Source organism: Asticcacaulis sp. AC402 (assembly GCF_000495835.1).
Lineage (GTDB): Bacteria > Pseudomonadota > Alphaproteobacteria > Caulobacterales > Caulobacteraceae > Asticcacaulis.
Genome location: NZ_AWGC01000024.1, coordinates 1 through 57,671, shown reverse-complemented (window position 1 = coordinate 57,671; position 57,671 = coordinate 1). Strand labels below are relative to the sequence as shown.

The 57,671-nt window shown below is 59.7% G+C and carries 48 protein-coding genes and 1 tRNA gene (1 of these 49 running past the window's edge); 24 read left to right on the top strand and 25 right to left on the bottom strand.

The features are described from left to right. Nucleotides 1-183 carry the beginning of an acyl-CoA dehydrogenase C-terminal domain-containing protein gene (locus ABAC402_RS34270; RefSeq protein ID WP_023450372.1) on the bottom strand. 1,608 nt of this gene lie to the left of the window's left edge, so only the first 183 of its 1,791 coding nucleotides appear in the window; its start codon is at nucleotides 181-183; its stop codon lies beyond the left edge, outside the window. A gap of 47 nt (nucleotides 184-230) precedes the next feature. After that, a complete protein-coding gene (locus ABAC402_RS34265) occupies nucleotides 231-641 on the bottom strand; it encodes a MerR family DNA-binding transcriptional regulator (RefSeq protein WP_023450371.1) in 411 nt (136 codons plus the stop codon). A gap of 180 nt (nucleotides 642-821) precedes the next feature. Here ABAC402_RS34265 and ABAC402_RS34260 point away from each other — a divergent pair, with 180 nt between their 5' ends. Continuing rightward, nucleotides 822-2,513, top strand: coding sequence for a lysine--tRNA ligase (locus tag ABAC402_RS34260; RefSeq protein WP_155847426.1), 1,692 nt, complete (start codon nucleotides 822-824; stop codon nucleotides 2,511-2,513). A gap of 141 nt (nucleotides 2,514-2,654) precedes the next feature. Then, nucleotides 2,655-3,785, top strand: a complete 1,131-nt coding sequence (locus ABAC402_RS34255) for a serine hydrolase (RefSeq protein WP_023450369.1) — start codon at nucleotides 2,655-2,657, stop codon at nucleotides 3,783-3,785. Between the two features lie 118 nt (nucleotides 3,786-3,903). On the opposite strand, the gene ABAC402_RS34250 is transcribed toward ABAC402_RS34255, so the two are convergent. Next, a complete protein-coding gene (locus ABAC402_RS34250) occupies nucleotides 3,904-4,335 on the bottom strand; it encodes a PaaI family thioesterase (RefSeq protein WP_023450368.1) in 432 nt (143 codons plus the stop codon). Then, on the bottom strand, nucleotides 4,332-4,775 hold the full coding sequence (locus tag ABAC402_RS34245; protein WP_023450367.1) for a PaaI family thioesterase: 444 nt from the start codon (nucleotides 4,773-4,775) through the stop codon (nucleotides 4,332-4,334). The genes ABAC402_RS34250 and ABAC402_RS34245 overlap by 4 nt, the downstream gene beginning before the upstream one ends. A gap of 176 nt (nucleotides 4,776-4,951) precedes the next feature. Here ABAC402_RS34245 and queC point away from each other — a divergent pair, with 176 nt between their 5' ends. Together queC and queE are read left to right on the top strand one after the other, a co-directional pair. After that, a complete protein-coding gene (gene queC, locus ABAC402_RS34240; RefSeq protein ID WP_023450366.1) occupies nucleotides 4,952-5,692 on the top strand; it encodes a 7-cyano-7-deazaguanine synthase QueC in 741 nt (246 codons plus the stop codon). 267 nt (nucleotides 5,693-5,959) lie between these two features. Then, nucleotides 5,960-6,595 (top strand): 7-carboxy-7-deazaguanine synthase, encoded by a 636-nt coding sequence (queE, locus tag ABAC402_RS34235; RefSeq protein WP_031235789.1) that lies wholly within the window; start codon nucleotides 5,960-5,962, stop codon nucleotides 6,593-6,595. Nucleotides 6,596-6,598: 3 nt separating this feature from the next. Here queE and ABAC402_RS34230 read toward each other — a convergent pair whose 3' ends face one another. The 6 genes from ABAC402_RS34230 to aroC all read right to left on the bottom strand — a co-directional run bounded on the left by ABAC402_RS34230 (nucleotide 6,599) and on the right by aroC (nucleotide 15,939). After that, nucleotides 6,599-7,057, bottom strand: a complete 459-nt coding sequence (locus ABAC402_RS34230) for a COG3650 family protein (protein ID WP_023450364.1) — start codon at nucleotides 7,055-7,057, stop codon at nucleotides 6,599-6,601. 114 nt (nucleotides 7,058-7,171) lie between these two features. Further along, complete coding sequence (locus ABAC402_RS34225) at nucleotides 7,172-7,879, bottom strand: pirin family protein (protein ID WP_023450363.1); 708 nt, start codon at nucleotides 7,877-7,879, stop codon at nucleotides 7,172-7,174. A gap of 78 nt (nucleotides 7,880-7,957) precedes the next feature. Continuing rightward, the gene (locus ABAC402_RS34220; protein WP_023450362.1) at nucleotides 7,958-8,638 is read right to left on the bottom strand and encodes a hypothetical protein; all 681 of its coding nucleotides are present in this window, start codon (nucleotides 8,636-8,638) and stop codon (nucleotides 7,958-7,960) included. Nucleotides 8,639-8,698: 60 nt separating this feature from the next. Next, entirely contained in the window at nucleotides 8,699-10,342 is a 1,644-nt protein-coding gene (locus ABAC402_RS34215; RefSeq protein WP_023450361.1) for a calcium-binding protein, read from the bottom strand. Between the two features lie 20 nt (nucleotides 10,343-10,362). After that, nucleotides 10,363-14,769: a calcium-binding protein gene (locus tag ABAC402_RS39345; RefSeq protein WP_023450360.1), complete on the bottom strand. Its 4,407-nt coding sequence runs from the start codon at nucleotides 14,767-14,769 to the stop codon at nucleotides 10,363-10,365. A 66-nt stretch (nucleotides 14,770-14,835) separates the two neighbouring features. Continuing rightward, entirely contained in the window at nucleotides 14,836-15,939 is a 1,104-nt protein-coding gene (gene aroC, locus ABAC402_RS34205; RefSeq protein WP_023450359.1) for a chorismate synthase, read from the bottom strand. Between the two features lie 206 nt (nucleotides 15,940-16,145). Between aroC and ABAC402_RS34200 the strand changes: the two genes are divergently transcribed. Continuing rightward, nucleotides 16,146-17,399, top strand: coding sequence for a dicarboxylate/amino acid:cation symporter (locus ABAC402_RS34200; RefSeq protein WP_023450358.1), 1,254 nt, complete (start codon nucleotides 16,146-16,148; stop codon nucleotides 17,397-17,399). A 117-nt stretch (nucleotides 17,400-17,516) separates the two neighbouring features. On the opposite strand, the gene ABAC402_RS34195 is transcribed toward ABAC402_RS34200, so the two are convergent. Then, nucleotides 17,517-18,236 (bottom strand): GNAT family N-acetyltransferase, encoded by a 720-nt coding sequence (locus ABAC402_RS34195; protein ID WP_023450357.1) that lies wholly within the window; start codon nucleotides 18,234-18,236, stop codon nucleotides 17,517-17,519. Next, nucleotides 18,224-19,024 carry a DnaJ C-terminal domain-containing protein gene (locus ABAC402_RS34190; RefSeq protein ID WP_023450356.1) on the bottom strand — a complete coding sequence of 267 codons (801 nt, stop codon included), beginning with the start codon at nucleotides 19,022-19,024 and terminating at the stop codon, nucleotides 18,224-18,226. The genes ABAC402_RS34195 and ABAC402_RS34190 overlap by 13 nt, the downstream gene beginning before the upstream one ends. A gap of 119 nt (nucleotides 19,025-19,143) precedes the next feature. Here ABAC402_RS34190 and pdxH point away from each other — a divergent pair, with 119 nt between their 5' ends. From pdxH to ABAC402_RS34150, 11 genes are all read left to right on the top strand, one after another. Further along, nucleotides 19,144-19,800: a pyridoxamine 5'-phosphate oxidase gene (pdxH, locus tag ABAC402_RS34185; RefSeq protein WP_023450355.1), complete on the top strand. Its 657-nt coding sequence runs from the start codon at nucleotides 19,144-19,146 to the stop codon at nucleotides 19,798-19,800. Nucleotides 19,801-20,053: 253 nt separating this feature from the next. Further along, entirely contained in the window at nucleotides 20,054-21,472 is a 1,419-nt protein-coding gene (locus ABAC402_RS34180; protein WP_023450354.1) for a bifunctional aminoglycoside phosphotransferase/ATP-binding protein, read from the top strand. Between the two features lie 217 nt (nucleotides 21,473-21,689). Continuing rightward, the gene (locus ABAC402_RS34175) at nucleotides 21,690-22,484 is read left to right on the top strand and encodes a DUF1499 domain-containing protein (protein ID WP_023450353.1); all 795 of its coding nucleotides are present in this window, start codon (nucleotides 21,690-21,692) and stop codon (nucleotides 22,482-22,484) included. Nucleotides 22,485-22,623: 139 nt separating this feature from the next. After that, entirely contained in the window at nucleotides 22,624-22,773 is a 150-nt protein-coding gene (locus ABAC402_RS40575; RefSeq protein ID WP_023450352.1) for a hypothetical protein, read from the top strand. A gap of 535 nt (nucleotides 22,774-23,308) precedes the next feature. After that, on the top strand, nucleotides 23,309-26,272 hold the full coding sequence (locus tag ABAC402_RS34170; protein ID WP_155847421.1) for a TonB-dependent receptor: 2,964 nt from the start codon (nucleotides 23,309-23,311) through the stop codon (nucleotides 26,270-26,272). Between the two features lie 491 nt (nucleotides 26,273-26,763). Further along, entirely contained in the window at nucleotides 26,764-27,447 is a 684-nt protein-coding gene (locus ABAC402_RS34165) for a hypothetical protein (protein ID WP_155847420.1), read from the top strand. A 77-nt stretch (nucleotides 27,448-27,524) separates the two neighbouring features. Beyond that, nucleotides 27,525-27,731 carry an RHS repeat domain-containing protein gene (locus tag ABAC402_RS39795; RefSeq protein WP_031235787.1) on the top strand — a complete coding sequence of 69 codons (207 nt, stop codon included), beginning with the start codon at nucleotides 27,525-27,527 and terminating at the stop codon, nucleotides 27,729-27,731. Between the two features lie 146 nt (nucleotides 27,732-27,877). Then, entirely contained in the window at nucleotides 27,878-29,983 is a 2,106-nt protein-coding gene (locus ABAC402_RS34160) for a hypothetical protein (RefSeq protein ID WP_155847419.1), read from the top strand. A gap of 11 nt (nucleotides 29,984-29,994) precedes the next feature. Further along, nucleotides 29,995-32,370 carry an RHS repeat-associated core domain-containing protein gene (locus ABAC402_RS34155; protein ID WP_023450347.1) on the top strand — a complete coding sequence of 792 codons (2,376 nt, stop codon included), beginning with the start codon at nucleotides 29,995-29,997 and terminating at the stop codon, nucleotides 32,368-32,370. Next, nucleotides 32,364-32,819 (top strand): hypothetical protein, encoded by a 456-nt coding sequence (locus ABAC402_RS40295; protein ID WP_155847418.1) that lies wholly within the window; start codon nucleotides 32,364-32,366, stop codon nucleotides 32,817-32,819. The genes ABAC402_RS34155 and ABAC402_RS40295 overlap by 7 nt, the downstream gene beginning before the upstream one ends. 220 nt (nucleotides 32,820-33,039) lie before the next feature. After that, nucleotides 33,040-33,360 (top strand): transposase, encoded by a 321-nt coding sequence (locus tag ABAC402_RS34150; protein WP_023450346.1) that lies wholly within the window; start codon nucleotides 33,040-33,042, stop codon nucleotides 33,358-33,360. On the opposite strand, the gene ABAC402_RS39790 is transcribed toward ABAC402_RS34150, so the two are convergent. From ABAC402_RS39790 to ABAC402_RS34130, 5 genes are all read right to left on the bottom strand, one after another. After that, nucleotides 33,348-33,623, bottom strand: coding sequence for a glycine zipper domain-containing protein (locus ABAC402_RS39790; protein ID WP_023450345.1), 276 nt, complete (start codon nucleotides 33,621-33,623; stop codon nucleotides 33,348-33,350). The two genes, ABAC402_RS34150 and ABAC402_RS39790, sit on opposite strands and share 13 nt — an antisense overlap. An 838-nt stretch (nucleotides 33,624-34,461) precedes the next feature. Further along, nucleotides 34,462-36,237 carry a signal peptide peptidase SppA gene (sppA, locus tag ABAC402_RS34145; RefSeq protein WP_023450344.1) on the bottom strand — a complete coding sequence of 592 codons (1,776 nt, stop codon included), beginning with the start codon at nucleotides 36,235-36,237 and terminating at the stop codon, nucleotides 34,462-34,464. Nucleotides 36,238-36,382: 145 nt separating this feature from the next. Continuing rightward, nucleotides 36,383-37,279, bottom strand: coding sequence for a rhodanese-related sulfurtransferase (locus ABAC402_RS34140; protein WP_023450343.1), 897 nt, complete (start codon nucleotides 37,277-37,279; stop codon nucleotides 36,383-36,385). A gap of 30 nt (nucleotides 37,280-37,309) precedes the next feature. Continuing rightward, complete coding sequence (locus ABAC402_RS34135; RefSeq protein ID WP_023450342.1) at nucleotides 37,310-37,765, bottom strand: MEKHLA domain-containing protein; 456 nt, start codon at nucleotides 37,763-37,765, stop codon at nucleotides 37,310-37,312. 1 nt (nucleotide 37,766) lies between these two features. Continuing rightward, entirely contained in the window at nucleotides 37,767-38,456 is a 690-nt protein-coding gene (locus tag ABAC402_RS34130) for an alpha/beta fold hydrolase (RefSeq protein WP_023450341.1), read from the bottom strand. Between the two features lie 119 nt (nucleotides 38,457-38,575). On the opposite strand from ABAC402_RS34130, the gene ABAC402_RS34125 reads away from it, so the two are divergent. Further along, nucleotides 38,576-38,649, top strand: a tRNA-Gln gene (locus ABAC402_RS34125). Between the two features lie 301 nt (nucleotides 38,650-38,950). After that, the gene (locus ABAC402_RS34120; RefSeq protein ID WP_023450340.1) at nucleotides 38,951-40,309 is read left to right on the top strand and encodes a globin-coupled sensor protein; all 1,359 of its coding nucleotides are present in this window, start codon (nucleotides 38,951-38,953) and stop codon (nucleotides 40,307-40,309) included. Between the two features lie 268 nt (nucleotides 40,310-40,577). On the opposite strand, the gene ABAC402_RS34115 is transcribed toward ABAC402_RS34120, so the two are convergent. From ABAC402_RS34115 to ABAC402_RS34105, 3 genes are all read right to left on the bottom strand, one after another. After that, entirely contained in the window at nucleotides 40,578-42,269 is a 1,692-nt protein-coding gene (locus tag ABAC402_RS34115; protein WP_023450339.1) for a methyl-accepting chemotaxis protein, read from the bottom strand. A gap of 326 nt (nucleotides 42,270-42,595) precedes the next feature. Continuing rightward, the gene (locus ABAC402_RS34110) at nucleotides 42,596-43,126 is read right to left on the bottom strand and encodes a GNAT family N-acetyltransferase (protein WP_023450338.1); all 531 of its coding nucleotides are present in this window, start codon (nucleotides 43,124-43,126) and stop codon (nucleotides 42,596-42,598) included. Between the two features lie 561 nt (nucleotides 43,127-43,687). Then, nucleotides 43,688-45,982: a S9 family peptidase gene (locus ABAC402_RS34105; protein WP_031235782.1), complete on the bottom strand. Its 2,295-nt coding sequence runs from the start codon at nucleotides 45,980-45,982 to the stop codon at nucleotides 43,688-43,690. A 125-nt stretch (nucleotides 45,983-46,107) separates the two neighbouring features. Between ABAC402_RS34105 and ABAC402_RS34100 the strand changes: the two genes are divergently transcribed. Together ABAC402_RS34100 and ABAC402_RS34095 are read left to right on the top strand one after the other, a co-directional pair. Next, on the top strand, nucleotides 46,108-46,992 hold the full coding sequence (locus ABAC402_RS34100) for a serine protease (protein ID WP_023450336.1): 885 nt from the start codon (nucleotides 46,108-46,110) through the stop codon (nucleotides 46,990-46,992). Nucleotides 46,993-46,996: 4 nt separating this feature from the next. Beyond that, complete coding sequence (locus tag ABAC402_RS34095; protein ID WP_031235781.1) at nucleotides 46,997-47,326, top strand: hypothetical protein; 330 nt, start codon at nucleotides 46,997-46,999, stop codon at nucleotides 47,324-47,326. A gap of 586 nt (nucleotides 47,327-47,912) precedes the next feature. Here ABAC402_RS34095 and ABAC402_RS34085 read toward each other — a convergent pair. Together ABAC402_RS34085 and ABAC402_RS34080 are read right to left on the bottom strand one after the other, a co-directional pair. Then, nucleotides 47,913-48,326, bottom strand: a complete 414-nt coding sequence (locus ABAC402_RS34085; RefSeq protein ID WP_023450333.1) for a hypothetical protein — start codon at nucleotides 48,324-48,326, stop codon at nucleotides 47,913-47,915. Between the two features lie 9 nt (nucleotides 48,327-48,335). After that, the gene (locus tag ABAC402_RS34080; protein WP_023450332.1) at nucleotides 48,336-50,090 is read right to left on the bottom strand and encodes an acyl-CoA dehydrogenase; all 1,755 of its coding nucleotides are present in this window, start codon (nucleotides 50,088-50,090) and stop codon (nucleotides 48,336-48,338) included. Nucleotides 50,091-50,400: 310 nt separating this feature from the next. On the opposite strand from ABAC402_RS34080, the gene ABAC402_RS34075 reads away from it, so the two are divergent. Together ABAC402_RS34075 and ABAC402_RS34070 are read left to right on the top strand one after the other, a co-directional pair. Further along, the gene (locus tag ABAC402_RS34075; RefSeq protein ID WP_023450331.1) at nucleotides 50,401-51,654 is read left to right on the top strand and encodes a YceI family protein; all 1,254 of its coding nucleotides are present in this window, start codon (nucleotides 50,401-50,403) and stop codon (nucleotides 51,652-51,654) included. Beyond that, nucleotides 51,651-52,565: an L-threonylcarbamoyladenylate synthase gene (locus ABAC402_RS34070; RefSeq protein ID WP_023450330.1), complete on the top strand. Its 915-nt coding sequence runs from the start codon at nucleotides 51,651-51,653 to the stop codon at nucleotides 52,563-52,565. Before ABAC402_RS34075 ends, ABAC402_RS34070 begins: the two co-directional genes overlap by 4 nt. Before the next feature lie 168 nt (nucleotides 52,566-52,733). Here ABAC402_RS34070 and yaaA read toward each other — a convergent pair whose 3' ends face one another. Beyond that, nucleotides 52,734-53,531 carry a peroxide stress protein YaaA gene (gene yaaA, locus ABAC402_RS34065; protein ID WP_023450329.1) on the bottom strand — a complete coding sequence of 266 codons (798 nt, stop codon included), beginning with the start codon at nucleotides 53,529-53,531 and terminating at the stop codon, nucleotides 52,734-52,736. Nucleotides 53,532-53,740: 209 nt separating this feature from the next. Between yaaA and ABAC402_RS34060 the strand changes: the two genes are divergently transcribed. Together ABAC402_RS34060 and ABAC402_RS34055 are read left to right on the top strand one after the other, a co-directional pair. Then, complete coding sequence (locus tag ABAC402_RS34060) at nucleotides 53,741-54,526, top strand: response regulator (RefSeq protein ID WP_031235778.1); 786 nt, start codon at nucleotides 53,741-53,743, stop codon at nucleotides 54,524-54,526. Between the two features lie 183 nt (nucleotides 54,527-54,709). Continuing rightward, entirely contained in the window at nucleotides 54,710-55,543 is an 834-nt protein-coding gene (locus tag ABAC402_RS34055) for a response regulator (RefSeq protein WP_023450327.1), read from the top strand. Between the two features lie 106 nt (nucleotides 55,544-55,649). Here ABAC402_RS34055 and ABAC402_RS0120500 read toward each other — a convergent pair whose 3' ends face one another. Beyond that, on the bottom strand, nucleotides 55,650-56,150 hold the full coding sequence (locus ABAC402_RS0120500) for an MGMT family protein (RefSeq protein ID WP_082179989.1): 501 nt from the start codon (nucleotides 56,148-56,150) through the stop codon (nucleotides 55,650-55,652). A gap of 216 nt (nucleotides 56,151-56,366) precedes the next feature. Then, the coding region (locus ABAC402_RS39340; RefSeq protein WP_023450325.1) for an AraC family transcriptional regulator at nucleotides 56,367-57,671 on the bottom strand (1,305 nt) is incomplete at its 5' end.

Sequence of the window (57,671 nt, the reverse complement as noted above, 5' to 3'; positions counted from 1 at the left end):
CTTGTCACCGGTGATGTTGATGGGATGAACGACTTCTTCGGTGAACTTGGCGGCCTCTTCCAGAATGGCGAAGACGGTGGCCGAATCGGCGTCTTCGAAGCCCTTCAGATTGTGAAACTGATCGGTTTTGAAAACGTCCGCGATGAGGAACTGATAATCGCGGACCGGAGCTTTGTAAGCCATGTTCGATATCCTTTAGGTTTGCTTCCTGCAGATTGGGTGGTTTTTTCTTACGCGTTGCCTGGCTTGAGGTTTTCGGCCTCCATCTTGGTTATCTCGCCTTCCAGCCAGATGCAGCCGTCCTGCATATCGTGGATGGCAGCGTCGATATCCTCGCGCTGGCGCTTCAACGTCTCAATTTGACGACGATACTTGCCGAGTGTCGCGCGCATCTGGGCAACACCATGGTCGTTCGGCGTGTAAAGGTCGAGGATTTCCTGGATTTCTATCAAGGAGAATCCCAGCCGTTTGCCACGCAAAATCAGTTGCAACCGCGCGCGGTCTCGCGACGAGTAGAGCCGGGTCTGGCCCTTGCGCTCGGGGTGGATTAAGCCCTTGTCCTCGTAGAATCGCAGGGCGCGGGCGGTGACATCGAATTCTTTCGAGAGTTGGCGGATGGAATAGGTGCGGTGGCTGTCCATGGTTGTCTTATGGCAAAAGTTTACATTTACGTCAACGTAAAGATATGGCCGTTTGGACCCTAGGTCAACCTAATTGTTTCCCTAGGGATAAGGCCCACCGCGCGGCGCTTCTGCATTGACGCTTCGGGCCTTGCGGCTTAAAGGCTGGCACGCATTCAACCGTTGAAAGGTAACGTCCCGATTATGTCGTCTCTCGCTTCCCTTGCTTACGCCGGCCGTGCATGGCCGTTTGAACAGGCCCGTGCTCTGATCGCGCGCCTGATCAAGGCGCGCGTTGAAGGGCATGAGGCGCAGAAACGGGCATTGAACCTGATCGAGGCCGGCAAGTTGGACGAGGCCTTGGGCAATTTCGAGGGCCTGGGGCGGCCGGTGATCTTTGAGACCGGCTACGGCCCGTCGGGTTTGCCCCACATTGGCACCTTCGGTGAGGTGGCACGTACGACCATGGTCCGTCAGGCTTTTGATGCCATGACCGGTGGGGTATGGCCGTCGCGGCTGATCTGCTTCTCGGACGATATGGACGGTTTGCGTAAGGTGCCGGAGGGCATTCCCAATTCTGAGATTTTGCGTGAAGATCTGTACAAGCCTTTGACCGTTGTGCGCGATCCCTTCGGCGAGCATCCGTCATTCGGCCAGCACAACAACCATCGACTTATGAAGTTTCTGGATGGCTTTGGATTCGCTTATGAATTCCTGTCTTCGACGGACTGCTACAAGGGCGGGGTGTTTGACACGACCCTGCTGATGGCTTTGGAGCGTTTCGACGATATCCAGAAGATCATGCTGCCGACCTTGGGGCCGGACCGCCGTTCGACCTATTCGCCCTTCCTGCCGATCTCGCCGAAGACCGGCCATGTCCTGCAGGTGCCGACCCTGGAACGCAATGTGTCGAAGGGCACGATCGTGTTTGAAGAACCAGATTCCGTAACTGGCAAAGCCGAGCGTTTTGAGGTTCCGGTGACCGGCGGACACGTCAAGATGCAGTGGAAGCCTGACTGGGCCATGCGCTGGGCTGCACTAGGCGTCGATTATGAGATGTCCGGCAAGGACTTGATCGATTCCGTTAAGGTGTCGTCTCAGGTTTGTCGGGTGCTGGGCGGTGTGCCGCCGGAAGGGTTCAATTACGAACTGTTCCTCGATGAGCAGGGCCAGAAGATTTCGAAGTCGAAGGGCAATGGCCTGACCATGGAGGACTGGCTGCGCTATGGCGCGCCGGAGAGCCTGGCCTATTATATGTTCCAGTCGCCCAAGTCGGCCAAGAAGCTGTACTTCGACGTCATACCGCGGGCGACGGACGAATATCTCCAGCAGTTGGAAGCCTATCCGAAGCAGGACCTCGCCAAGCAGATCGAGAACCCGGTTTGGTTCGTTCTGCGCGGCCAGGAGGCCGGCGAGGGGATGCCGGTGACGTTTGGATTGATGCTGAACCTGGTGTCGGCGGCGAACGCTTCGGACAAGGATACGCTGTGGGGCTTCCTGCGTGCCTACATCCCGGGGGCGACGCCGGAGTCCGAGCCTTTGCTGGATCGTCTTGCGGGATATGCGTTGAACTATTTCGAGGACTTCGTGAAGCCGTCGAAGGCGTTCCGGCTACCGGACGCGCGGGAGGCTGCGGCGATGCGGGACCTGGCTGAGCGATTCCGTGCCTTGCCGGCGGATACGCGGGATGCTGAGACCTTGCAGGGTTTGGTCTTCGAGGTCGGCAAGACGCATGAATTCGACCCTTTGCGCGCCTGGTTTCAAGCTTTGTATGAGGTCCTGCTCGGGCAATCGCAGGGGCCGCGGTTTGGATCGTTCGTGGCGATTTTCGGGTTGGAGCGGACGATTGACTTGCTTGAGCAGGGGATAGAGGGCAAGCTGGTAGGCGAATAGGCAGCCAGTAACGGGGTTTGGGGTCCGCGACCCCACATCTTTTCTCTTCCTTACCTTGACCTCGCCCCGAAGCGGGCGACGTCAAGGTAAGGAAGAGAAGACTTGGGGCCTCAGGCCCCAAACCCCATTACTGGAGTTCCCATGTCGCTGGCCAGCCTTGCCCTCTCAGCCCTTCTCAGCAGCGCCATCCCCACGCCGGCCGACATCGATTCGGCCATACACAAAGCCATGGCCGACACCGGCGCCAAGGGCCTCGCCATCGCGGTTATCGACAACGGCCAGGTCGCCTACACCCAGGCCTACGGCGTCCGGAACACCAACAACGACCCGCTGACCCCCGACACCATCATGTACGGCGCCTCCCTGACCAAGACGGTCATGGCCTATGCGGCGCTGCAACTGGTCGATCAGGGCAGGCTCAAGCTCGACACGCCCATCGCCGATATCCTGCCCAAGCCGCTGCCGGACTATCCGGAAGAAGACAAGTACGCCGACTGGGCGCCGCTCAAAGCCGACGAACGCTGGCGCAAGATCACGCCGCGCATCAGTTTGACCCATTCGACAGGCTTCGCCAATTTCGGCTTCCTGGAACCGGACGGTCGCCTGAAAATTCACTTCGAGCCCGGTGCTCGCTATGCCTATTCCGGAGACGGTATCATCCTCCTCCAGTTCGCCATAGAAAAGGGTCTCAACCTCGATGTCGGCCAACTGACCCAGGCCAATTTCGACCGCCTGGGCATGACCCGGACCTCGCTGATCTGGCGTCCGGACTTCGCCGGGAACCTGGCCGACGGCTGGGGCGAAGAGGGGCAGACCGAACCGCACGACGAACGCTCCAAGGTCCGCGCCGCCGGTTCGATGGACACCACCATCACCGACATCGCCCGGTTCACCGCCGCACTGGTGCGCGGCGATGGCCTGTCGCCGGCCTCTCGCGCCGAACTGACCAAACCGCAACTGCACATCACAACCCGCTCGCAGTTCAGTAGTTTCCAGCCGGAACTTCCCCCCGCACAACAACGCAAGGACCTCTATGCCGGCCTGGGCGTCATAGTCTTCGACGGTCCGCAGGGACGAGGCTTTTACAAGGGCGGCCACAACGACACCACAGGCAATACCCTGGTCTGTATCGAAGCCGGAAAACGCTGCGTTGTCATCCTGGCCAACGACGTCCGCGCCGAAAAAGCCTTCCCGGGACTGGTCAAAACTATCCTCGGTGACACCGGCGTGCCCTATGAATGGGAGTATGGTTTCGTGCCAGGCGTTGACTAGAGCGGAATGAGTTTTGACGGAATCAAAACCCCGCTCTAAGTTTTTGTTTTAGCGGAATTTTCCGAAAACGGGAGCGCCCGTGCGGGTGCGTCACGCTTTGTCGGATTGCGACTAGCGCCTAACCAATCAAAAAGTGAGCTTGCAGCGTCGCGATCGGATGATGCTTCTGCTCCTGCCAGGCGGAGACCTCGACATTGGCCACGGTCCGGCCCACCCGGTTCAACACCGCCCGGGCATAGGTGTGCACCGGCTTGCCTGAGCGCAGATACTGGATAGTGACATCGATCGGCTTGGGGATGTGATCGAACTTTTCCGAAAACGCCAACTGCGCCATGGCGGTTATCTCCATGAACGCGCCGATCACCCCGCCATGCAGGGCCGGGATCATCGGATTGCCGATCAGCTTGTCGTGGAAAGGCAGATGCGCCGTCAACTCATCGCCGGCGAGTTCGACATACACCCCCAAAAACCGGGCAAACGGAATGGCCGCCAGTACGTCTGCCGGATGACAGTCTTCGCGTCGCACCAGTTTGCTGAGATCTTCGCTCATGCCTTGGCCCTCAAAGCCGGATTGCTGATGATGAATGCTGCCTGGGCCGCGGCCACCGGATCGTCAGGACTGACCTCATAGGCAAAGGCGCGGACGAACCCGACCGATCGCGTCAGCTTGTAGCACCTGGCCGTCGCCTTGAGTTCGTTATCCGGCATGGCCGGCCGCATATAGTCGATGCGCAGATCGAGCGTGGCGAGCGGCTTGAATTCATTGACGCGGTCCCACACGGCCATGCCGCAGGTGTTGTCGAGCAAGGCCGTAACGACGCCCGAAGACAACACCCGCGTCTCAGGATCGCCGACCAGATCATCGCGATAGGGCAGGGCCAGGGTGACGCCGTCCGGTCCGGTGCCGACATAGTGGACCCCGATCGCTTTCATAAAGGGCGTATGGCCGACGATCTCGGCGAACATATTTGAAAACGGCGGCTGGCTCATGAACGATTCCCGTCGTGGCTGGTCTGCATTTTCGTCCAAGTTTCCGTGCACGTCAAAGTCTAAACCGCACATCCGAGCGTAATTCGGTCACGCAGGTTAGCAAAATCCTTGCAAATCCATCAAAACGGGCTTTTTAAATAGGCCTCCCCTTTGTTTCCTTCAGAAAGCTTGAGGTCATGTCCGCGTATCTGGACCAGGTTCCCGCCGCCAATTCCGCCCTTGTCCTGTTCTCGGGCGGCCAGGATTCGAGTGTCTGCCTGGCCTGGGCGCTCAACACCTATGACCGGGTGGAAACCATCGGCTTTGACTACGGCCAGCGCCACGCCATCGAAATGACCGTCCGCCAGAACCTGCTGATCCGGTTCCGCGACGTCTATCCTTTGGCCAGGGCCCGCCTGGGTGAAGACCATGTCTGCGACCTCAAAGGCTTCGGCGCCGTGGCCGAGTCGTCCCTGACGCGCGAGTCGGCCATCGTCATGACCGAACGCGGCCTGCCGTCGTCGTTTGTGCCGGGGCGCAACCTGGTCTTTTTCGTCTATGCCGCTGCCGTGGCGGACCGCCGCGGCATCGACCACCTGGTCGGCGGCATGTGCGAGACGGATTTCTCCGGCTATCCCGACTGCCGTGCCGACACTTTGAAGGCCATGGAGACGGTGCTGAACCTGGGCGTGGAACGGCCCTTCACGATTGACACGCCGCTGATGTACCTCAACAAGGCCCAGACCTGGGCCCTGTCCCAGGATCTGGGCGGCGAAGCCCTGGTCGACCTGATCGTCGAGGAGTCGCACACCTGCTATATGGGCGAGCGCGGCGAGCGCCATCCGTGGGGCTACGGCTGTGGCGACTGCCCGGCCTGCCAACTGCGCAAAACCGGGTTTGAACACTTTCTGGAAATGAAACAGCACGCTGAACGGTAAAGAGTTTTTGCCACGAACCACACGAACGGCACGAACTTCAGGACGTCCTTGGCATATCTGTTTGGACGTCAATCACGTAAAGTTCGTGCCACAAAATCACGAAAAAATCCCCAGCTACCACCCGCCGCGAAGCGGCCTTGACCGAATGAAGCCGTTTGGCGGTGATGTCCGGACAATCCTAAAGTTCGTGCCGTTCATGTGGTTCGTGGTAAAAAATCCTTTCTCACCCAACCCATAGATTTCAATCGGGATTGGCGCTAAATCCCCATCATGTACAGTTTCAAGGAAATCTTCCTGACCCTTCAGGGCGAAGGCGGCCAGGCCGGGCGGGTCAATGTCTTCGCCCGTTTCGCCGGCTGCAACCTGTGGAGCGGCCGTGAACAGGACCGCGCCACCGCAGCCTGCGACTTCTGCGACACTGACTTTGTCGGCACCGACGGCGAAAACGGCGGCAAGTTCGCCACGCCGGCCGATGTCGTTTCCGCGCTCGATGCCGTCTGGGGCGAAGGCAGGGCGGCCGCAAAGGCGGTGGTCTTCACCGGAGGCGAGCCGTTGTTACAACTCGACGCCGACCTTATCGCTGCCGTTAAGAGTGCGGGTTTCTACATAGCCGTCGAAACCAATGGCACCTTGACAGCGCCCGCAGGTATTGACTGGATATGCGTGTCACCAAAAGGGCAAAATCGCTTGCATCAAACAAGCGGACAGGAATTGAAGCTTGTCTGGCCACAGGAAAATGTCGATCCTTCTGATTTCCTGGAATTGCAATTCGAACGTTTTTACCTTCAGCCCAAGGACAGCCCGCAGCAGGCCGCCAACACCCAGGCGGTGATCGACTATTGCCTGGTGCATCCCCAATGGCGGATGAGCGTCCAGACCCACAAACTGGTGGGCCTGAAGTAGATCTTACGGTTTTGTTTGGGCCATTTCGGCGGCGCTGATGGCGCAGCCGTTTAACGTCTTGCCGTCCAGCTTCACTACGGCCGTCAGCGGATAGACCCGGTCACTCATCCCGTCCGAGCAAGTACCTGCTGTCAGGGTGACGCTTAGCCCGCCGCCCGCCAGCTCCGCCTTGCTGTTGACGATCTTGGTCGTCTCCAGCGGATAAGGCTTGCCGGAAGCTTCGGGAGAGGAATAGGTCATCGTCGCGCCATCCACCTTGACGCTCCAGAAGGGCTCGGTGCCGACAAGGTTCACCGGCTGACTGAGGTCGACCCCGCCGATCACCTTTTTGGGCGCTTCGGGCACCGTGGGGCCTCCAGGTGTCGCCGGTGGCTCGGGCGCAGCCGCGGGTTCGCCGCCGGAGATTTCCGGTTCGCAGGCCGCAAGGCCCAGGGCGAGGAGGGCAATCAGCGCGATGCGCATAGGAGGGCTCCAAAGAAACCAAACGCGGATCCAAAATCCTAGGCTCCGCGTTTGCGTTCGTCCAGACATCCGTTGCAATTTCCGATAGGTGGTGACAGTGCGCCACACTTTCGATCAGGCAGCGTCGAGCAGCACGACCTCGGCGTCTTCGAGCGCGGTGATGGTCAGTTCCGCCTCGTCCTTGATGGCAGCGCCGTCGCGCGTATTCAGTGCGACGCCGTTGACCTCGACCTTGCCCTTCGACACCACCAGATACAGGTACCGCGGGCCGCCGGTCTCGACCGGGCGGTAGGTTTCCGACTGATCCTTCAGAAGGGTGGCCCCCAGCAGCCGCGCCGGCGTCCGGATCGGCAAAGCATCGCCGTCGCCGTCAAAGCCTGAGGCCAGGGTGACGAACTTGCCGGCGCGATCGTCCTTGGGGAAGGGCTTGGCGCCCCAGCTGGGGGCTTCACCGCGTACGCTCGGGATCACCCAGATCTGGAAGATCCTGGTGGTTTCACTTTCCATATTGTACTCCGCGTGGCGGATACCCGTCCCGGCGGACATCACCTGGACGTCGCCAGCCTCGGTCCGGCCTTTGTTGCCAAGCGAGTCTTCGTGGGTAATTGCGCCTTCGCGGACATAGGTGATGATTTCCATATTGTCATGCGGATGGGGCGGAAAACCGGAGTTGGCGGCGATCTCGTCGTCGTTCCACACGCGAATGGAGCCCCAGCCCATCTTGCCGGCGTCATAATAGCTGGCGAAGGAAAAATGGTGTTTGGCGTTCAACCAGCCATGATTAGCGCCGCCCAGCTTGTCGAAAGGTCTCTTGTCGATCATCGTTACATCTCCCTCTGGCGTCGCCGACGCCGCTTAGATGTCGTCCATATAAGTGTAACTTAAACAATTACAATACGCCTACTTGCAAGCCATATCGTCACTGTCTTTCAAGAAACGAAAATTCGACAGGACTATCGGACCGATTTCGTGGGGCCAAAATTCCATCACGCTATGTCCTGGATAGATGGGGCAGGTCGAGGTATATTGCTGATCATAGGCGTTCTTTTCGATCAGAAACATGGTGGCGTCGAGCTTAAGCTTTTGCGTCAGATTCTGGTCCAACTCCATGATCATGCCGGAGTCATCACCGTATTGACCATAAGACACCAAGAGTGTGTTTTCAGGAAGAATGGCCATCCGTTCCCCTGACAGGCCCTCTGGAATTTTCGGCAGGGTCGCATCGGCGGGGTTGTCACTCAGGGAGTCTTCCGTGGCAATGCTGGCGGGAAACTGCGCGGAGAAGGCTTTGACAAATGTCGGAGCTCTCAGCTTATCGCCGTCAACGGCGAACTGGAATGCAAGGGTCTCGCCTGGATAAATCAGGATGTCACCATCTTCGGTGACATAGGGCGACCGGCCGATTGGGACCGTCGTATAATGTTTGTCGTTGATACGGACGGCGACTTCGTAGCCGCCCGTCCGGCAGGCCCGTTCGGCGCACAGGTCGTCTATGGATTTTTGCGGCGGCGTTTCCGCCCGAGCGGCGCCGACAACAGCGGCAAACGCCAGGCCGCTCAGGATCAGAGTTCTGGACAACATGGTATTCCCCCTTGTTCCGGCCAATCTATCGTGGGCCGGCAGGGGAGGCAACCGCCTTGCTTACCAGATAATGTACGGCGTCACATTGTCGACCGTATCGGTCAGGATCAGGACGGTGTTACCGTCGCCCAAGTCGATCAGCACATTGGCGCCGGACTGGGTGACCAGGGCAGGGGCGGCCACTCCGCCTGTATAGGCGCTGATATCGATCCGGTCGCCTTCGGCGCCGTTCATGTCGTTGATCCTGTCCGTCCCGCTGTCCAGTAGAAACACGAAAAGATCCGCACCGCCGCCACCGGTCAGGCTATTGTTGCCGGTATTGCCTTCCAGCCGGTTGTCAAGCCCGTTGCCGGTCGCATTGACGTTATTGGCGTTTAGTAAGGTCAGGTTTTCGACATTGGCGAACAGGGGCTGGGAGTTCCCCCCCATGACCCAGTCGATGCCGCCGTCCGCGTCTTCATTTACGACGTCATAGAGAGAGCCGACGTAATAGACGTCGTCGCCGGTCCCGCCGGTCATAACGTCATGTGCAGCGCCTCCGTCCAGCGTATCGTTGCCGGCGCCGCCGTACAGGAGGTTGTTATAGCCGTTGCCGGTAATCCGATTGTCGAGGTCGTTGCCGAAACCTTCCCGAGAGTCCCCGCGCATACGCAGGTTCTCTACCTGGAGACCAACCAAGGTAAAGCTTCTGGCGCCTGTATGGATCGTATCGTTACCGCCGCCGATGGCTTCAATGACGACATCGTTCTTGTCCAGACCCAGATAATAGGTATCGTCGCCTGCACCGCCCTCAAGGGTGTCATCGCCCGACGATCCATCCAGCTCGTTGTTACCGTTGTTGCCGATCAGCAGATTTTTCGAAGAATTCCCGGTGGCGTCGGTGTTCCCCGCACCGGTCAGCACCAGGACCTCCGCGAACTGGCCGGCCAGGGAAAAGGTGGCGCTCGAAAAGACCCGGTCATAGCCCTGGCCATTGGCTTCCACAACGACGTCGCTGGTGCTGTTGACATAGTAGGTGTCGTCGCCCGGTCCGCCCGACATCGTGTCGATACCCTGCTGTCCGTCCAGGACATTTTTGCCGCTGTTGCCGGTCAGGATATTGGCCAGGGAGTTGCCGGTGGCGTTGATGTGACCGGCGCCTGTCAGGATCAGGTTTTCGACGGCCCGGCCGAACAGCGCGTAGGTGATGCTGGAAATGACGGTATCCGAGCCTTCAAAATGCGCTTCGACGACATTATCGCCGGCATGGTCGACATAGTAGATGTCGTCGCCCAGTCCGCCTTGCAACATGTCGGCGCCGACTCCGCCATCCAGGACGTTGTTGCCGCTGTTGCCGATCAGCACATTATTGAACCCGTTACCGGTCGCGTTGATATGCGACGCTCCGGTCAGGGTCAGGAGCTCGATCTGCCGCCCGGCCAGAGAAAAGCTGATCGACGCCCGGACGGTATCCGTGCCCTGGTTGGTCCATTCAATGATCGTATCCCCGGCGCTGTCAACGACGAAGGTGTCGTTGCCTGAGCTGCCGCCCATGATGTCGTCGCCGGCTCCGCCGTCGATCCAGTCATGGCCGTCGCCACCGAACAGCGTGTCCTGGCCTGCATCGCTGATGAGGATGTCATCGCCGCCCAGGCCCTTGATTTCGTCATTGCCGACGCCACCAGTATAGATGTCGTTGTCGGGCGTACCCGGAAAATAGGCCATAACTGTGCTCCCCAGGCTGTTTACCAGACGATATAGGACAGGACGTCGTTGACCGTGGTGTACTGCACCGAAATGGTATTGCCGCCGCCCAGGTCGATGACGGTGTGTGATCCGACCTGGGACACAATGCCGACATTGGCGATCCCGCCCGTGTAAGCACTGACATCGATCCGGTCGCCTTCAAGGCGGGTAAAGTCCTGGACTGTATCCGATCCGCTGTTGAGACCGAATACGAACAGGTCGGCACCGTCGTTGCCTTCCAGCCTGTCATTACCGGCGCCGCCGTCCAGCCGGTCGTCACCGTCTCCCCCGTACAGGTTGTTGCTGCCGGTATTGCCGTAAAGGGATTCACTGCCTGAACCGCCAGCATAAATACTCAGGTCGTCACTTCCCGTCAGGATCACGGTTTCAAATCCAAAGACATGGCCGTCCTGGTCCTCGCCGACGTCCAGATCAACGGAAACCGAGGAGAAAAGCGTATCGATCCCGCCACCGCCGCTGGCTTCGTCTCTGCCATCGATGATGATGGTGTCGTTGCCATTGCCGCCGAACAGAATATCGAAGCCGCCCCCGCCTTCGAGCAGGTTGTTCCCGGCATTGCCGCTCACCTGATTATCCCCACTGTTACCCATGCCGGTCAGATTGTCCGTACCTTGCAGGTAAAGCCGCTCCACCCCGTCACTCAGAACGAAGGACACCAGGGAAAACACCACATCGATTCCGCTTGTGGTATCTACGACCGTGTCGCCGACGTTCTGGATGTAATAGGTGTCGTGTCCGGCGCCGCCGTTCAGCACATTGATCCCGGCATTGCCGGTCAGCACGTTGGACAAGGCGTTGCCGGTTCCGTCGATAGCGTCGCCGCCGGTCAGGGTCAGGTCTTCGATAAAGTTACCCAGCGTATAGGATCCCGCGGCCTGAACCAGATCCCTGCCATCCTGAGAACTGGTCTCCACGGCGAGGTCTCCATCGCTGTCGACGACATAGGTATCGTTACCTTTGGCGCCAACCATGGTATCGGCGCCGGCCCCGCCATCCAGCAGGTTGGCATTGTTGTTTCCGGTCAGGTAGTTGTTCAGGACGTTGCCCGTGGCATTGAGCGCCGCCGCCGTGTTCTGCAGGGTGAGGTTCTCAACCGCCGCCCCCTCCAGGCTGTAGCTGGTGTCTGCCGAAACCTGGTCCGTACCGCCATTTTCGCTCTCGATGATCTGATCCAGTCCGGACAGGACATAGATGTCATTGCCGTCACCACCGATCAGCGTATCGTTGCCGCCAGAGCCATCCAGGTAGTTGTTCCCCGAGGTACCGGTCAGCACGTTGTCGCGACTGTTACCTTTGGCGCTGTAGGCGCTGCCCGTCAGCGTGATGTTCTCAAAGTGTTGATAGAAAAAGGTCATCTCGAAACTGATCGAAGTCACAATCGTGTCGATACCTTGGTCAGGGTCTTCGTAAAGCAGGTCTCCCGCGTCATCGACGACATAGGTATCGTTCCCCGTACCACCGCGCAGGCTGTCGGCGCCGGCGCCGCCATCCAGCAGGTTGTCGCCCTCATTGCCGACCATCCGGTTGGCAGTCTCATTTCCGGTAAGGTTGAAGTTTCCCGTCGTTACGTTCAGTTGCAGGCCTTCGATATAGGTTCCGGCCAGGCTGTAGGTGGTATTGACAAGAATCGTATCCAGGCCCTGGCCGGCCAGTTCGATCACGACGTCACTGCCTGAGTCGATATAGTAAGTATCGTCACCGAGGCCTCCGGTCATGGAGTCGTCGCCGGCGCCGCCGTTCACCCGGTCGCCGCCGTCGCCGCCGCTAAGCGTGTCGTTACCTTCATCGCCGTAGAGCGAGTCATTGCCACCCTGGCCGAGCAGTTCGTCATGTCCCCCCAGGCCGTCGAACCGGTTATGGGCATTGTTCCCGTCAAGGCGGTTATTGAAACCGTTACCGACCACAGAAATCTGGCCGTTACCCATAATCGTCACAGCCTCTATCTCGCTGTCCGCAGCCAGCGCGAAGTCGGTACGGTCGTAGCTTTGCAGCACAATAGAATCATAGCCGCCGCCCGTGGCTTCGATCACGACATCCAGGCTGTTGACGAAATAGGTATCGTCACCCAGTCCTCCGATCATGGTATCGAGGCCGCCACCGCCATCCAGCCGGTTGTTACCGCTATTGCCGTTTACGGTATTGGCAGCGATGTTGCCCGTCGCATCCAAGTTGCCGGAGCCCGTCAGGGTCAGGGTTTCCACCCGGGCTGTATCCGCGAGGACGTAGCTGGCGCTGGCCAGGGCGAGGTCGGTGCCGCCGCCTATGGCTTCGACGATCGCATCTGCGGCCGAGTCGATATAATAGGTGTCGTTGCCGGTGCCGCCTGTCAGGGTGTCGTTGCCAGTCAGCCCGTTCAGCGTATTCGCGGCGCCGGTGCCGGTCAGGGCGTTATCAAGGCTGTTGCCGGTGGCGGTGAGGGCGCTGCCCGTCAGGACCAGGTCCTCGAGATTTTCGCCCAGAACATAGGACAGGCCCGTGGTCACCTGGTCGCGCCCCTGGTCAGCCTGTTCCACAAGCGTGTCGTTGAGGCCGTCGACCGTGTAGCTGTCGTTACCCGCACCACCAGCCAGGCTATCCGAACCGGCGCCGCCAATCAGGACATCGTGGCCGTCGCCACCGGACAGGACATCGTTTCCGTCACCGCCGTCAAGGCTGTCCTGGCCCGCCAGGCCGTCCAGGCTGTCGTTCCCTGTGCTGCCATCCAGCCCGTTGTTGCCAGCGTTGCCGGTGAGGGTATTGGCCAGCGAATTTCCGCTGCCGTTGATATTCTCTGACCCGGTCAGGACCAGGACTTCGACGGCGCGGCCGAACATCGAATAGGTGATGCTGCTGCGGACGGTGTCGGTACCTTCGAGATGGTTTTCGACGACGCGGTCGCCAGGGGCGTCGACGACATAGGTGTCGTCCCCCAGGCCGCCGGTCAGGACGTCGTTGCCGCCGGCGCCGTCCAGCAAGTTGTTACCTCCATTGCCGATGAGGCTATTGTTCAGGGAATTGCCGGTGGCCTCGATATTGGCTGATCCGGTCATCGCCAGGATTTCGACGGCCCGGCCAAACAGCGAATAGGTGACACTGGTGCGGACGGTGTCTGTGCCTTCGAGATGGTTTTCGAGAATGCGGTCGCCGACGGCGTCGACAATGTAGGTATCGTCCCCCAACCCGCCAGTCATCACGTCACCGCCGGTACCACCGTCGAGCAGATTATTGCCGCTGTTTCCCGTCAGCGCATTGTTGAGCCCGTTCCCGGTGGCGTTGCTATTGGCCGTTCCGGTAAGGATAAGGTTTTCGACCTGCGTTCCGACCACGGACCAGGTGACCCCGGCATGGGCTGTATCGATACCGGCATTGACACTTTCCTGGGCGATATCGCCGGCGGCATCGATGATATAGGTATCATCCCCGGCGCCGCCCGCCATGGTGTCTGCACCGGCCCCGCCGTCCAGCCGGTTGCCGGCGGAGTTGCCAATCATTACATCGGTATGGGCGGAGCCGATGACGTGCTCAACCTGGCTAAGGACATCGATGCCGCCGCCGCCGGTATTCTGGGCCACAGTGACCCTCAGGTCGACAGTCGTGGCGCCACCGGCGCTGGCATAGCTGACCGTATCCAGTCCGGCCCCGCCGGTCAGGGTATCGTTGCCGGCGCCGCCATTCAACTGGTCGTTGCCGTCCTCGCCCTCCAGGCGGTCGTTGCCGGCCCCCCCCGTCAGACTGTCGGCGCCGGCGCCGCCGAAGAAGCGATCGGCCGCGGTGCCCCCCAGGAAGGTGTCATTACCGCTGCCCCCGCGAATTTCAGCCAGCTCGACCCTGGCGATCGATGTGCCGTCGGCCAGCACAGTCCCGCCCGGCGTCACCATCAGCGCCATGTCGACCATCAGCGCGGTGGCCGAGGTCGTGCGGTCCAGCACCAGGCTGTCCGTACCGTCGCCGCCTTCGATCGAGTCGGCGCCACCGCGGCTGAACAGGATATCGTCGCCCGTTCCGCCCAAAAGCGTGTCGTTGGCCAGGTCGCCGAGGTCGCCATCGGTCAGGATATCATTCGCGCCGCCGCCGGACAGCCAGTCACCGTTGGCGCCGCCATTCAGGACATCGGCGCCGGTGCCGCCGGTCAGGCTGTCGAACCCGTCGCCGCCGCTCAGCGTGCCGCCATCGCTGTCGCTAAGGCTGTCGTCGCCGAAGCCACCTTCCAGGGTATCGGACCCGACGCCTCCGGACAGAGTGTCGTTGCCCCATTCGCCGCTGAGGCTGTCATTGCCGTCATCGCCGGTGATGACATCGTCGCCGACCCCGCCGGCCAGGGTATCATGGCCACCATTGCCGTTCGCCGTGTCGTTGTCGCTGGTGCCAGCGAAGGTGTCGTTACCCGGTGTGCCTGAATACAGCATGAGCGTTTCTCCATCCGCGTTTTCAACAGTATGGAACGGTAATCTGCTGCTGACAACGACGGATGGTTAATTCCCGATTTCGTGAATACCGCCGCCGGTCTGGCCGCGATGGCGCAAAAAGGCGTCCAGCAGCACACAGCTCATCATGGCTTCGGCGACCGGCACGGCGCGAATGCCGACGCACGGGTCGTGGCGGCCCTTGGTCATCAGTTCGACCTCCTGACCAGCTTCATCGACACTTTCTCGGCGGGTCAATATTGATGAGGTCGGCTTCAGCGCCATGCGCGCCACCACGGGCTGGCCGGTCGAGATGCCACCCAGGACGCCGCCGGCATGGTTTGACTTGAACACCAGCTGGCCGTCGGTCATGCGCATTTCGTCGGCATTGTCTTCGCCAGAGAGCACGGCTGAGCCGAAGCCGTCGCCGATTTCGACGCCTTTGACAGCGTTGATCGTCATCAGGGCGGCGGCCAGTTCGGAGTCGAGCTTGGCATAAAGTGGCGCCCCCCAGCCGGCCGGGACCCCATCGGCGACGACTTCGACGACGGCACCAATGCTGGAGCCAGCCTTGCGGATGCCGTCGAGATAGTCTTCCCAGGCGGGGACCGAAGCGGCGTCCGGCGAAAAGAAAGGGTTTTCAGCGGTCTGGGCCCAGTCCCAGTTGGCGCGGTCAACCTTATAGACGCCGAGTTGCACCAGGGCGGCGCGGACCTGGATGCCGCCCACCAGGGTTTGCAGCACCTTCAGCGCCACGGCGCCGGCGGCAACCCGGGTGGCCGTTTCCCGGGCAGAGGACCTGCCGCCGCCGCGGTAGTCGCGTACGCCGTACTTGGCAAAGTAGGTATAGTCGGCGTGCCCCGGACGGAACTGACGGGCGATGTCGCCATAGTCCTTGGAGCGCTGGTCGGTGTTTTCGATCAATATTGAGATCGGGGTGCCGGTGGTGACGCCTTCGAAGACGCCGGACAGAATCCTGGCTTCATCAGCTTCGCGGCGCTGGGTGACGAAGCGCGAGCCGCCGGGTTTGCGCCGGTCCATGGCCCACTGGATGTCGTCTTCGGTCAGGGGAATGCCCGGCGGGCAGCCATCGATCACGCAGCCCAGCGCCGGGCCGTGGCTTTCGCCCCACGTGGTGACTCGAAACAGATGGCCGAAAGTATTGTGCGACATGACTTTCCGTCTGTAATTCCAAGGCGCGTCTACCTGCGCCTTGGCAAGGGCGACCGCCCGTCCGAGCTTATGCGAGGAGCCATGCGGCGCTTGAGCTGAAAAATTGCTCTGGCTTTAGCGGCATTCACCTGTGGCCGCAATTTTTTTAGTTCGTCTATTGGCGCAAAGGGGGGCATAGCTGCGGACTGGTTACGTGAGAAATTATTATGTTGAAGGCGCTGGGCCTTATACCTTTCTGGCTGCGGACTGTGATCGCCTTTGCCGCCGGCGTTGTTGTCGCCTTGATTTGGGGTGAGGCGGCCTTGCCGGTTTTGAACCCGATCGGCGATACCTTTGTCCGGGCGATCAAGATGCTGGTGGTGCCCCTGGTGTTTTTCACCATTGCGGCGTCGGTGGCGCGGCTGGGCCAGGGCGAGGATGCGGCCGGCGGGGGCAGGGCGGTTCGCCTGGGCCTTTATACGATAATGTGGTTCATGATTACCTCCGTGATCGCGGTATCGATCGGCCTGGCCATCGGCTGGTACTTCCAGCCGGGGGCTGGCTTGTCGGGCCTGCCCCTGGCCAACGTGACGCCGAAGGTCATCCCTCCGCCGGTGGACGTGATTACGGGGATCGTGCCATCGAACATCTTCAAGAGTTTCGCCGAAGGCCAGGTGCTCAGCGTCGTTTTCTTTGCAATCCTGGTGGGCGCGGCGATTGGTGCTTTGGGGAATAAATCCAGGGAGCTGGGCGTAATCGTTGAGCAGGGCTCCCAGGTCATGTTCCGGCTGACGCGATGGATCATCCAATTGACACCCATCGGCGTGTTCGGTCTGATCGGTTCAGTGGTGGCCTCCTATGGTCTGGACGCCTTGAAGCCCTTGGTGCCCTATATCGGCCTGGTGTATCTCGGCTGTTTTGTGTTGCTGCTGGGGGTTTATCCGGCCCTGCTGAAGCTGCATGGGTTGCGGGTGGTCGGGTTCTACAAGAGCATTTTTACGGCCCAGCAGACGGCCTTTTTTACGTGCTCTTCGATCGGCACGCTGCCGGTGTCGCTTCAGGCGGCCATTGAAAACCTGAAGCTGCAGAAGGGCTATGCCGGATTTGCCCTGCCGCTGGGCGCCAATATGAAGGCGGATGGGTGCGGGGCGATCTATCCGGCGATTTCAGCGGTGTTTATCGCCAACTATTTCGGCATCGATCTGACCGTTCAGCACTATATTCTGATCGCCCTGGCCAGCGTACTGGGCTCACTGGCGACGGCTGGGGTGCCGGGCGTAGCGACGGTCATGCTGACGGTGACTCTGTCGACGGCCGGATTGCCGCTGGAAGGGATTGCGCTGCTGGCGGCGATCGACCGGATTCTGGACATGATACGCACGGCGACCAATGTGACGAGTCAACTGTTGTGTGCGACCTTGGTCAGTCGCGAAAATGGACTGATCGAATCGGAATCGCCCTTGCTGGCGCGGACCAAATAACGGGGTGTGGGGCCCGTGGCCCCACGTCTTCCAGATATCTTCCTGCCGTTCGCCCGCCTTTGGGGGCGAACGGCAGGAAGATATTCAAGAATGCGGGGTCGCGGACCCCGCACCCCGTTATGGGGTCAGCGGCAACATCTGTCGCCCGTCGTCACCAAAATTCTCCGGCCTCAGCCATGCCTCCAGCCGTTCCCGCACCTGCGGCCATTCCTCGACAATCACCGAATACCACGCCGTATCTCGCCGACGGCCCTTGGTCACGACAGCATTGCGAAAGACGCCTTCAAAACCGAACCCCAGCCGTTCGGCCGCCCGCTTGGACGGGGCGTTCAACTGATCGCATTTCCATTCATAACGTCGGTAGCCGCCGTCGAAGGCATGGCGCATCATCAGATACATGGCCTCCGTCGCCGCCGTCGTCCGCTGCAACAACGGCGAAAACGTCAGCCCGCCGATCTCGACGGATCCGTTCGGCATATCATAGCGCATATAGCTGGCCAGGCCGACCGGCCCGTCGCCGGTGACGACGACAAAGGTCTGAAAGCCACGCTGGTCGCTGTGCAAACGCACGACCTCATCGATTTCACCAGCCGACCCGAACGGTCCCCAGGGGAGATAGCTGAACAGCCCGCCGTTCCCGCGGGCAAAAGCCCGGAACAACCCCTCGGCATGCCCCGTCGCATAGGGCTCTACGCGGCAACAACGGCCCTCCAGAACGACATCCACCAAACGCGCGCATCCGGTCCAATCCGCAATCGCCTTGCCGACAGGATTGCCGAAACTATCTTCCCGAATGCCCAGGGAGGGACTGAAGATGTCTGCGCTCACGACGCCCATTTCAGTCGGAACTCGCTCAGGGCCTCTTTGTAGGAAGGTACCCGGTTCATCATCGCTTCCAGCCGCACATGCAGATTGCCGGCCGCAGACTTGTCGGTCGCTGGCAATCCCAGCCCAGGCAAGCAAAGGCTCGACCCACGCGGGGCATCCTTTTCGATCGCCACGTCTCGCGGTCCATGCGGGGTTTCGATTCGCGCAAGTCCGCCGATGGCGAAGATCCGCGCCTCGACATAGGCCGTCATCCACAGATCGCCGCCCCACACCCGAATCCCGTCGGGTGCCTCGATATGCACCCGGAAGACCTGCTCGGCGCGTACCCCTTCGGTCGGCACCCGCAACAGATCGCCGTTGCGTAGTCCCGCCGGCAAGGGCACCCTCAGGGTCTTCATCTGGGTCAGCGAGGTCAGCGCCTCATGCGCCGCCGAAACTTCGAGTGCCGGCACGTCCTTCAAGGTCTCGCCGCCGTCAATCGCCTGGGCCAGGCTGATGTCCAGACGGATCGGATCGTCAACCCGCGGCCCGAAATTGGTTAGCAGTTCTGTATGTTCGTGCGCCGACTTGCTGTCCGACATCAGCAACTCACGTGCCAGGATCAGCCGCCGCAGCAGGGCGTCGGTGCCGCCGTGAATATCGGGATGAGCGGCCTTCAACCGCGTCCGGAAAGCGGTGCGGACATCGTCGTCGCTGACCTCGCCGGCCAGGCCCAGCGCGACCAGCGCTTCAGCGCGTGTGGTCGGTTCCTCGACGGTTGCAACAGCGGGCTTGGGTTGTTTCTTCGCTCGGGCCATGACGCTCTCTTGAGGCTACGGCCGTGTTATGCGGCAAAAAGTCTTAATGTGCCGTTAGCCATGTTTTTTAACTGCGAACCCCCGCAGTAGCCGCTATAGGGCAGGGCAGGAGAACCACCATGTCGTCACCCCTGATCCCCGCTTCGCCGTCCGAGTCCGACTACGCTGACGCTCATGCCGCCCACGGCGCCGAGATCGACGTCGCCGAGCCCTTTGTCCTGTTCGCCGACTGGCTGAAGGACGCCCGCGCCAAGGAGCCGAATGACCCGAACGGCATGGCTGTAGCGACCGTCGACGACGACGGCCTGCCGGATGTGCGCATGGTGCTGCTCAAGGACTTCGACGACCAGGGCTTCGTCTTCTATACCAATACCCAAAGCGCCAAGGGGCAGCACCTGACCGCCAATCCAAAGGCGGCGCTGCTGTTCCACTGGAAGTCCCTGCGCCGTCAGGTTCGCATCCGCGGCGATGTCACACGCGTCACGGACGCAGAGGCCGACCTGTATTTCGCGTCGCGCGCCCGTCAAAGCCAGATCGGCGCCTGGGCGTCGGACCAGTCGCAGCCGCTGCCCGATCGCTTTGCTTTGGAAAAGCGCGTGGCGGAATACGGCCTGAAGTTCGGTCTGGGCAAGATCGAGCGCCCCCCGCACTGGACGGGTTTCCGTGTGGAACCCAGTGCGATGGAATTCTGGCGCGACCGCCCGTTCCGCCTGCACGACCGCGTCCAGTTCACCCGCACCGCTACCGGCTGGACCCGCGAGAAGCTGTATCCGTAATCGTCAAGGCGATCGCATACCTTCTGCGCTGCATCCGGCGCGAAAAATGTTTCGTTGATCTTGCCTTGAGCCCTGGAACGGGGTTTTTGGTGGAATCAAAATCCTATTCCAAAAAACAGAGCATCCATCTTGCCGCACGAGACGCAAAAGAGCGGGGGCACGGGAGGGGACATTCCGCCTTCCTTGACCACGCCGCCCTTTGCCGTCAAGCGCCTCTGTTGCCAATCCGGCAAAAACGTCCTACCCGAAAACCATGTCGCTCAGCCAAGTCCTCTACCACCTGAAAGAAGGCGCCGACCAGGTCATTGAAACCTCGTGCGCCGTCGTCATCCTTAAAGGTACCAAGGCCTACAAGGTCAAGAAGTCGGTCGATTACGGCTTTCTCGACTTTACCTCTCCGGAAAAGCGCCGCTCGGCCCTGCTGCGCGAACTGCGCTACAATCAGCGCATGGCTGCCGACATCTATCTCGGCGTCGAGGAAATCGCCGGCGAAAGCGTCCTGGTCATGCGCCGCTTCGACAACAGCGGCGTCCTGGGCGAGCAAAGTTCGAACGACCCGGCCTGGACGCCCGATCTCGACCTGATGCACAATCTGGGCCGCATGGTCGGCCGGTTTCATGCCGGCTCGGAGATCTGCCGCGACCCCCAGCACGACAACAATGTCAAATACGTCATCGATTCCAATCAGCGCAATATCGAGGTCTTCCGGACGCAACTCGGTGCCGGGGCTGTCGACGCCTATAATGCCGCCATTTATGCTGCCTACGAAGCCGTCGAGCCCGACGTTCTGAAACGCTTTGCCGACGGTCATGTCCGCCACTGCCATGGCGACCTGCACCTGGGCAATATTCTGGTCGAGAATGGCCTGCCGGTCCTGTTCGACTGTATCGAGTTCAATGAACGCCTCAGCCAGATCGACGTGCTCTATGATCTGGGCTTTCTGTTGATGGACCTGTGGGTGAGGGGCCATGGCGATGCTGCCTCGCGCGTGCTCAATGTCTATCTCGAACAGGCTGCACGCCTTGAGGACGACGTCCACAGCGTCTATGCCGGCCTGAAACTGCTGCCGCTGTACCTGTCCGTGCGCGCCGGTGTACGTTGTCACGTCAATGCCAACTATGGCGGCGAGGGCAACTACGCAATGGACAAGGCGCGCATCTACCTTGAAGCGGCTCACCGTTTCCTTGAGATAGCGCCGCCGACCTTCACCGCCGTTGGCGGCCTGTCCGGCTCGGGCAAGTCGACGAAGTCGCGCCAGATCGCCCCGGCCAGCGGCCGCCCGCCCGGCGCCGTCATCCTGCGCAGCGATGAGATCCGCAAACGCCTTTGGGCCTGTCCGGAATACGAAGCCCTGCCGCACGAAGCCTACACGCCCGACGAGACTGACCGGGTCTATGGTGAGATGTTCACCCTGGCGCAAACCGTCGCCGCTACGGGCCAGTCTCTGATTCTGGATGCCACCTTCCGCGAAGCCGCCTGGCGCGACAAGGCTCAGGCGCTCGCCGATCAAGCGCACGTGCCATTTCGCGGAGTTTGGCTGGATGTGCCGGCCGCCGATCGCGCCGCCCGGGTCGCCCAGAGGACAAAGGATGTCTCCGACGCCACGCCCCAGATCGCCGAGCGCCAGCAAACCGTTGATCTGGCAACGCTTTCATGGCATATTGAGCCTTAACCACGTCGTAATTGCGCCCCAATCCGGGCGTTAGGCTATGGCGTACGAGATAGGACTGGCCGCGATCTTTGGAACGGCTTCTCGCAAGCCTGCACTCTAAACGGTTTAGGGTTCAAAAAATATTCGCTTTTTGAAGGTAAAGCGGTGACGCAGCCCGCAAGCGGGCTAATCTAGGCCAATCCGTTTCAACTGATACAACAACAGGGAAAGCCCGCGCGTGACGGAAGATTTGCCGACATCCGGCCACAAGCAGACCAATAAGAAGAAGGGGCTTTCTTTCGCCCACTTCGCGTTCATGGTGTCCCTGGTCACGCCGCTTTTCCTGCTGGGCGTCATGATGGCGTCTAACCTTGGCTATATCAGTCACGACCTCGGCTTCAAGACACTGACCCTGAACCTGGCCCCCAAGATGGCCATGGGGGCCATGGTGGTTTCGGGGCTGTCCCTGCTGATTTCCCTGTTCATGGCGCCCGGCCGTTGCGGGCCGTGGGCTTTGGCGGCTGTTGTCTTGACCGGTTCGCTCCTGGGCGGCTTCTGGTGGTACCAAAAGGCGTTGAAGGCAAACCCGCCGATCGGCGATGTCGCCACCAACTGGGAACGCCCGGTGTCGCTTTCGGGCAAGCTGATTGAGGCACGCGGGGCGGACGCCCGCCCCGTCGAAGACGTACCGCGGGTGCCGCGCAACGAATCGATGGACTGGGGTGGCAAGACCATCCCCGAGATCAACGCCCTGGCCTGCCCGCGGGCGCGTACCATCACCAAAAAGGAAGGCGTGACGTCGCAGAAGGTCGTCGCCATGCTGAAAGCCAACGACTATGTCGTATTTGGTTCTGCTGACTGGCGGGTCGAAGCGACCTATCAGGATCCCTTCTACGGCTTCAAATCCGATGTCGTGATTCGGCTGGATCCGAACGGCATCGATATCCGCAGTGTCGGCCGCTACCCCATGCCCGACCTGGGCAGCAACTGCCGCCGCGTCATCGACCTGATCCACAAGATCGAAGCGCTTTAAGCCGCCTGTCGGCGCACCGACGCCGTCTGACGTTGTCATTTGACGGTAGTTTTTTTCTGTCGCCCACGGCGTGGGCGGCCTGAGGCCCGGGCTGGCTTAACTTTTGCTTAACCTTTGCGCAACGTGCAGAGGTGACACAATGGCCGGCGACATCGCCCTTTATATATCCAAGCGTTCGCAGCGTTGGCTGGCAGCCTTGCTTTTTTTGTCTCTGGCGCAGGGGCTGGTGGCCAGTTGTACGCCCGAGCCGGTGTCGCCCATGGCCGCCCGCGTTGCGGTGCGGCACTGAATTCCTGGACTGCGGCAAGGTCCGCTAACACTTGACGCTGCTGCGCAGTAAAACAAGCCGGCGAGTCCGTTGACTCCGGCGAGATCACGATTCCTTTACACTCTGTCGTCTATAGGTATTCGCACGGAGAATTGCGGCGTAGAGTGTGTATGTCGCGGTTATCCTTAGAAATATCCACAGGATTGTTTTCGGCGTCATGAGCGAGGTACGGGGTCAAATTTTTCTCACCTGTTGCGTGTGCTGCACGCGCGGCGTGCGGAACGGCCACCGTTGTTATCACAATACAATTTAAACGTTTTCTCGCCTGTGATCTGAACCCATCTTATGGACAAATCGCCCCTTGTCTTCGAATGGGCCTGCCCTAAGGGAAGGTTTTTCCTGTGACTTTATTGAAACAGGTTTCAATTGATATAGACAAAAATGTGTCGCGTGATTGACGGATTCACGACAGGGGTCTCTAAGTTTGTTAACAGCGTGTAATGCTGGAAACTGCGGTGGGTGCGCCTACACCCTCATGTAACCCGGAGAAACAAGAGTGAAACATAAATCTTTGCGATCTGGCCTGTTGGCCACGACGACAATCTGCGGTGCAGTATTGTCGACGATGGCGGGCGTGGCCGTGGTGGCGACTGTCGCGGCTTTGCCGACGACGGCTTTCGCCCAGGACTTAACCTCCGGCACCCTGTCCGGCAAGGTATCGACATCGGGTGGCTCTGCCGCCGCTGGCGCCACGGTTACGATCGTCAGTCAGAACAGCGGCTACACCGCGACGGCGACGACCGATGCGGACGGTAAGTTTACCCTTAGCCAGATTCCTGTCGGCACCTACAATGTCGATATTACCGGTGCCGACGGCTCCAAGGTCTCGACCTCGGCGCTCGTGACTCTGGGCTCGGTCTCCAGCTATAACTTTGAAACGGCTGACGCCACCACGACCGTGGTCGTTCGTGGCCGCGCGCGTCGTAACCTCGATTTTGATCGCACAACGACCGGTCAGGTGATCGATGTTCAAGCTGTGGCCAGCCGGGTTCCGCTCGGTCGCAACATCGAAGCCATCGCCGACCTGACGCCGGGCATCACCATCAACGACGTGTTCGGACCTCCGTCGATTTCGGGCGCTTCGCCGGCTGAAAACATCTACTATGTCAACGGTATGAACGTTACGAACTTCCGTAACTTCCTGGGCGGCACGACCATCCCGTTCGACTTCTATGAGCAGGTCGAAGTCAAGACCGGCGGCTATATGGCGGAATTCGGCCGTTCGACCGGTGGTGCTTTCATTTCAACCACGCGTTCGGGTTCGAACACCTTTAAGGGCGGCCTAAGCGTTTATTATACGCCGTCCGGCCTCGCCGAACAGTCGAGACAGGTTGGCGCCGACCTGAACGAAACCGATCCCGCCGACGATACCTACTTCCAAGGCCGCACCGACTTTGAGCAAAAGGAAGCCACCGCTTGGCTTTCGGGGCCGATCGTCAAGGATCACGTCTACTTCTTCGCCTTCTACAACCCGCGCGACTTTACCGTCGACTCCGCATTGACCTACGGGGACGGTAGCGGCGTTTACACCGAAAGCGTCGAACGGGCCGACCCGTTCTGGGGTGGAAAGTTCGATTTCGTCCTGAATCCTGAGCACCGCCTGGAAGTAACCTATTTCAGCGACGATCAGTCGGCCATCACCCACCACTTCGATGAGGGCGATCCGGTAGACAAGTTCGTCACGGCGTCCAGCGGCGGCGTGACCCAGGTTGCCAAATACACCGGTAAGTTCACCGATTGGTTCACCCTGTCGGCCCTGTACGGCAAGTCGACCTACAACCAGACGACCAAGTCATTCGTTGACGATGATCCCGCTGTTTTCCTGAATGGCGCCGTCGTTCGCGGCAACACGGCTATCCTGGTCGAATCCGGCGAAGACTCCCGCGAAAACTTCCGCATCGACGGCGACTTCTACTTTAACCTTGCCGGTCGTCACCACCTCAAGATCGGCATGGACGAAGAAATCCTGACGGCCAATGCTAACTCTCGCTATTCCGGCGATACCTACTATCGCTATTTCAACGCTGGCAGCGCGTTGTGCGGCGGAGCCGGATCTGTGCAATGCGTCCGCGCACGCCAGTACTTCAACGTCGGTGAGTTCGAGGTCAACAACAAATCCTGGTATATCCAGGACAGCTGGTACATCACCGACCGTCTGAACCTGAGCCTGGGTGTCCGCAATGACACCTTCATCAACAAGAACGCAGCCGGAGAAAGCTTCCTGGAGTCGAAGGATCAACTGGCGCCGCGTATCGGCGTCTCCTACGATCTCTTCGGCGACAAGAAGACCAAGCTGAACGCCTTCTACGGCCGTTACTACCTGCCGATCGCCGGCAACACCAACATCCGCCTGGCCGGTGGTGAACTGTTCACCCAAAAAGTGTATCAGTGGACGACCCGTGACGCCAACACCCTGGTTCCGACCCTGGGGCCGCTCGTCAGCGAGGCAACCTTCTCCAATGGTCAAATTCCCGATGCCGAGACTCTGGTTTCGCAAAACCTGGAGCCGCAGTATCAGGATGAGTTCATCCTGGGCGCTGAACGTCGCCTGGACAGCGGTTGGAACGTGGGCCTGACCTACACCTACCGTACCCTGGGCGCGGTGATGGAAGACGTCGACCTGTACCACGTCGAGAACGACCTTTGCGAGTACATCGGCATCAACGACACTGACTGCGGCAACGGAACCTTCGGTGGTTCGGGTTACGTCCTGCTCAACCCGGGTAGCGATTTGGTCGTCAAGCTGAGCGAGGACTTCGGAACGACCTGGGGCGGCAAAACCGTCACTGTGCCGAACTCGGTCCTGGGCCTGCCTGAGGCGGAACGTACGTACCAGTCGCTGGTGTTCACCTTCGATCGTCCCTGGGACGGTAAGTGGTCCCTGGGCGGCTCGGTCACTCTGTCAGAGGCCAAGGGTAACATCGAAGGCGGCGTCAAGTCCGACAACGGCCAGGACGACACCGGCCTGACCCAGGACTTCGACGAAGTTGGCTGGACCGACGGTTCGTACGGCCTGCTGCCGAACCACCATGGCTTCAACTTTAAGGCCTATGGCACCTATGCGATCAACGAACAGTTCCGCATTGGCTATAACGCTTCGCTGATTTCGCCGCGCAAATACGGCTGTATCGGCTACTACCCGACTCCGGGCGACAACCGCGCCGTCGATACGACCCTGACGGCTTGGTACTGCAACGGCAAGCTGACGCCGCGCGGTGACTCGTTCCAAGGCGACTGGATCAAGCGCGTTGACCTCTCGCTGGTCTACGACCTTGCCATCCCGGTCGGTTCGGTTCAGCTGAGCGCTGAAATCTTCAACATCTTCAACTTCCAAGGTGCTGATCAGTACGACGAACGCGGTGAATACTCCGGCTCGTTCGAGCCTCGCGAAACCTACCAGACGCCAAGCAGCTATCAAACGCCGCGTTACGTCCGCTTGGGCGCGAAGTACTCGTTCTAAGGCAACACATCGTCAGATGTCAGGAACGGCGGAGGAGCAATCCTCCGCCGTTTTTTTTGCGACTTGTTTTTCAGGCCGTGCGAGTTCCACAGATTGTCGAACTGGCTTGATATACTGTTACTGAAATGAGAGGACCGAACTGTATTGGTCGTACGTTGCTCTTCAGGATTTCGCCCGTCACCCGATTCTGCTTGGGAATCGTGGCAAGTGAAATTTCTGGCAAACGGGGAATGAGCAGATCTACAAAGTACGCAGGCCGGCAGTTGCAGCTTTATTCGATGGCGTCCTGGGCCTTTTGCCCTGAATAGCAGGCGCAAAAAACTCCGCGAAGCCCTCTTGCGGCAGTGCGAAAAACGATGCACCTTGGACGTGTGCCAGGGGCGTGTGAAATGTCGGGGAAGCCTGTCTGTATTTTGAGCCACGGGAAAGCCGTCCTTCGGCGCATACAGGCGGCCAGGGCTGGCGCGATGGCGCATCCGCTGAGTCGGCGCGTGTCAGCCTATCTGATACATCATCGTCGCGTCGTGGCTGTAACAGGCTCGGTGACCCTGCACCTGCTGCTGCTTTTGGCCATCCTGCCATCGGCGCAAACGAGCGGCTTCACGGCGGGCGGCAGTGTCGGCAACGGCATGGGCCGCGGCGAGGGCGTCGACCTTACTCTTTATGAAATTGCGCAACCTGCGCCGGGCTCGATGGCGGTCAAAACGCCTGAAGCCGAAGATATGGAGGACCTCCGCCAACCGGACGTGGCCGAACGCTTGGAGGCGCCGCTGCTGGAATTGGCCGACACGACCTTTACCGATTTCGCGACCCTGAAAATCCCGGACATGCCGTCGGCGGCGGACTCAACTTCAGAGGCCGAGGCTCAGACGAACAAAGGAGCCACCGGCACCGGCGGGTTGACGAAGGGCGCAGGCGACGATCTCTGGGCGGCAATCGCGCCGTGCTGGCGCAAAATTGTCGACGAACATACGGTTCCTGTCACCCTCGAAGTGACCTTCTCTTCGGGAGGCGCCTTGGCCGAACCGCCGGTCATCATGCGCGGCGACGCTTCAGCCAATGATCCGGGGCGGCTGGTTTCGGAATCGAAGGCGATCCAGGCCTTGGCTGAGTGCAGCGCCTATCCCATGGCCAGCGGTCAGACCCATGTTTCGATCATTTTTCCGGCGTTGTGACAAAAATACACGCTCAGGTTATTGCCAGGCGGTAAATTTACGGTAATGTGAGTCGATGTTTGATAGCGGAGGAAGTCATGGCTAACGGGATCCGTAGCGCAGTATCGCTTTTGGCTCTGGCAGGGTGCCTGATGGCCGGCGCAGCAACGGCTGGGACCACGACCTACAAATATGATGCTTTGGGGCGTGTCACTGAAGTCACCTATCCCGACGGCTCCAAGATAACCTACAGCTACGACGCTGCCGGCAACCGGACACAAACGGCGCGAACCGCGGGCACTTAAGCCAGTAAAATTGAGGGACATTGAGGTCCTCAATTGCCGAGCGTACAGTTTAAATCGCTTTTGAACAGCATTCCATGCATCGGCATACATCGAACTGTGCTAGATGCCTGAGAAACCGTGTCTTATTGCTTTTGATTGGGGGCAAAATGAAAGTTCTTTGTTTCAAGGACCGGTTGGTCGCGGCATGCGCGGCAAGTGCACTAGCGGCAGGTTTCGCTAGTCCGGTTTTTGGCCAAGTTGGTATGGCCAACGGGCCGCCAAGCCATCAGGGGCCGGAATCGCGTTTTTCAGACGCCAACGGCGTTAACCTGATCATCGGAAAGTATGAGCGCAACGATTCTTTCCTGACGATCGGCGATCCGGCCACCGGCGGGCTGCAATGGGCATTTTTTGGCAAGCCCATGTTGGACACCTATATGGGACGAGTCATCTCCTACCCCAACCAGTGGTGCCGCTACAACAACGGCAGCTACATTTTCGACGATGAGACGTGGCAGGCCGTCTATTCACCTGGCAGTTCGACCTGCGTACAGGGGCCCAGAATCTACGAGGTCAGCTTTGGAGGTGGCGGTTCGAAGTTCAAGGCCGGCGCCGGTGGAACCTATCTTCGAAAAACTACGGCCCAGATCGACACCCTCGTCAATATTGGTTCGGACTGGGTTTACGATAATGGCAACGGCACGAAATACACCTACACCGACGTCAACGCTGTCCAGAACGCCTCTCAACGCCTGGAAGCCCGCCTGACCAGCATAACCTATCCCAATGGCGTCGCGATCAACATCACCTACGAAAGCGGCCCGTGCAATTCCTGCTTTGATCCGGTTCTTATATATCGTGTCAACACCGTGACCAGCAACGTTGGATACGGCCTCAAATACGAATATGACTCTGCCAATTTTTACAAGATGAGCGCAGTCCGAGCTTTCAACACCATGGTCACCTCCTGCGATTCAAATTACTCCAATCCCGGATGCAACCCTGTTTCCTCCATTACGTTCAACTATTTGTCAAACGAATCCATATTGGAAGTGCGTGATGCATTAAACGGAGCTACACAGTACAAAAACGATAACAACAACATATGGGATACTGACGAAATATCGTATGTTAAACGCCCGAACGGCGAAGAAATTACGCTCAACTACGACATATACGGACGTGTCAATACGCTGATCGACAGCCGCGGAACATGGACCTATAAATACAGAGAGCTCACCTACAACGATATCACCGGGAAAACCAATCGTCAGAATTCTGTGAAGGATCCGAACAATCAGGTTATATATTCTACAAATGTATTTAAAGATGTCGGACTGCCGCAGAACTTTAAAGCACCCGGAAAAACCCTCATCTATACCGTATATAAGTCTCTTGCGATGGGACCGACTGACTCTCCATGGGGCAGATTATCATCCGCTACAGAAGAGGAGGGTAACAAGGAGGACTACACCCACGACAGCCGTGGCAATATAACGACTGTGACCTATAGACCTAAGCCAGGATCAACGGAATCGATTAGAACAACACAGACAAACTACGTCACTACCTGCACTACGACAGTAACCTGCAACAAACCAACCTGGATCAGGGACGCGAAGGGTAACCAGACCGACTACACCTACGACAGTGTGCACGGCGGTGTTCTGACCACAACGCTTCCGGCCGACCAGAACGCGCTTAGGCTGCGTACCTATAACACTTACGAAGCCTTCAATACGGGCGCGGGCACCATTTATCGTATGGTTCGAACCGAATCTTGCGGTTTAAGCGCCGGCCTGCTGACCTTGCCGGCGTGTCCAGCGACAACAGGCACGGCGGTGACGACCATAAGCTACGGGACCGCGACCACTGCACCGAAAACATACAAGACCCTTCTGCCCTATTCCGTAACCCAGACCGATGGCGCGAACTCGCAAGCGTTGACGACGGCCTTCGAGTACGACGACTGGGGAAACATTGCCGTCGTGGACGGCCCTAGAACCGATGTCGATGACAGAGCCTACAAAATTCACGATGCCAACCGGCGCCTGGTGTGCGAAATCAGCCCCGATCCTGATGGCACGGGCCCGCTTATCCGTTCCGTCGTACGCCACACCTATGATGCCGCAAATCAGGAAACTCTGACCGAGGTCGGCATCGGCAGCAGCACCACTACCTGCTCGGGTGTTAATATGACCGTTTCCTCCTTTACCCGCAGAACCTACGACCTGGCAGGTCGAGTAATCAAGACTGAAGTAGGGCAGCCGTAATGAGCATAGCAATGAAAGAGCTGCTTTTTATAGTTTCGGTATTGGGAACCGGCTTTAGCTTCATAGGATACGAGGCGCATGCCGAGACCATCCACTCGGTTGTTCAGACAAGCTATGACGTCATGAACCGGCCGGTGTGCAGCGCGGTTCGCATGAATCCCACGGCCTTTGGAAGCGCGCCAATAGATGCCTGTGCCTTGGGCACAGAAAGCCAGAGCTACGGCCCAGACCGAGTTACCAGGAACACCTATAATTCAGAAGGCCAACTTCTTCAGGTCGATGAGGCCTATGGCACCAGTGTGCAGCGCGCCTATGCTCGCTACACCTATTCGCTGAATGGACTGGTCGCCACCGAGAAGGACGCCAACGGCAATCTGACCACTCTGGAATATGACGGCTTCGATCGTCTGAACAAGCGGCGCTATCCCAGCACTACCAGCGGGGCGGGCACGTCCAGCACGACCGACTACGAGCAGTTCGGCTATGACGCCAACGACAACAAGATCTCCTGGCGGCGGCGCAACGCTGCGATCATTACCTATTGCTACGACAATCTCGACCGCACCTTGCGGGAGAATGTCTCAGGCGTGTCGTGCGCCACGCCGGGCGGGGCAGCGGATGTCTTCACCAGTTACGACAGCCTGGGCCGGATCAGTTCGAAGCGGTTCGCCTCAACCTCGGGCAATGGCGTCAGCTACGGCTACGATAGCCTGGGGCGGGTCAACACGACCACCGACCTCAACGGGCGACCACTGTATTTTGCCTATAATGCTGCGTCGGTCCGGACAGCGATCGCCTATCCGGGCGGCTTTACGTTTTTTAGCAGTCTGGATAACCTGAACCGTGTAAGCCACGTCAGCAACGGCTCAACCGTGTTCTATTCGCAGGCCTTTACCAGCCTCAGCCTGAGAAAGAAGCTGCTGCGCGGGGCAGCCATTGCGACGGGCGAGCGAAACGACGCCGCCTGCGTCACCCAGACCAAAGCGACCTGCTACAGCTACGACTCCTTGGGTCGGCTGACGGCTATGAGCCACGACCTGGACCTCACCGGCAATGACATCACCTGGAGCTTCACCGGACGCAACCCGGCCAACCAGATCATCAGTTGGGACGCCACTTCTTCCAATTACGATTATGACCAGACCACAACCAGCACGGAAAACAAGACTTTTGACGGTCTGAACCGCGATTCTGGGATTGCGGCGCTCACCGGCGGATACGACCTTAACGGCAACCTAAGCAGGGAGAGCCTCGCTGCGTCCGACAAGCGCTGTATGACCTATGACGTGCTAAACCGGTTGACGGCGGTGGCGTGGTGCAATGCCCAGACGACGCCGTTCATGACCCTGGTCTACGATACCGAAGGTCGCCTGGCCGCCTATACGGCAAATGGCCGGACGACCGAATTCGTCTATGATGGCGTCAGCCTGATCGCGGAATACACCTACGCGGGCGCTTACAACGGCAATACTGGCAGCGAGACCATGACCCAGCGCTACCTCCATGGTACGGGCGTGGATGAACCTCTGGTATGGTTTGCCGGTTCGGGGGTGACGTCACCGAATTACCTGCTGGCCAACTACCAGGGCAGCATCATCGGATACAGCAGCAACACTGGCGCCCTCACCGAATTGTACCGCTACGATCCCTACGGTCTGCCGACCAACCGCGATAACACTGAATCGTGGACAGGTTCGCGATTCCGCTACACCGGACAGTATGCCATTCCGGAGGCCAAGCTGTACTACTATAAGGCTCGGATTTATGATCCGAGCTATGGCAGATTCCTCCAAACTGACCCGATAGGATCGGAGGATGATCTGAACCTGTATGCTTATGTCGGAGACGATCCGGTAAATGGAGTCGATCCAACTGGCCTTCAGTTGGTTATCCCTTTGCCAGGCAATTCTCCTCCCCCTTTACCTTTCCCACAACAGGCCGCTGAGCACTTTAGTAATGTTAATCCAATTGCACACGCGATAGAAGGCGCTATCGCAGATGCGCAAGAAGCTGAAAAAAATAAGCGTAAATATTGGTATATCACGTACGAAAAAGAAAGCTTGACTGACGACAAGGTTTACGTCGGTCACACAAGCGGTTGGGGCACGACAGCAGCCAGTGTCCTCCTTCGGAGAGACACCAAACACCATATGAATGCAAAAGGTTACGGGCCCGCTCAATTGGAATTTGTTTATTCTGCAGGCGATGGTACTGGTCCTCGAATGATATATGGTGATTGGGTAATGCGCGGGAGGGAGCAAGTCTTGATTGAAAAGTGGCAATCGCTTGGCCGTTCGGGCAATGGAATCAACGCCATTGATCCGAAGAAAAAAGCTATATTCTCAGAGGTGGCAAAATTGGCGGCGAGGGGATTGTTATCGTGGTAGCGCGAAAATGGAAACCTGGGGATACTTATAGTATACACGACGGTGAGTTTGGGACATATTACGCATGCATTGCTATGGGTGGAGACTGCGTTTTTTTTGATACCAATGCCGATACAGCTCTATACGAACTCGCCAGCATTGATTTTTTTTTGCGTCTTCCTGTTGTCTACCCTTCGATAAGGCGCGCTGGCTGGCAAAAAATTGGTGTAACGCCTGTAGTGGGCAGACTCGCCGAAAAGGCATATTACCGATACCAATCGGCTGATATGGAGAAGCCCGCAGTTTGGGCGTTAGAAGATGAAACCTATTTTTTTCCGGCAGATGGAGTGCCAGACAATTTGGAAATTCTTGCATTTTGGGATGCTCAGTATCACATTTTGCCTCTATTGCGGTATCATTTTCATAGAATAGATACGCCAGTAATTTCGAAAATTAGCACTGCAATATAGGGTAGGGCTGGTGTCAAACCTGAAGTGCAACACTCGCTTCTGCGGTTAGAGTTGCATTCAGGTAATGGTTGTAGACCTCGCGAGGGGTTTGGAAGTTGAGGATTTTTCGGGGTCTGTTGTTGAGTTTGAATTAAAGGGGTCGAATTAAAGGGGTCAGAGTCATTTATTGACATCATGCGCCCTGTATCTGAGACGTTTCCGTGCCTAGTGGAGCCCTGTTGTGCCACGCGCACCTCGCCTGACACTTGTCGGGCAGGTCCACCATGTGGTCCAGCGCAATATCAAGCAAGCCATTCTCCTGGAACTCGGCGACCAGGAGATCTATCTCGACCTGCTGGCGGAACAACTGCGCCAGAGTGGCGTCGCCTGCCGGGCCTGCTGCCTGATGACCAACCAAGTGCACAGGATCCTGGCGCCGTCCAATGAAAGCGGTCTGTCGCGGGCGGTGGGGGAAGCGCATCGCCGATCAACCGCCTTCATCGGCGGACGCGGCCGATGGGCCGGCCACCTGATTATCTCAGGGCGGCTTCAGTTCTGGTAATGCCGTTTGCCGTTGTCATCTACCCAGTATCTGTTGCCATTGCCATCGCTGTAAAGTTCACGCTTTTTGCCCTGCTCGACAACGTACCCGATTACGGCGCCCGCGACAGCGCCGACCGCTGCGCCCTTGACGACGTCATTGCCTGTCGCAGCGCTTACGGCAGCACCGCCGACGCCCCCGATAAGCGCCCCGCTGCCAATGCCGTCAGTTGCACAACCGCTCAGCAACACGGCGGAGGCCAGGCCCAATATTGCGATTTTCATAGTGTTTCCCTTTTCGTCAAAAGCCGCGCGTAAGGTGCTCTGGGCACCCGCCTGGCTGCTGTGACTGTAGCCAACCCACGCTCTTTTTCTGATCGGGAATTGCCCGCGGATTGTAAATATCAGGCAACGGCCTGCGTAAGATAGAGTGGATTACGGAGACATGATGTCATTTGAAAAAAGTATCTGCTACTGCACTATCCTCGAAAGGTTTGTGAAGGAGGTGTCATAGTGTTTCGGCGACGCACTACGAATGGCACAATTGTGCGGGCTGCGTGACCGACACTACAGCCGAAATCACGTCGGGTGTCCTCATCGACTGCAGTTTTTTCTCACCCGCGCTTTATCAGCGCGGCGGCCGCATAGCCGAGGCTGAGAACGGGTCTAGCAATGCAAGATTTAAATCCTCGACATCCCTCACTTTGCGCGTCACCAGGGTTAGGTCGTGGGTGAGGGCGGTTGCGGCGATCAAGGTTTCGATGACCGGCCGGGAGCGATCGGCAGACAATTCGCCCCATAGACACGCCACGGGCGCGTCTAACACCAAGCCTCATAAAGAATGACGCTTTGTATTCGCATTTCTTCAGCTCAAACGCCGGACTAGGCGCCCCCCATGGCTCCTCGCAAAAGCTCGGGCGGCCAAGAAGCGTTCTTTGGCGCCCTTGCCAATCCACGATGAGTCAAGATTTTCGCGGGTTGGTCTTAATTGCGCGAATTGGCAAGGATTATGTGGCCTGTACGTATTCACCAATAAAACCAGCGCCGCAATCGCTGGTCACCACGAAAAACGCCCGGAGCGGAACTCCGGGCGCTTTATCTTGCTGGCAGGTGAGGGGCGGCCTTACCGCGCCGAGGCCGTATAGGGTTCCGGCGCCATGACATTGGCGCCCTGATCGCGCAGGCGCTCGTCGGCGACGCGGTCGATGACCGCCTCGGCCTTGGGGTCGCTCATCGCCCAGCCCAGGAAGGACAGGGTCTTGAGGCCCGTCAGGCTCATCTGGACGTTGTTGCGCACGCCGCCGAACATCGACGGCTTGTTGGGGTAGCGCACCAGGCGCACCGTCGCCGAGGCGTCGATCTTGGCCAGCGACTTGGCCGTGTCGACCGCGGCAAAGAAGCCGCCGGCCTTGTCAACCAGGCGTAAATCCACCGCCTGGGCGCCCGTCCACACCCGGCCCTTGGCCAGTTCGCGGACCTTGTCTTCCGGCAGATTACGGCCGGCGGCGACATGGGTGATGAAGCTATTGTAGATCTGGTCCATCCAGCTCGACAACGCCGCGCGCTGGCCCGGGCTGAAGCCCTTGGCTTCGCTGAAGACCTCAGTGTAGTCGCCGCCAACATGGATGTCCTTGATGTCAACCCCGAAGCGGCTCAACGCGTCGCCGATGGCGAACTTGCCACCGAAGACACCGATCGAACCGGTCAGGGTCGACGGATTGGCAACGATCGAAGAGGCGCCCGACGCGATCCAATAGCCGCCCGAGGCGGCATAGTCGCCCATCGACACCACAACCGGCTTGCCGGCTTCCTTGGCGTCCTTCATGGCTTCGGCGATCTGGGCCGAGGCGGTGTCGGAACCGCCCGGCGACGACACGCGGAAGACGATGGCCTTGACCTTCGGGTCCTTGATCGCGGTGTAGAAGGCTTCGGAAACGTCGTCCGACATCATCATCTTCTGGCTGCCGAAGCCGCCGCTGCCCTTGCCGGTCATGATAGCGCCTTCGCCGTCGATCACGGCAATGACCTCACCCTTGTTCTCGGGCAGCAGGGTACGGGCATAGTCGTTCAGATCGACCATCTTGGCGTTGGTGCCACGCTTCTTGGCGGCTTCTTCAGCGTCGTGGACCTGGCCCAGGTTCGAGATCAGCCCCAGCTCAAGCGCCTTTTCGGCGCCATAGGGACCGGCCTCCAGGGTGGTTTTCAGGGCGGCCGCATCGATGCGCCGGTCGGCGGCAATGTTGGCGATCATCGATTGATAGATGCTGCCCATCCACGACAGGGTGGCTTCGCGGTGCTCAGGCGTGAAATCGTTGTAAAGATAGGGGTTGACGGCGTTCTTGAATTCGGCGCGCTGTTCGTACTGGGCGGAAATGCCGTACTTGTCGAAGGCATCCTTGAAGAACATTTCCGAGGTCGAGATGCCGGTCACCTGGAACGACGACCGCGGCTGCATCCACAGCTCGCTGGCCGATGAGCCCAGCATATAGGACGAGATCACCATGCTGCCGGGATACAGGCCCTGGCTGTGGGCGATCACCGGCTTGGAGGCGCGGCGGACATGGATGATGGCTTCGCGGATCTCTTCGGCGGCGGCCGGCGACATCCCGCCTTCGGGCAGGCGCACCAACACGGCCTTGACCTTGGGGTCGTCGGCGGCGCGGTGCAGGGTGGTGACGACCTCCATGGTCGACAGGGTACGGCCGGTCAGGAAATCGAACGGACCGCCCGCGGCCTGGTCGGACATCTTCTGGCGCAGGTCCAGCGAAATCACGACGTCGCCGCGCGTCGGCGGTTGAGCCGACGAGGCGATCATGGTGATCACGGCAACCGGTATCCCGATCAGGACGATCATCATCCCGACGACAACGGCCGACAAGGTAATCAAAAACTGCTTCATCTAAGACCCATCATCCCACGCGACAACCCGGACCCCAGCATAAACCTTAACGGCCGCAGGTCAATTGCAGAGGCGGTTATAGTTAACGATTTGGTCGGGCTTGTGACGGCTCTGCACCAGAAAGCGCAAACCTGGCACAAAAGGCCTAAAATTTCGTGCGCCCGGCGTATTTTCCTGCCTCGGGCGGCGTGTCGTGGGCGTATTTGGCGTCGCCGTGGCAGTGCGGGCACGACAGGCCCTCGACATAGGACGGGTCGGCCTGGTCTTTCGGCGTAAGGGCATGGTCGCAATGCCGGCACAGGATGGCGGTTTTCGAGGGTTGCAGGTCGTGATCGACGGCGATTCGCTCATCGAAGACAAAGCACTCGCCCTGCCACAGCGACTGGTCGCGCGGCACGTCTTCGAGATACTGCAAGATACCGCCCTGGAGGTGATAGACGTCCTCGACGCCATGATCGATCAGCCACGAGGTAAATTTTTCGCAGCGGATACCGCCGGTACAAAAGGTCGCCACGCGTTTGCCGCGCAAGCCATCCAGATTGTCTCGCGTCCACTGCGGCAGATGCTTGAAATTGGGGATTTTCGGGTCCAGCGCACCGGGGAATGTGCCCAGATTTACCTCATAGTCGTTGCGGGTGTCGATCATGACGACATCAGTGGCCGTGATCAGCGTGTTCCAGTCCCGGGGCGCGACATAATGACCGAAGCGCCGCATCGACACCGGCTCGCCCAACGAAATGGTCTCCTTTTTCAACCGCACCCGCGCCTTGCCGAAGGGCTGGAACTGCGCCCGCGATTCTTTCCAGCGCACCGGCCCGCCGACGACATCGGCCTGGAGCCAGGTCATAAAGCTGTCGATGGCCTCACGCGTGCCGGAAATCGTTGAATTGACGCCTTCGCGCGTGATCAGGATCGAACCCTTGATGCCCAGCCCCACCAGGCGGTCGAGCAGGGGCTGGCGCATGGCTTCGAACTGCGGGAAGTCGAAGAAATGGTAGAAGGCGGCAATAACAAACGGGGGCGGTGAGGGGGGCTCAAACATGACGGCGGGGTAGCACAAAAAGCTGCGGCGTTAAAGATGCCGCCAGTCGCGGATAAAGGCCGCCTGACCGTGACGGACACCGCCCTCGTCAACGACGTTCCACAGGACGGTATTGCGGATCTCGAAGCGCTTGCCAGTGCTGGAAATGCGGATACCGCGATAGGTATCGACCCAGCCGGTGACCAGGGCAGCCTTCAGCAGGGCGTCGCGATCGGACTGGATCTCCGGATCGGTCTCGGCACTCAATCTTGACGGCAGGCGGGTAAAGTCGTCCCAGTCCATTTCCCACAGAGCCAGCGCCTGGGTATTGGCATAGCGGAAGATCGGATCGCTTTGGGTGCCATGGGAAACAATCGCCTGGGGGAGGCGCCACAGGGCATGGGCCAGGTCGGGACCCGTGGCGAGTGTCTGGCCGGTGAAGCGCTGAAAGCTGCAGGCCAGAAGACGGCTGTAGGTCTGCACCTCGGGCTGTTGGCAGGGCAGCATATCAGTCTTTCAGGAATGGCAACAAAGGGTCCTGCACAATCCCTTGGGCATCGCTCTGGAAGATCATGTGCGGCAAATCCAGATTGACGACGCGCACATGGGGCCGGCCGCCGAAATGGCGCGGCAGCCAAGGCGGGATCATCCTGTCGCGTGCGGCATTCAGGCACAGCACGGGCATCGTCAACCTGTCGATCAGGGCGCGTTGATCACAGGCCAGGACGGTGCGCGCCCGCGCAATCAGGGTGCGGCGCGGGATCGGCAGCACGGTTTGATGGATGTGATGCGCTATCGCCCGGTTGCGGCCGTTGAACAGTACCAGGTCGATCTGCCAGGTCCACAGAGGAAGGTGCTCACCGATCCAGAGCAAGGGAAGGACCCAGCGTCCCAGGCGGCCGAATGGCGAGGCGGCGAAAGTGGCGCCCAGCACCAGCTTTACGGGCCTTCGCGGCGCATGCGCGGCCAGCCAGATCGCCAGCGGCCCGCCAAACGACTCCCCGACCAGTATATAGTCGTGATCCGTGGGCATGTGCGGCAACAACAGATTGCCAAGGTGGTCATAGGTCTGTGGGCCCGATTGCGGGTAGGCGAGCACGCGCACCTCGGCATGGGGTGACACGGCGGCCACCAGGGCGTCGAAGAAGACGCCGGTGCCGTCGGTACCGGGGAGCAGGATGACCAGCGGAACAGACATAAAGCCTTATAACGGCGATAAAAACTTTGGGGAAAAAATGTGCGACAGGGATTGCATGTCGCAAAAGGTTGCGTTATCTGACCGCCTCCGTCGGGCGGCAGCCCGTACCAGCTTTCTGCTGGGGAATGGTGTAATGGTAACACTGCGGTTTTTGGTACCGTCATTCTAGGTTCGAGTCCTAGTTCCCCAGCCAAAACTTCTCCCCAAGGCAGAAGTTCGTCATCCCGGATTTGCGAATGAACGCGGGACCTGCGAAAACCTTTCCACAGGATGTGCGTGCTCCGGGATTTCGACGGTGGCACGTTCGCGTTTCACGACCCTACAGCTCCAGGCTCAGGCAATCTGGCAAAAAATGCACGTTCACGGTGCAACAATCTATCTGAGCGATAGATTTTTGGAGCCGCTGAGTCAGAAGTTTATGGAAAATTTACTATACGGGGCATGATATCAACCTTGGGTCAGCATCGCCCATGGCAGATTCTCTGGATAGTAGCATGGTACAGCACGTCGAAAACGCATCCGCGTCCGAAAGACTTGGCTTTCACGCCATCACGGCCGAGATGGGCCGATTGCTCCGCGACAACCGCGCCTATATCCTGGGGCTGTTGCCCGAGGCTCTGGATGGCTTCTACGACCATGTCGAACAGTTTGCCGAGGCCAGGCGCTTCTTTCGTGACCGCCGGCACATGGACCACGCCAAGCAAAAACAGATCGAACATTGGGGCATGTTGCTGCAAGGCGATTTCGGTGATGACTATGTGCGGTCTGTCACGGTCATTGGCGAAGTGCACAACCGCATCGGCCTGGAGCCGCGCTGGTATATCGGCGGTTATAACTTCCTCCTCAATTCCCTGCTGGCCAGCATTGCCCGCCGCAAGCCAAAGGGCATTTTCGCCAGACAAACGCAGGACGAGACGCTCGCGCTCCAGCAGGCTGTAACGCGCGCGACTCTGATGGACATGGATTACGCCATCGATGTCTATCTCGAAGCCGGCAAACGTCAGCGTAACGAGATCATCGGACAGATCGTTGGTTTTGAGGGCTCGGTAAACAAGATTCTGGGGGAAGTGTCCGGCAGCGCGAAGGGGCTGAACAGCACGGCCGTCGGATTGTCGGCCATATCGACCCAAGTGACCAGCCAATCGATAGCGGTTGCCAGCGCTTCGGAAGAGGCGTCCGTCAATGCCCAGACGGTTGCTGCGGCGGCGGAGGAGTTGGTCGCTTCGATCTCGGAAATCTCGCGCCAGGTCCATGATGCGATGCGGATCGCCGGTACCGCCACGCAAAATGCCGAACGCACCTCGGCTCAGATGCTTGAACTGTCTGGCGCCGCGCAGAATGTCGGTGAGGTGATCAATATTATCAACAATATCGCCTCACAGACCAATCTTCTGGCGCTCAATGCCACCATTGAGGCGGCGCGGGCGGGCGAGCAAGGCAAGGGGTTCGCCGTCGTGGCGACCGAGGTCAAGTCCCTGGCCAACGAGACCAGCCGCGCGACCCAGACGATCAGCGGCCAGATTGTTGAAATTCAGAAATCAACCCACGGCTCGGTGGCCGCCATAAAGGACATCAGCGCCATTATTGAGTCGCTCAGTCAGGTATGCGCTGCCATTGCTGCCTCCGTTCAGCAACAGAGTGGCGCGACGCAGGAAATCTCGCAGAACATCCAGCAAGTCGCTGCCGGGGCGGGTGAGGTGACACGCAATATCAATGGCGTCTCCGATGCCGCGGAAGAAACCTCCAAAGCTTCGCACTTCGTTCTGGAAGCCTCGGGCGTGCTGCAATCCCAGGCCGAAACGCTGGGTGGCGAAGTGGCGCGCCTGATCGAAAGTGCCCGCTCGGCGCGATAAAGCCAAGGCGCGGCCCCGACTGCCAAGTCTTGAGCGGGGTTTTGATGAAATCAAAACCCCGCTCCAGGTTTTTGTTTTGTCGCGCAGTTTATCCGAAAACGGGAGCGCCCGTGCGGTGGCGTCGACCTTATCAGATTGCGCTCTAAGGGGCGGCGCATCCTTGCCTAAACCACTGTCGCCAGTTGAAGCGCACGATAGGCCAAAACGGTTGCAAGCTTACACAGAGCGCCGAAAAGCTGCAACCGCATCAGGCAGGTCGCGAACCCACCTAAGCCGATTTCAGCGCCTGGATGAAGCGGTCGCCGCACAGCTTGAGGCTTTGCGCCACGGTTTCGATCTGCTGCGACGCCGTCTCAATGTTACGGCCCGCGGCGTGGGATTGCTCGGTCAAACCGGCCAGACGCTGGGACGCTTCGGCCGCCGTCTGGGCTTCGTTCGCGGCACGACGGACGACATGCGACATCTCAGAGGTCGTGCGTGACTGCTCGTCGACCCGGCCGGAAACCGTCTGGGCGATATCGTGCAGGTGCTGGACGGCCTGGATGATGTCGCGCAGGGTTTCGGCCGAACGGTCGGAAACACGGCGGATATCCTCGACACGCTTGGAGATGGTGTCGGTCGAGTGCGAGGTCTGGGCCGCCAGCGCCTTGACCTCGGACGCCACAACGGCAAAACCTCGGCCGGATTCGCCCGCCCTCGCGGCCTCGATCGTGGCGTTCAGCGCCAGCACATTGGTCTGGACGGCCAGGTCGTTGATGAGGGCGATAACCTCTGAGATCTGGTCAGCCGACTGGGTCAGTTCGGTAATAATGGCCTCGGCGTTTTTGCCAGAGTCATAAGCGCGTCGGGCCATGTCAGTCGAGGCCTGCATCCGGCCGGTAATGTCAGAGATCGCCGTATTCAGGATGTCAGCGGCTGCGGTGACCTGATCGACATTTCCGGACACAACCTGAGTCGCTTCGGAACAGGCCTGGGTCTGCTGGTCGGTCTGGGCGGCGCAGTTGCTGAGATGCTGCGAATCGCGGTTCAGCGTGCCACTGGCCTCGGTGAGGTCGCGGATGGCGGTTTCGAAATTGGTGCTGAAGGCCTGGCAGAGGGCGTCCATGGACTTGGCCTTTTCCACGGCCAGGCGCGACCCGGCGTCAACGGAATCTCGCTCGGCCTGGGCGTGGGCAGCCTGCAAATCGCTGAAGGTCTTGATGGACCGTGCCATCTCGCCCAGTTCACCCTTGGCCTTGAGATTGAGGTGGCTGAGATCGGCCTGGCCGCGCGCCAGTTCGCCCAGAGCGGCGACCATGGCCTTGAGCGGACGGCTGATGACGAACCGAACCCCCGCGACGGTGAAACCGCACAATAACAGAGCCATAACGATAGCGCCCCCCATCAGCTGGGTTGCGCCGCTGACTTCCCGCTCGGCGTGAGCGCGTTCACGGGCGTAATAGGCGTCTATGGCTTCCGAGACGGTTTCCATCGTACCGACCAGCTCATAATAGGCGGTGTTGAAATCGGCCAGGCGCGTTTGCGCGGCGGGATAGTCGTTGGCCGCCAGGGCAATGACCTCTTCGGCCATGGCCGCATAGGCGCTGACGGGGCCGGTCAGAGTGTCAGCGGTCTCGTCGAGGGTCGGATCCTTGATCAAAGCGACATTGGCGGCAACCCGGTCGCGGAAGATTTTGGTGTTTTCGTGCGCGCCTTCCTGGGCGGGGGCCAGGTCCTGCGGCCGATTGATAGCGATGGCGTACATCGCGGCGACGACCTCGCCGCGGATGGCGTCATGCGCCATGTCGGCTTCCATCTGGTTCTGCATCATCTTGGAAATGCGCGTCGACTCGGTGAGGGCGGTACCCAGTTTGTTGACCGAGTAGAAGCCCAGGCCAGCTATCCCGATACACAGCACGAAGCTGAGGATGGCGGCGAAACCGGCCTTGGACGAGATTGTGTTGAAGGAAAACATGGCCATAGGACGCGTCTACCTGAACTATCAAACCGGTGGTTCGGTTCGCCTTCAGATTGCTATATCGGGGTTAATGAAAGGTTTCGTTGGGTGCGTAAGATGGCTTATCCCTACGTATAAATACCTATCAACGGTCGTCGTGATTTATCAACGACGTCGCCTGGCGCCTGGCTGCGATGGCAAGGTCTGCGCATATGCCGGGATCAAGATTCAGGGAGTGCGACGGCGCAAATAGAATGGCTCAACAGACGGTCGCAGGATCTGGAACTTTGGGCGCGCTCAATGAGGCTCACTAAGGACATCGCGCCTGGCCGGGCTTCTGCTCCGGCGACCTATGCCGCCCAGCCTTCACCTTCCGGCATATCTACCGGTGGCAGCAGATCGCGCGTCATGAAGACCACATCAAGCCACCGGCCGAACTTGAAGCCGGCGCGGGGCAGGGACCCGGTCACCGTAAATCCGCACGCCCGGTGCACGCCGATCGACGGACCATTCTCGCTGTCCCCGATGACGGCGATCATGCTGTACAACCCGCGCGCCCGGCACCCCTCGATCAGCTGGTTCAGCAACAATTTGCCGAGCCCGCGCCCGCACGCTTCGGGCGCCAGATACAGGCTGTCCTCGATACTGTAGCGATAGCCCGGACGCGTCCGAAACGGCGACGCGTAGGCATAGCCCACGACGCGACCACTCTCTTCGGCGACCAGATAGGGCAAATCCATGCCACTGATGGTCCGGAACGAGGCCATCATCTCGTCCTGCGACGGCGGCTCCAGCGCGAACGTCCCGGTGCCGTGTCGGACATTATGGGCGTAGATCTCGGTAATAACGCCGAAATCGGCCTCGCTCGCGTCGCGTATCATTTTCACCTCACACCGGCAGCACCGGCGCACTTATACCAAGCCACTTTGACTTTGACATTCTTTCCGCAAGGGGCCCCCTCCGTCTCGAGCCTCGCCGGCAGGCAGCGCTACGATCTTCGATCTCCGCTTGCTCGCCATGGCACGGGCCACCCCGCTCCCCATCGAAGGGATGGGGAGGAGAAAAAGAAGATGTTCAATGGTTTCTTCTCCTCCCCATTTCAAATGGGGAGGTGCCGAGCAAGCGAGCCCAAAGGGCGAAGCGCGTCGAGGCGGAGGGGTCTACCTACTGTCGATGTGTCAATCTTTTCGTTGATAGGTTTTACTTCCAGCCAAGCTTGGTGTCTACACGGACCACACGGACTTCGAGGTTAACTTGACCCGCCGCGTAGCGGCAACTGAAGGCGAGGCGGTCCACAGAGTGCACAGATGACACAGATCAGGTTCGGCGCTTAATCTGTGTAATCTGTGTAATCTGTGGATACCCTTAAAGATATTGCCGCTGCGCGGAGGGTTCGGGGAAGCCATTAAGTCCGTGTGAGGTCGTTGAAAATCCTTACAGAACTATGCCTTCAGCCACCCCTTGTCGTGGGCCCAGATGGCGAAGGCATAGTCGAAGGCGATCTCCTTCAGGAAGTCGAATCGCCCTGACGCGCCGCCGTGGCCGGCTTCCATATTGATCTTCAGCAGCATCGGCGCGCCCGAGGTCGACTTTTCGCGCAACTTGGCGATCCACTTCATCGGCTCCCAATAGGTCACGCGCGGATCGCTCAAACCGCCCGTCGCCAACACCGGTGGATAGGGCTTGGCGTCAATATTGTCGTAGGGCGAATAGGACACGATATAGTCATAGGCCTGTTTGTCCTCGATCGGGTTGCCCCATTCCGGCCATTCCGGTGGCGTCAGCGGCAAGGATGTATCGCTCATGGTGTTCAACACATCGACGAACGGCACAGCGCCGATAATGCCCGACCATAGATCCGGCCGCATATTGGCGACGGCGCCCATCAGCATGCCGCCGGCCGAGCCGCCATAGGCGACCACCTTGCCGCGCGTGCCGTAACCGGCGTCGCACAGGCTTTCGCAGGCGGCGATAAAGTCGGTGAAGGTGTTCTTCTTCTTGAACTTGCGGCCGTCGAGGAACCAGCCATAGCCCTTTTCGGTGCCGCCGCGGATATGGGCGATAGCGTAGATCCAGCCGCGATTGACCAGGCTGAGCGAACGGATCGAGAAGGTGGGATCCATCGGAATGCCGTAGGAACCATAGCCATACAGCAGCAGGGGCGACGATCCGTCCAGCCTGGTACCGGCCTTCATCAGCACCGTCACCGGCACTTTCTCGCCGTCCGGCGCGGTGGCATAGAGCCGGCGCGCCTCATAGTCGGCCGGGTTATGGCCCGACGGAATGGTCTGGGTCTTCAGCAGTACCTTCTCGCGCGTTTCCATATTGTAGCCGAAGGTCTGGCTGGGCGTGGTCGGTGACGTGTAGCCATAACGGATAAGGTCGGTATCGTATTCGTAGCCGCTGCCGCCGCCCAGCGAATAGGCCTGCTCTGCCACGGAAATCTCATGCTCGGCCATGTCGGCCTTGCGGGTTATGACGATGCGCGTATTGGCATTTTCGCGCTCGGTGCGGATCATGTGGCGCTTGGTGACCTCGACGCCGGTGACATAGATGCCGGGGCGATGCGGCACGAATTCCTGCCAGGTCGATCGCGCCGGCACGGCGGCCGTTGAGCTCATGATCTTGAAGTCGATGGCCTCGTCGGCATTGGTATAAATTACAAAGCGGTCATCCCAGTGGTCGAGGTCGTATTTCAGACCGGCGGTGCGGGGCTCGACGACCACCGGCATGGCGGTCGGATTGGCCGCAGGGATCAGCCAGGATTCGCTGGTCTCATGGTCGCCGGCGCCGATAACGATAAAGGCTTCCGAACTGGCTGTGCCGATGCTGAGAAAGAAGCCGTCGTCCTTTTCTTCGTAGATCAGGACATCTTCGCCGCCGCGCGCCGGCCGGCGAAAGACCTTGGCCGGGCGGGAATTCTCGTCGCGCCAGATCCAGAAGATATACTGCGAATCCGGGGAAAAGACGAAGTTGCCCTCGCTCGAGGTGATCGACCCGGGCAGGATTTCGCCGGTTTTCAGGTCACGGACATGGATGGTGTAATATTCGGATCCCTGGGTGTCCTCGCCCCAGGCATACAGGGTATGGTCGGGACTATGTTCGGCGCCGGAGGTCTCGTAATAGTCGTGGCCTCCCGCCTTGCTTTCGCGGGCGCGCTCGTCTTCGTCCAGCAGGATCTGTTCCACCGCCCGGGTTGCCTCGATCGATGGCACGCCATCGCGGAAGGGCGTGGTTGAGCGCGGGCGACGCGCCAGGATCGGGTGCTGACCGCCTTTCTCGTAGCGCGAATAGTATTCCCATGGCCCATCCGGCGACGGCACCGAGGCGTCGTCCTCCTTGATTCGGCCCTTCATTTCCTCGAAAATGGTCGTCTGCAGATCCTTCGTCGAAGCCAGCATGGCGGCGCTGTAGGCGTTCTCCTCGATCAGGGCCGCCTTGACGTCAGCACGGATCAGCGACGGGTCGCGCAGCACGGCCTGCCAGTTGTCGTCTTTCATCCAGTGATAGTCGTCGGTGCGCTTGACGCCTAACTGTTCGATGACAAAAGGCTTTTTGGCAGGGCTGGGTGCGGCGGGCAGTCCATTCCTGAACTGAGGTGTCTTGTTTTGGGGAGTCACAGGGGCGCCGGCTTTCTCGGAAGTGGGGTCAGGTGTGGCGGCAAAGCCAAACCCGGCGACAAAACTGGTCGCTACGGTGGTGAAAATGACGTTTCTACGATTCAAGTGGCTTTTCATCGGGCCATTCACCTGACACATTAAGGTTAGTGATTAAGAGCGGCAAGGATTGACCCAATCCCTTTAAACCGTCAAACAGCTTATTGGGTCTGTAACCGAATTTCTTCGGGGGAGAGCGCGCTTCGATGTTTGTGGACCTTACGGTAGACCTGATCGAAGCCACTGTGCAGATAGATCAGCCGATCAATGAAGCCAAACGCATGGTCGGCACCGGGTTCCTGGTAGCCGTGCCGCAATCTGATTCCCTGGCCAAGGGGACGCCGCAGGTGGTGCTGGTCACCGCCGCCCATGTCTTTGAAAAGATGCCGGCGCCCGACGTCCGCGTTGGCTGGCGCTACCAGAACGCCCAGGGGGCCTGGGTCTACGAGCCGTCAACCATCAAGATTCGCACCGCCACCGGCCCGGCCTGGTACCAGCACCCGACCCAGGACATCGCAGTCATTCCCGTCCAGGCGCCGGAAAGCTTCAAGGACCAGGCCATTCCCCAGTCCATGCTGGGCGATGACACGACGTTTGTCACCGAAAAGGTCAAGGCCGGCGAAGAGATGATGACGCTCGGCTACCCGCACGGCCTGTCGGCCAATGTGGCGGGGTTCCCGATCCTGCGTGCCGGCAAGGTCGCGTCCTATCCGCTGTCGCCGTCCTCGGCCTATCCAACCTTCCTGATCGACCTGACGGCGGTCCCGGGCAATTCCGGCGGACCGGTGTTCATGACCTCAGGCGGCCCCAAGGGCAAGACCTTCGTCGCCGGGGTGCTGATCAAACAGGTCGAAGACGACAACCAGCGCCTGGAACTGGGTGTCGTTGCGGACGCAGTGTTCGTCCATCAGACCATCGAGATCATGCTCAGGGCCCAGGCCACGGGCGCTATGGCGCAGCCGCGGCTCACGCCCGGTTTGCCGGCGCCGGTCAAGACTCCGGGCGGTCCGACCACCGACACCCAGGACATGACCGACCGCAAGACAGCCCCGGCCGGCCAGGCCGCCAAGCCGTCGGGAACGGTGAACTGACAACATGTCGACGCGCTACATACGGGTAGTGGCGCGCATCGACCTCCTGCCGACCTCGGTGAGCGGCCGGGAACTGCCGATCAAGGGTGGCAATAGTTATCGCCCCAACCACAATTTCTTCGAGCCGGAAAATGGCAATATGACCGTCGGGTTTATCGACTTGCCTGCCGGGCAGGACTTATGGCCGGCGCACAGCGTCGAAGTGCCGATCAGTTTCTTCTACTGGGAGGGCCTGGACGGCCAAATCTACCCTGGTCGCAAATGGCGGGTCCAGGAAGGCGCCCGCGTCGTCGGCATCGGCACGGTCCTGGAAGTCCTGCCGGAGCAAGCCTGAGAAGACTAAATCGGAGTCGTTCCCCACACCGTCGCAAGCTCTGCCCTCACTTTATCCATATCTCGGCGATCCAGGCGTAGGTAAGGCTCGACACATTCTATTCTGTCCGGTCGGTTTGAGGATCCGATTATTAAGACGGCGGTGGGCAAGCAAATCTCCGACAAGCGTTTGAACCTGTCCAAAGTCGATTGCGCAATGAATTCCCGTTCTACCCCATTATCACATATCGACAGAATTATCGTTAGCAGGTCGTCGACAGCAGACTCAGTCTTCGCGCGATCAATCGTCTCGAACGCCCATTTTGCGAGTATAGCCTGATTTTCTTCGGTCATCTCGCACCGTTCCAGTTCATTTTCGACGGAGTGCAAAAACCAGAAGTCTTCCCAATTTGGCGTGATGGCAAAAATGAACACATGCCGCAAAGTTGGATCTTGTATGGAGTTGATGTCAATCAAGCTTGTGGAAGCGGACTGTTGAGAGTGTATCTTTACTATACGACTGCCGCGGCGCTGCCGATGACGCAACAAGCCGTCCCGCAGTTTCGTCGCGGTTTGAATGAACCATCGCCGAACGGATTTCATCGGTGCTACTTCACCGCCACCACGCCCGGTATCAGCGTTACGGCAGCAATGAACGCCTCTGCGTCGCCATTGAGCTGGGACTGGCTGGCGGGGAACAGGCTCTTGCCCTTGTAGAAGGCCGCCGACACCGGTGCCCCGACGCCGTAACGCGTAATATTGACCTCTCGGTCTTCGTCGCGCAGCAAGATAACCAGGTTCTCCGGCGAACCCTGTGAAGTGGCGACGCCCAGCTTCTCGGCGACGGCGAACGAGCGCACCTTTTCGGCAAACTCGGCCTCGGCCTGGGGCGCGACCGTCAGCTTGACTGTCCGTACCGGCATAATGGTGTCACGCCGCGGGTTGTTCAGCGTGACAAACACGAAGCCACAGGCCGCGATGGCGACCACAGCGATCAGGGTTTTCTTGAACCGGAACTTCATGCCGCCCTCCTAGTCGAGGGCGAGATGTAAGCCCTCCAGCGGCGCAAATCCAGCCTTGATCGCCGCCAGATGCGCCGGTGCATGAGGCAGGACATGGGCGAAATAGACCTGCATAAGCTTGACTCGATCGGCCAGCCAAAGGGCGTCACCCGTGGCAGTCCTGGCCGCGACGGCGCCCTTTAGCAGCAGCCAGCCGCCGATGACGTCGCCGCTCAGGGCCAGGTAGGTCGTCGCCGCCGTGGCGACGTCGAGCGGAGCCGCCGTCTTCTGCGCCAGAAGGTGTTCCGTCGCCGCGGCAAAGGCGTCGACTGCGTCCTGCAAAACCCTGGCTTCGGCATCGAAACCATCAGTTCCATTTTTCAGGAAATATACTATGTCCGCCGCCAGTTCGAGGGCCGCTGTTCCGTCGCTGCCGAGTTTGCGGCCGACCAGGTCAGCCGCCTGAATGCCGTTGGTGCCCTCATAGATTGGCGAGATGCGGGCGTCGCGATAGTATTGCGCCGCGCCGGTTTCCTCGATGAAGCCCATGCCGCCGTGCACCTGGACCCCCAGCGAGGCGACCTCGACAGCGGTATCGGTCGACCACGCCTTGGCAATCGGCACCAGGAAGTCCTCGCGTCGCCGGGCCCGCTGGCGTTCGTCTTCATCCTCGGCGATTTTACCCTGGTCGATGGCCGCCGCGGTCAGGAAACAGATGGCCCGCGCGGCCTCCGTTTTGGCCTTCATCTTCGCCAGCATCAACCGGACATCGGGATGGTCATAGATGACGGCATTGTCCTGACCGGTAACAAGGGACCGGCCCTGCCTGCGGTCCCTGGCAAAGGTGACCGCCTTTTGCCACGCAGCGTCGGCGACACCGACGCCTTCGAAACCAACCGCCAGGCGCGCCGCGTTCATCATGGTGAACATGGCCGCCAGCCCGCCGTGCGGCGGCCCGATCAGTTCACCTTGCGCGCTTTCGAAGGCCATGACGCAGGTTGGCGAGGCGTGAATGCCCAGCTTATGTTCCAGGCCCACACACTGGACGCTGTTGCGCGCCCCAATGCGGCCGTCCTTGTCGACCAGGAATTTCGGACACAGGAACAGCGAAATTCCGCGGGTGCCCTTGGGCGCGTCGGGGAGGCGCGCCAGCACCAGGTGGACGATGTTTTCCGCTCCGTCGTGTTCGCCCCAGGTGATGTAGATTTTTTGGCCGGTGATGGCATAGGTGCCGTCGCCATTGGGTTCAGCCTTGGTGGTCAGCGCCGCCAGGTCCGATCCCGCCTGGGGCTCGGTCAGGTTCATCGTCCCGACCCATTGGCCGGACGTGAAACGTGGCAGGTACAGGTCCTTCTGAGCCTGGCTGCCGTGGGCGTGGATGGCTTCGATTCCACCCTGGCTAAGGGTCGGCAACAGGGTAAAGGCCATGTTGGCGCCATGGAACATGTCGAAACAGGCCTGTTCCAGCGTCTTGGGCATGCCCTGGCCGCCGTAGGCCGGATCGGCGGCAACACCGTACCAGCCGCCCTCGGCGTAGGCCTTGATGGCGTCGAGAAAGCCTGGCGCCACTGTGACGCGGCCATCGTTCAATTTGGTGCCGTGCAGGTCGCCGATCCGGTTCAGGGGGGCAAGAACCTCACCGGCCAGTTGCGCGGCGGCCTCCAGCACAGCATCGCGCAGATCGCCGTCGAAGTCTGGAAAAGCGGCCGTGCCGTAGAGACGCGACTGGTCTACGATATGGTCCAGGCAGAAGGTGATATCCTTGACGCTGGGGCGATAGGTCATGTGCGTTCCTCTAACTCCCTCTCCCTTGTGAAGGTGAGAGGTTTGGGGTGAGGGCTATATCCAACACAGTTGGAGCGCGCGGAAACGACCCCTCATCCGGCCCGTCGGCTCCCGTCTCCCCACTTGTTTGCCGGCGAGGCTGGGGAGACGAAGAATTCCTAACCTTCTGTTTGATGTCTGGCAAGAAATATTTACGCGAACGTCAACTTAGCAAACCTTAATTTGGATGAATATGCCGATGTTTCCGAGTGACGGGCCTGGCACCTGTGCTATACAGCGCGCTTCCCTGAAATGCCGGAGATCTGGACCCATGTCCTTGCCTGACTCCCCGCTGACCACCGCTTCCTACAATGTCTACAGCCGCTGGCTGCATTGGATCTTGGCTTTCCTGATCCTGTTCGTGATCTTCCTTGGCTGGAACCTGGACGGTGACGACACGCTGCGCCGGGCGAGGTACGACCTGCACAAGTCAGTCGGCATCCTGATTCTGCTGCTCAGTTTTGTTCGCCTCGGCTTGCGCCTGGCCTACAAGGCACCGCCGGAACCGCCAATGCCGAAATGGCAGGCCCTGGCCGCCAGGTCGCTGCATATCGGCTTCTATGTTGTGATGATCGCCATGCCGCTGTCCGGCTGGCTGCTGGTCTCGACCAATGTCCGGCCGATTCCCTTCTTCGGCCTGTTCGACTTGCCGCACCTGCCGGTACCGCAGACCGAAGCCCTGCACGATGTCCTGGAAGAGGTCCACCATCTGATGGCCAAGCTGATCATCTACGGTATGGTGCCGCTGCATGTGCTGGCAGCGCTGAAGCACCAGTTCGTCGACAAGGACGAAGTGTTTCAGCACATGGTGCCCGGCCTGACGCCACGGCCAATCCTGAACTGGCGCTGGATCGTGCCTTTGGGTGTGATCCTGGCGGCCGTGGTGTTGGGCTATACCGTCTTGCGCGGCCAGCCGTTGGCGACCGGCAATCCCCCTGTCACGACGCCGGCCGAGGCGCCTGCGGCCGAAATCGTTGCCGCTTCGGCGGAGACATCGGCCGCCGCCTCCAGCGTTTCTGCGGAAAAGGTCACGTCCTGGACCGTCGACAAGGCCGCCAGCCGGATCCAGTTTGCGACCAGCCTCCAGGGCGATGCCATCACCGGGAGCTTTAGTGCCTACACCGCCCGTATCGACTTCGATCCGGAGCAGTTGGCCAGATCAAGAGTCAAGGTGTCCATCGACCTCGCTTCGGTGTCCTCGGGCAACAGTGATTACGACAGCACCATCAAGGGCGCGGACTTCTTCAACGTATCGGTCTCGCCCAAGGCCGATTTCGACGCGAAATCATTTACCCGCACGGACGCGACCCACTTTATCGCTCACGGCACGCTGAAACTGCGGGGCGTCTCCAAACCGCTGAACCTGCCCTTTGTCCTGACGGTCAAGAACGGTGTCGCCGAAATGAATGCCACGGTCGATATCGACCGCACCGCCTATGGTGTCGGCGCCGGTGAATATGCGTCGACCGACCTGGTACCGGCCAAGGTGCCGGTGACCATCAGGCTCAAGGCCCGGGCCGCGTGAGCGTAAAGGCGGCCGTGGCGGCACTGCGTAACGGAGACCTGATCCATCTGCCGACCGAAACTGTCTATGGATTGGCGGCGCGTGCCGACGACCCGGCGGCCGTGGTCAAGGTCTTCGAAGCCAAGGGCCGGCCGCGGTTCAATCCGCTGATCGTCCATATCGGTTCAGTTGAGGCCGCCGACATCATCGGTGTCATGGACGATCGCGCCCGCGCCCTGGCCCGGGCATTCTGGCCGGGGCCACTGACTCTGGTGGTGCCGGTGCGCGACACGGCCGCCGCCTGCGACCTGGCGCGGGCAGGGCTTGACAGTGTCGCCCTTCGGTTACCGGCTCATACTCTGGCGCTGGAGGTCCTGCGCGGCTTCGGTGGCGGGGTTGTGGCGCCGTCGGCCAATCGCTCCGGCCGGCCCAGCCCGACCACCCAGGCCGACGCTTTTGAGGAGACCGGTACCGCGGTAACAGTCTCGCTGGACGGTGGCGCCTGTCCGGTAGGGGTGGAATCGACTGTGGTCAGCCTGCTGGGCGCGGCGCGTTACCTGCGCGCCGGCGCCGTCACGCGGGCTCAGATTGAGGCTGTCATTGGTCATTTGGCGGCGGACGAGGCTGAAGGTCACCGTTCGCCCGGGCGGCTCAGCCTGCACTACGCCCCGGATGCGCCGGTGCGGATCGATGTCGAGGTGCCGACTGAGGGGGCTGCCTACCTGGCATTCGGACCGACGGCCTATGCCGGCCCGGTTATCCAACTGAGCGCGACGCGCGACCCGGCGGAGGCTGCGGCGAACCTGTTCCGGGCGCTGCGTGAGGCGGACCGGCTGAAACCGCCCTGCATCGCCATTGCCCCAATCCCTGAAAACGGCATCGGCGAAGCGATCAACGACCGCATCCGCCGCGCCGCCGGGTTTATTGGCTAGAGCGCAATCCGATAAAGTGTGACGCACTTTTCGGACAAATTGCGCGACAAAACAAAAACTTAGAGCGAGATGGCGATTCTACCAAAAGCCATCTCGCTATAGAGCGAGATGGCCACCCGCGTTTCCCGTGGTCTCCGCATATTTCCCAAACGGACAGGCAAGGCCGGTTCAGGCGACTTCCATCTTGCGGGGCGCACTGACCAGATCCGGTTGCGGGCGGGTGAATACCCAGTCGCCATCCCTGGACAAATCGCTGCGGTATTCATAGCCCGCCACCTTGAAATCCTTGAGTCCATCCATCCGGTCGATACGCTGGTCGATCATGTAGCGCGCCATCAGGCCGCGCGCCTTCTTGGCGAAGACGGAGACGATCCTGGCCTCATTACCCTTTATCTCCAGGAAGCGCGGACTGATCAGCCTGGCTTTCAACGCCTTGGTCAGGGCCGCCCGGGAATATTCCGTGCTGGCCAGGTTGACCACGGTATCGGCCCCCTGAGCTTTCAATTCCACAGTCAGGGACTTGGCAATCGTATCGTCCCAGAAGGCGTACAACGAATTCGCACGGCCGGTTTTGAGCTGTGATCCCATTTCCAGCCGGTAAGGCTGGATCAGGTCCAGCGGTTTTAGCACGCCATACAGCCCCGACAGAATACGCAGGTGATCCTGCGCCCACGCGACAGCGGCGGCATCCAGGGTACGCGCTTCCAGGCCGACATAGACATCGCCATCGAACATGAACACGGCGCTCATCGCATCCTGGTCTTCAAACCCTTGAAAGCGCTGATAATTCAATTCGCTCAACGCTTTGGATATGTCCATCAGCTCGCCGATGGCCTTGGGCTTCAAGCGCTTCAGGCTTTTCAGAAGCTTTTTCGTTTGTTCCGGAAACCGCGGCAGGGTCGCCACGGGTGCCCGATCGTGCGGTGTGGTGTCGAGCGATTTCGCGGGGGATATCAGGATCAGCATGTCGGGCCTTGTACGGGCAGGATTCGGTCGCTTTCATGATAGGAAGCCTTGTCCGGCAAAGCAATCGTGCCCTTTGCGGAGACTTAAGCCTTTAATTGGTCTGAGTTTTTCGACAGAACTGCGGCCATTTTCGCTGTCGACGTTTACCTTGGCCTAACCCGGGGGTGCTAGGGTTATGCTTTGCGAACGAAGCCACCGGAGGATGACGCATGTCATTAGGTACGGTTCTAGTGCTCGAAGACAGCCGCGTGCAGGCCCAACTGATCTCCAAGATGCTGACTGCCCAGGGCTGGTCGGCCATGATGGCTTTCGACCACAAGACGGTTTATCAACTCCTGCGTACCACCAATGTCGATCTGCTTCTGCTCGACGTCTATGTCGAAGGCGGCAATACGCTGCTTCACCTGCCCGAAATCCGCGAAATGGCGCACGATATTCCGGTCGCCATCATGACTGCCGGCGGAGCCGGGGGGCAGGCTCTGAACGCCACGCTCAATGCCGCCCGCCGCGCTCAGGCCGACTTCGTCCTGCCCAAGCCGTTTACGCCGGTGGATCTTCGCGTCATCCTGGACGAAGCCTATCAAATGCGCCGGTCGCCAACGCCGCCAAAACATATCCTCGTTGTCGACGATTGCCGCGTCGTGCGCAAGCTGACCACCTCGGCCCTGGCTGAAAAGGGCTACCGCATCAGCGAGGCACGCTCAATGGAAGAGGCGTTCGAGCGCATCGATATCGCTCACATCGATGTGGTCATCACCGATATCTTCATGCCTGGCATGGGCGGTATCGAAGGTATTTCCATTATCAAGGCAACCTGGCCCGAAGTGGCGATCATCGCCATGTCAGCCGGGGTCGACCAAAAGGTCGGCAATGCCCAGGTCCTGTCGGCCGCACGGCATATGGGGGCACATGCTCTCCTGCCCAAGCCGTTTACGGCATCCGACCTGTGCTTCCTTGTCGAGGCTGTCCTGACCGAACGCAGCCTTGCCGCCTGAAAACGGTTACACGTCTTTACGAAGCGCATGCTGTTCATAAACATCAGTAAAAACAGTAATTTACAGTTGTTTTCAGGTTCTTAAGGGTTTTATTCGACACTTGTTTGGAGACAAAAACCCGAAAAGGGTTGTTGACAGGTCTGGCCGTGAGCGGAGTTCCCGTGACAGCCGAGGGAGACGCGTATGAATCTAGGCAGCGTGCTCATCCTGGACCAGAACCGGGAGCAAGCGCAGCGTGTTTCAACCATGCTGGGAACGCAGAAGTGGACATCTGTCCTCAGCTTCGACCAGCGCATGGCCATGCGCCAGCTCAAGGCCAATCGTTTCCATCTGCTGCTCTTCGACGCCTATACCGACGGCATTACCAATGCCGGCACCCTGGAAACCTTGCGTTCGCAGGCGTATGATGCGCCCCTGGCCCTGATGTCCGATCATGTCCAAAAGGGGCAGCTGATGCGGTCGGCGTCGGACGCGGCGCGCATGGCCGGGGCCGATTTCGTGCTGCCCAAGCCGTTCAACCACGACAAGCTGAAAACCCTTCTGGCCGACACCAATGCCTATCACCGCAAGCGGATGAAGGACCACCACGTCCTGGTCATCGAGGATGATCCGGAACTGCGCAGCGATGTCTGCCGGGTGCTGAAACAGGTCGGCTACAAGGTGTCGTGGGCAGCCAATATGGAAGACGCCTTCTTCGATCACAATCTTGGCCTGATCGATGTCGTGCTGACGGCGGTCCTGATCCCCGGCATCGGCGGCATCGAGGGCACGTCCCAGATCAAGCGCGACTGGGATCACGTCCGGGTGGTTGCGGCCTCCGAAGGTGTGGATGACAAGATCACGGCTGTCCATGTTCTGGCCGCAGCCAAGGCCGCCGGCGCCGACGCCTTGTTGCCCAAGCCCTACACCATGCGCGACATGCTGTTGGGTGTAGCGAGCGTGATCCGCGCCAAGGATGCGCCGGAAGAGGTCACGACGGCGGCGCAGGATGCGATTGACGCGATATTCGCGCGGTAGGCTGGATCGTCAAGTGTTTGTGCAAGGGAGCCAGTTCTATTTTGGGCTCCAGCGCGAAACCAATCAAGCTGAGTCACCGCCCACCTCATCTTGACAGCAGCCTGTTTCATGGCAGATTTTCAAGCGGCTCGGCAGGACGGCGCGCTTCGTAGTCGTAGACAGCCAGGTGTCGTCTAAGCGGAGACGCACGCACGCCTTCGGCGGCCAAAAGCACTTGCTGGCGTTCGATTCCACCAGGCAGCTTGGGGTTGAGAAGCCCGCCCGTCTTCAGCACCCGCCACCATGGTGTCAGCGTCTCCGGGTCTTCTCCCCGCGCGCGCCGCGCCTCAGCGGCACGGGCTGCCATGTTGATAAAGATGGCCGTCGAGACCGGGCACGCAACCGCTGTTGAATGGCGACGGGCAAGTGCCTGACGGATGTCATCCAGGGTTACGACCTGGCCAGAATCTACCCGTCGTATGAGCGCGTCAACCTCGGCTGGGGTTGAGATGACCATCGATCCGCCCTTTGCCTCGCGGTACCCCGGAGCACCGGGCGGGATGACATGTACGATATGCGGCGAACGCGAGGGATCGAGATGGTCGAGTGCTGATTTTCGTTTGGTCATGAGCTTACTCCGGCAGACCTGTAGATAATTCAGCCGAGCGGTCGTAGCAATAAGGCCGGTTTGTTCGCGCTTTGTGCAACAGGTCTACGAACTGACGGCTGTATTGATGGTGAGTAAGCTGTCCTCAAAACAGCCCAAACCTGAGGTGTGACATTGGCTTGCGCAGCTGAAACTGCGTTCAGGCAATGGATTCAGACTTTGCGCGGGATTTGAATGTTAAGGATTTTTCATGGTGCCATGCGTCTGATCGATGGCACCGCGTGTCGCAGGCGGGGACGCTAAACGATACTGCGTCGGCGTCTGACCCGTGACGCGTCGAAAGGCTGCGTTGAAAGTCGATTTTGAATTGAACCCAACGCCTTCGCTGACCCCAATCACACTGTCGTCGCTGTTGCGCAGGCGTTCACAGGCTTCGGCAATGCGCCAGCCGTTGACATAGTCGAAAAAGTTGCGACCGAGATGGGTGTTAAGCGCCTGGCTAACGGCATTGGGCTTGACGCCGGCCTTGTGTGCCAGGACCGACAGGCTAAGGAACGGGTCGCGCCACAACTGGTCCTGCTTCATGCGGGCGTCGAGTCGCGACACAATGCGTTGACAGTCATCTTGAGCCAGGCCGGAGCGCGAATAGGATGGAGCGGTGGCAAGAGCCTGCACACCATCTGTTCCGGGTGGCTCATCCGTGTCGGACGCATCTCTCTTCGGGCCGCGCCAATGCGGCATCGAAGCGTCCTGATGCAGGCCGAAAATACCGAAGACCAGAAGAATAGCGGTCCCGAACAGAACCCCGGTCGCCGGCGTGGCCAGAGAGCGCTGCAAGACCAGGGAGGAGATCTGGTCGGCCAGCGTCACCAGGATAATGGCGCAGATGATGGCGATCATGACGTTAAGCCAGCGCAGGTCGACGGTCTCGAGATTGGAGTACAGATCGCGGATGCGGCGGCCATGGGCGTTCAGGCGTCGGACAATGGCGATCCCGTAGACGACGAGCATGACGATCCATATCCCCCAACTGATCAGGGTGCCGACGAGTGCAACGATTTCGAGGGCCAGTTCGTCCGCGACGAAGACGCCGGCGACCAGAGCGGCCTTGGTCCCGGCTGAGAGGGTAAACAGGGGCAGAACGCAGACGATTGCGATCAGCGGTGCCACCATGTGGCGGCCCAGCCTAAGGTCCGGGCTCTTGCCATCTGGCGCAAGGGTCATCTCGGTGAGGCTGTGGACATAAACCCAAAGACTTAGCGGCAGGGCCGGCATGAGCGCCAGGCCGAGACCGAGGCGCCAGGCGACCTCGGTCGTCGGGGCATTGATGTCGGCGGCCCCCAAATACAGATCGATCATGACCACGGCCACGAAGACGGCCATGGCCAGGTTAAGCCGTCTGTCCTGGCCGGAAGCGCTTCCGTAGCGTAGCGCCAACTGCGCCAGCACGGTCAGGCCGACACCGATCCCCAACGCGGGCAAGGCGTAGTTGATGAGAGGCGTTATATGCGCAAGTACCACCTTGGCGCCTTCCTGGTCCAC

Bases quoted from the DNA above. Each gene is read 5' to 3' on its own strand.
- ABAC402_RS34160 (WP_155847419.1), top strand. From the start codon at position 27,878: ATGAAAGTTCTTTGTTTCAAGGACCGGTTGGTCGCGGCATGCGCGGCA.
- ABAC402_RS34130 (WP_023450341.1), bottom strand. From the start codon at position 38,456: ATGTCTGTTCCGCTGGTCATCCTGCTCCCCGGTACCGACGGCACCGGC.
- queC (WP_023450366.1), top strand. From the start codon at position 4,952: ATGTCCGCGTATCTGGACCAGGTTCCCGCCGCCAATTCCGCCCTTGTC.
- ABAC402_RS39795 (WP_031235787.1), top strand. From the start codon at position 27,525: ATGGCTAACGGGATCCGTAGCGCAGTATCGCTTTTGGCTCTGGCAGGG.
- ABAC402_RS34225 (WP_023450363.1), bottom strand. From the start codon at position 7,879: ATGATCGACAAGAGACCTTTCGACAAGCTGGGCGGCGCTAATCATGGC.
- ABAC402_RS34220 (WP_023450362.1), bottom strand. From the start codon at position 8,638: ATGTTGTCCAGAACTCTGATCCTGAGCGGCCTGGCGTTTGCCGCTGTT.
- ABAC402_RS34250 (WP_023450368.1), bottom strand. From the start codon at position 4,335: ATGAGCGAAGATCTCAGCAAACTGGTGCGACGCGAAGACTGTCATCCG.
- ABAC402_RS34245 (WP_023450367.1), bottom strand. From the start codon at position 4,775: ATGAGCCAGCCGCCGTTTTCAAATATGTTCGCCGAGATCGTCGGCCAT.
- ABAC402_RS34105 (WP_031235782.1), bottom strand. From the start codon at position 45,982: ATGAAAAGCCACTTGAATCGTAGAAACGTCATTTTCACCACCGTAGCG.
- ABAC402_RS34215 (WP_023450361.1), bottom strand. From the start codon at position 10,342: ATGGCCTATTTTCCGGGTACGCCCGACAACGACATCTATACTGGTGGC.
- ABAC402_RS34115 (WP_023450339.1), bottom strand. From the start codon at position 42,269: ATGGCCATGTTTTCCTTCAACACAATCTCGTCCAAGGCCGGTTTCGCC.
- ABAC402_RS34060 (WP_031235778.1), top strand. From the start codon at position 53,741: ATGTCATTAGGTACGGTTCTAGTGCTCGAAGACAGCCGCGTGCAGGCC.
- ABAC402_RS34255 (WP_023450369.1), top strand. From the start codon at position 2,655: ATGTCGCTGGCCAGCCTTGCCCTCTCAGCCCTTCTCAGCAGCGCCATC.
- ABAC402_RS34190 (WP_023450356.1), bottom strand. From the start codon at position 19,024: ATGGCCCGAGCGAAGAAACAACCCAAGCCCGCTGTTGCAACCGTCGAG.
- ABAC402_RS34200 (WP_023450358.1), top strand. From the start codon at position 16,146: ATGTTGAAGGCGCTGGGCCTTATACCTTTCTGGCTGCGGACTGTGATC.
- ABAC402_RS34085 (WP_023450333.1), bottom strand. From the start codon at position 48,326: ATGAAGTTCCGGTTCAAGAAAACCCTGATCGCTGTGGTCGCCATCGCG.
- aroC (WP_023450359.1), bottom strand. From the start codon at position 15,939: ATGTCGCACAATACTTTCGGCCATCTGTTTCGAGTCACCACGTGGGGC.
- ABAC402_RS34230 (WP_023450364.1), bottom strand. From the start codon at position 7,057: ATGCGCATCGCGCTGATTGCCCTCCTCGCCCTGGGCCTTGCGGCCTGC.
- ABAC402_RS34120 (WP_023450340.1), top strand. From the start codon at position 38,951: ATGGTACAGCACGTCGAAAACGCATCCGCGTCCGAAAGACTTGGCTTT.
- ABAC402_RS40575 (WP_023450352.1), top strand. From the start codon at position 22,624: ATGGCCGGCGACATCGCCCTTTATATATCCAAGCGTTCGCAGCGTTGG.
- ABAC402_RS34135 (WP_023450342.1), bottom strand. From the start codon at position 37,765: ATGCTGCCCTGCCAACAGCCCGAGGTGCAGACCTACAGCCGTCTTCTG.
- ABAC402_RS34180 (WP_023450354.1), top strand. From the start codon at position 20,054: ATGTCGCTCAGCCAAGTCCTCTACCACCTGAAAGAAGGCGCCGACCAG.
- ABAC402_RS34140 (WP_023450343.1), bottom strand. From the start codon at position 37,279: ATGTTTGAGCCCCCCTCACCGCCCCCGTTTGTTATTGCCGCCTTCTAC.
- ABAC402_RS34155 (WP_023450347.1), top strand. From the start codon at position 29,995: ATGAAAGAGCTGCTTTTTATAGTTTCGGTATTGGGAACCGGCTTTAGC.
- ABAC402_RS34265 (WP_023450371.1), bottom strand. From the start codon at position 641: ATGGACAGCCACCGCACCTATTCCATCCGCCAACTCTCGAAAGAATTC.
- ABAC402_RS39790 (WP_023450345.1), bottom strand. From the start codon at position 33,623: ATGAAAATCGCAATATTGGGCCTGGCCTCCGCCGTGTTGCTGAGCGGT.
- ABAC402_RS39345 (WP_023450360.1), bottom strand. From the start codon at position 14,769: ATGCTGTATTCAGGCACACCGGGTAACGACACCTTCGCTGGCACCAGC.
- ABAC402_RS34110 (WP_023450338.1), bottom strand. From the start codon at position 43,126: ATGATACGCGACGCGAGCGAGGCCGATTTCGGCGTTATTACCGAGATC.
- pdxH (WP_023450355.1), top strand. From the start codon at position 19,144: ATGTCGTCACCCCTGATCCCCGCTTCGCCGTCCGAGTCCGACTACGCT.
- sppA (WP_023450344.1), bottom strand. From the start codon at position 36,237: ATGAAGCAGTTTTTGATTACCTTGTCGGCCGTTGTCGTCGGGATGATG.
- ABAC402_RS34075 (WP_023450331.1), top strand. From the start codon at position 50,401: ATGTCCTTGCCTGACTCCCCGCTGACCACCGCTTCCTACAATGTCTAC.
- ABAC402_RS0120500 (WP_082179989.1), bottom strand. From the start codon at position 56,150: ATGACCAAACGAAAATCAGCACTCGACCATCTCGATCCCTCGCGTTCG.
- ABAC402_RS34095 (WP_031235781.1), top strand. From the start codon at position 46,997: ATGTCGACGCGCTACATACGGGTAGTGGCGCGCATCGACCTCCTGCCG.
- ABAC402_RS34055 (WP_023450327.1), top strand. From the start codon at position 54,710: ATGAATCTAGGCAGCGTGCTCATCCTGGACCAGAACCGGGAGCAAGCG.
- ABAC402_RS34080 (WP_023450332.1), bottom strand. From the start codon at position 50,090: ATGACCTATCGCCCCAGCGTCAAGGATATCACCTTCTGCCTGGACCAT.
- ABAC402_RS34100 (WP_023450336.1), top strand. From the start codon at position 46,108: ATGTTTGTGGACCTTACGGTAGACCTGATCGAAGCCACTGTGCAGATA.
- yaaA (WP_023450329.1), bottom strand. From the start codon at position 53,531: ATGCTGATCCTGATATCCCCCGCGAAATCGCTCGACACCACACCGCAC.
- ABAC402_RS34195 (WP_023450357.1), bottom strand. From the start codon at position 18,236: ATGGGCGTCGTGAGCGCAGACATCTTCAGTCCCTCCCTGGGCATTCGG.